Below are 55,154 nucleotides of genomic sequence, written 5' to 3' on the forward strand. Positions count from 1 at the left end.
CCCTCCGACTTCGACGCGCTCATGCCAGTGCTCGACGCGCTCAACGCCGCCCACGGCAAGATGTGCGGTGGCAGCTCCAAGCTCGTCCTGGCCTCACGGGGCGAGGGTGCCGCGGCCTAGGGCGGAGGCGCTTCTCGCCTTGGAAACATGGTCAGTCACGTTGCCTAGCCTTTTCCGCGAGCTTGCCATCCATACCGCGCACACGCCGCAACCGTATACTTCTTCCCGTTGCGTCTCGAACGCACCACGGCATGCGCGGCGGCGCAGGCCGGACAACGACATCCTGAAAGGACACCCATGAGTGAGACCAAGGATCCCAAAGACACAACCGTCCTCGTTACCGGCGGCGCCGGGTTCATCGGCAGCCACACGGTAGTCGAGCTACTCCAAAACGACTACCAGGTCGTCATCGTAGACGACCTGTCCAACGCGAGCGAGAAGGTCCTCGACCGCATCGACACCATCGTCGGCGAGGAGCATGCGAGGAACCTCTCGTTCTACCGCGCTGACGTGAACGACCGCGCTGCCATGGAGTGCGTGTTCGACGACAACCAGATAGACCGCGTCATCCACTTTGCCGGCTTCAAGGCCGTCGGCGAGTCCGTCACCAAGCCCATCGAGTACTACAGCAACAACCTGGGCAACACCCTCGTCTTGCTGGACGTCATGCGCGAGCACGGCTGCAAGTCGATCATCTTCAGCAGCTCCGCGACCGTCTACGGCGACCCCGACAGCCTGCCCCTGACCGAGGAGTCCCCCAAGAAGCCGGCCACCAACCCCTATGGCTGGACCAAGTGGATGATCGAGCAGATCCTGAGCGACCTGGTCGTCGCCGACCCCGAGTGGAACGTCGTCCTCCTTCGCTACTTCAACCCCATCGGAGCTCACCCCTCGGGACTCATGGGCGAGGACCCCAAGGGCATCCCCAACAACCTGCTCCCCTACGTCGCGCAGGTGGCCGTGGGCAAGCGCGAGTGCGTCCACGTCTTCGGCGACGACTACGACACCCCCGACGGAACGGGCGTGCGCGACTACATCCACGTGATGGACCTCGCCTCCGGCCACGTCGCCGCACTGAGCTGGATGAACGGCCGCGAGGGAGTCGAGATCTTCAACCTGGGAACCGGCAAGGGCACCAGCGTCCTCGAGATCGTCAAGGCCTTCAGCAAGGCCTGCGGCAAGGAGCTTCCCTACCAGATCGACCCGCGCCGCGCCGGCGACGTGACTGCGAACTACGCGGACTGCAGCAAGGCCAAACGCGAGATGGGCTGGGAGGCACAGTACGGCATCGACGAGATGTGCCGCGACTCCTGGAACTGGCAGCTCAAGAACCCCAACGGCTACGAGGAGTAAGAGCCCGTGCCCAACAACGAAGCCCAGAGCAGCGAGGCTCCCCTGGGCGTCCATGCAGCCGAGAAGCACATGGGCGCCCAGGGCTTCGTCGCCTACCTCGCCGAGAGGCACCAGGCAATAGAGGACGCGCTCAGGCGAACGCAGCCAAACGCCGGCAAGGCGGGCGAGCCCGGTGACGGGATCCGCCTCGACCTGAGCCGCTACCTCTACGACCCCCTCTCGCGCTTCACCTCCTCCGGAGGCAAGCGCACGCGCCCGGCACTGTGCATGCTGGGCGCCGAGGCCGTCGGGGCCGACCCCGCGCGCGCCCTCTCGTTCGCCTGCGCCGTCGAGAACTTCCAGAGCGCCGCGCTGATTCACGACGACATCGCGGACAAGGGCGAGCTGCGTCGCGGCGAGCCCTGCGTCCACGTGACCGAGGGCGTGGGCGTCGCCATCAACATTGGCGACCTCGCGCTCGTGAACGCCTCGCGCGTCGTTCTGGACGATGCGACCCTGGGTGCCGAGACCAAGCTCCGCCTGCTGCGCGAGCTCACTGCCCTTGAGGAGCGGACAATCGAGGGCCAGGCGCTCGACCTGGGCTGGGTCCGCGACGGTCGCTGGAACATCACGCCCGACGACTACCTGTACATGGCGGCGCACAAGACGGCCTACTACTCGGCCGCCGTGCCGCTGGCCGCAGGCGCCATCTGTGGCGGGGCGAGCGAGCGCCAGGTGGGGGCGCTGCGCGAGTTCGGCATGAGCTGCGGCCTGGCCTTCCAGCTTCAGGACGACCTCCTCAACCTCGTGGGCGACGCCGCCGCGCAAGGCAAGGACTTCCGCAGCGACATTACCGAGGGCAAGCGCACGCTCGCGGCCGTCTGGGCCCTCGCGCAGCTCGACGAAGACGAGCGAGCCGAGCTGCAGGCACTTCTTGACAGCGGAACGACCGATGAGGGCGACCTGGCCCGCACGGTCGAGCTCATGAGGCAATCGGGGGCAATCGAGCACGTGAGGGACGAGGCACGCCGACTCGTCGACGATGCCAAGGGCCGTCTTGCTTCTGCGGACTTTTTTCCCAAGTCATATGCAACGCTCATTTCTATGGCAGACTTTTTTGTCGAGCGCCTGGGCTAGGCGCCTAACGACAACGGATATCGGAGATTGACATGGATCCCATTCGCGAAGGCGCCAGCGGCGCCGCAGTTGAGGACATTCAGGAGCGCCTGGCGTCCCTCGGCTATGACATCGACGCAAGCGAGCGCGAGAGCAAGGCCTTCGGCCCCTCCACCGCTTCCGCCGTCGCGAAGTTCAGACTCGACCACGGAATGCAGTTGGGCGCCGAGATCGACGCCGCGACGTGGTCCGAGCTGGTCGACGCCTGCTACGAGCTGGGCGATAGGACCCTTTACCTGCGTCTTCCCAACCTTCACGGCAACGACGTGCGCGAGCTGCAGCAGAGGCTCAACATCCTTGGCTTCTCGTGCGGTGACGCAGACGGCTGCTTTGGCGTGCACACCGAGGCCGCGGTGAAGCAGTTCCAGGAGAGCCAGGGCATGCTTGCCGACGGCATGGCCTTCCCCGACACCTTCGACGCGATCGATCGCCTGCACCACGTGTGGGCGGGCAAGCCCGCCGCAGGTCCGCATCCCATGGGCGGCATGGGCTTCGCACGAGCGGCCAGCGTCCTGGACAACGTCCAGATCTCCATTGCTGCGGAGGACCCAATCTCGCGCAACGTCGCCGGCCGTATCTGGAACCTTGCCTCGGCCACCAGCGACAAGAGCGGACTTGACCTAATCGACAACGTCGATTCCCCGCGCGAGGGCGACACCGCCGTCATCCTGCTCTCGACGCAGCCCCTGCCCGACGGCAGCAAGCTCGCCAACCTCACCGCCGACGACGTTGACACCCTTCCGGCGCGCCTGCGCACCACCTGCGAGAGCCGCCGCGCTGCCGGCAGCAGGGTCCCCGTCATCCGCGTGGAGCTTCCCCACGGCCTGGGGTACGACGGCACCTTCACCATGGGCGACGCCCAGACCTTCGCGGTCATGCTGCTTGACGCCATATGCTCGGCTTTCGATTTCTGATAAACTGAGTGAGCGGTGGCTAGGCCGAGCCGCGCAAGGCGTGGCCAGGCCCCCAACGCTGCGAAGCATTGGGGTATCGTCCAGTGGTTAGGACACGGGTTTTTGGTGCCTGTAACCTAGGTTCGAATCCTAGTACCCCAGCCAACGCACCCTCGCCGGCGCCCATGGGGCGCCGGCTTTTTTCTTATCGAGAGCCCCTCCAAGACGTCGGCAGGACGCCAAGCGGCTGTGTGTAAATCGTCTGCATGCCGTCTGAAATGCGGTTCCGCCGATTCAGGCGATTATCATTAAAGAGCTGTGAACGCCACTTGATTGTTTGGGTGGCGCACGCCAAAACCGCTTACGCACACTGGAGGCCTCTACATGCCTGTAACCGCGATCGTCCTCGCAGCTGGCGAGGGAACGCGCATGAAGTCGCGCCACCCCAAGGTAATGCACCGCATGCTGGGAAAGCCCCTTGCCTGGTGGGCAGTCAACTCGGCGCGCAAGGCCGGAATCGAGCGAATCGTCCTCGTAGTCGGCAACGGCTCCGACGAAGTCCGCTCGTACTTCTCTGCTGACAAGGACGTCGAGTTCGTCGAGCAGACCGAGCGTCTGGGCACCGGCCACGCGGTACGCGTGGTGCGCGACGCCCTGGGCGGGTTCGGCGGCCCCGTCGTCGTCCTTTCCGGCGACTCCCCGCTCGTCCGCCCCGAGACCATCGAGGCGCTCGTCGCCAAGAGCACGAGCGAGCACAACGCCTGCACCGTCCTAACCATGACCCCGCCCGATGTGACCGGCTACGGCCGCGTCCAGACCGACGAGTCGGACGCAGTCCAAGGCATCATCGAGCACAAGGACTGCACGCCCGAGCAGCGCGAGAAGCTCCTCGAGTGCAATTCGGGCGTCTACTGCTTCTGCGGCCGTCGCCTGAGCCAGAACATCGACAAGGTCGGCAACGACAACGTCCAGGGCGAGTACTACCTGACCGACATGGTCGGCATCTACGTGGGCATGGGCGAGCCCGTTGCATGCGTCCACTGCGACGACTACTCCGAGCTTCTGGGCGTCAACAGCCGCATCCAGCTTGCACAGGCCACCAAGATCATGCAGCGCCGCATCAACGAGGGCCTCATGGCCCGGGGCGTCACCATGCTCGACCCGGATCAGGTCTGGGTCGGGCCCGAAGCCACGATCGGGCAGGACTGCGTGCTTCTCCCCCAGACCTTTGTCTGGGGCAAGACCTCCGTGGGCTGCGACTGCACCATCGGCCCGAACAGCCGCCTCGAGAACGCCACGGTCGGCAACGGCTGCACCGTGGACGAGACCATCATCGTGGACTCCTCCATCGACGACGACGTCAACTGCGGCCCCCGCGCCTACCTGCGCGGCGGCACCCACTTCTGCAAGGGCGCCAAGGCCGGCACGCACGTCGAGCTCAAGAACTCCACCGTGGGCGAGGGCTCCAAGGTCCCGCACCTCTCCTACATTGGCGACACCACCATGGGTGCCGGCGTCAACATTGGCGGCGGCTCAATCACCTGCAACTACGACGGTGTCCACAAGAACAAGACCTTCATCGGCGACGGCGCCTTCATTGGCTCCGACACCATGATGGTCGCCCCCGTCAGCATTGGGGCAGACGCCATCACCGGCGCCAGCTCCTGCATCACCAAGGATGTCCCCGCCGGCGCGCTCGCCATCGAGCGCTCTGACGAGAAGATCATTGCCGGATACGCCGCAAAGCGCCGTGAGCGTCTCGAGAAAGGGAACAAGTAGAGATGTACGAGAACCTGAGCCAGCCTCTCAACGTCGAGAAGAACATTCGACTCTACACGGGAACGGGCAACCCCCAGCTCGCACAGAGGATCGCGAACGTCCTGCACCTCGAGCTCTCCGGCCTCAAGCTCGAGAAGTTCGCCAACGGTGAGACCTACGCCCGCTTTGAGGAGACCGTCCGTGGCAGCGAGGTCTTCTTCGTCCAGTCCATCGCCGGCCAGAACGTCAACGACCTGCTCATGGAGACCCTGATCGTCGCCGATGCCGCCACGCGCGCGTCCGCCGCGAGCTTTACGGTGGTCATCCCCCACTACGGCTATGCCCGCCAGGACCGCAAGGCCGCCTCGCGCGAGCCGATTACCGCCCGCCTCGTCGCAAACCTGATCGAGGCCGCCGGCGTCGACCGCGTCATCGCGCTTGACCTGCACTCCAACCAGATCCAGGGCTTCTTCGACATCCCCGTCACGCACCTGACCGCCCTCTACCAGTTCGGCGACTACTTCAAGACCAAGAACCTCGACATGAATAACACCGTCGTCGTCTCGCCTGACATGGGCCGCGCGAAGGTCGCCAAGAAGCTCTCCGACTACCTGGGCTGCGAGGTCGCGATCGCCCACAAGAGCCGCCCGAAGCACAACGCCGCCGAGGTCATGGGCATTATCGGCAACATCAAGGGCAAGACCTGCATCGTCAACGACGACATGATCGACACCGCGGGCACCCTGGTGGGCTCCATCACCAAGCTGAAGGAGATGGGCGCAGGCGACATCTACATCAGCGCCACGCACGGCATCTTCTCGGGCCCCGCTATCGAGCGCCTCGAGAACGCCCCCATCGAGGAGTGCGTCGTCACCGACGCTATCCCCTGCGCCGTCGCCAACACCGTCGGCTCCAAGATCAAGAGCATCTCCATCGCCCAGGAGCTGGCCGACGCCATCTACGCGGTCTACGCCGACAAGCCGGTCTCCGGCGTCTCAGGCGGAAACTCCGAGATGTAATAGGCGGCCTCCAGCTCGCCTAGCAGCACGACACGCAAGGGCCGTCCCACTTGGGGCGGCCCTTTTTGCGCGGCGCCCCAAGTGGGACGGCCCTTGCGACCCACGGGGGCGCCAGCAGCGTCGCAGGTACAATATAAGATGAAGCCAGAAGAGAATCGCTGGACACGCACCAAAGGACACGTCATGGCCAAGCAGGCACAACCCAAAGAGATAAAGCTGATCTGCGGCCTGGGCAACCCAGGACCCGAATACGCGCGCACCCGACACAGCGCGGGCTTCGCAACCGTCGACGCGCTCGCGGAACGCTCGCACGTCTCGTACTGGAAGAGCCAGGCGGGCTGCGAGATGGCCGACGCCAAGCTGCGCGCGGGCGGCGAGCTTCATGAGGTCATCCTCGCCAAGCCGCAGAGCTACATGAACACCAGCGGCGGCCCCCTCTCCAAGCTCATGCGCGAGCTGCGCATATCGCCCCAGGAGATTCTGGTGGTGCACGACGAGGTGGACCTGCCCGTAGGGACCATCCGCGTCAAGTGGGGCGGTGGGCTCAACGCCCACAACGGGCTGCGCTCGATCGCAGACAAGCTCGGCACGCGCGACTTCGCGCGCCTGCGCTTCGGCATCGGCAGGCCGCCCGGAAAGATGAGCGTCGCCGACTACGCGCTGCGCCAGCTCAAGGGCAGCTTTTTAGACGAGTTCGAGGTCACCGCCCAGGACGCGGCCTCAGCCTGCGAGAAGTGCCTCGAGCGTGGGGTGCTCTGGTGCCAGGACAGCATCCGCTAGCGGGCGGGCAGGGTTTCTCGACGGCTTCTTCGGGCTCCTCGGCACCCGCACCCTCGGCGAGCCCCAAGCTCTGCCGAGCAATAGCGTCCAACAGCCAATACGTCACGCATTTTCGTGACTGGTTAGCTATCATGTCGAGTTGCGAGCGCACGGGGGGCGCTCGCCGTAACGGTATTCGCGGCGGTGCGCCGCTGCGCAAGTGGCAGTGTTTTGTGAGAGGAGTTCGTTGATGTACAAGATCCTCGAAAAGACGCAGTTCTCGGAGAAGGTCTTCAAGTTCCGCATCGAGGCACCAGAGATGGCCAAGCACGCCCACGCTGGCCAGTTCCTGATGGTGCGCCCGAACGAGAGCGGCGAGCGCGTTCCGTTCACGTTTGCGGACTGGAATGCCGAAGAGGGCTGGGTCGAGTTCATCTTCATGGTCGTCGGAAAGACCACGACCATGCTGTCCTCGTACGAGGCCGGAGATTCCCTGCTCGACGTCACGGGCCCCCTTGGCCAGCCCACCGAGATGGGTGACGGCAGGTGGTGCGTCATCGGCGGCGGCGTCGGCCTCGCCATCGCATTCCCGGTCGCTCGTCAGCTGGCGGCGACCGGCCACGAGGTGCACGCCATCATGGGTGCCCGCACCAAGGACCTCCTGCTGCTCGAGGACCAGTTCAGGGCCATCCTACCCGAGGACCACGTCCACATCACCACGGACGACGGCTCCTACGGCGAGAAGGGCGTCGTCACTGCCCCCCTCGAGCGTCTGCTGGATGCCAAGGCCGTCGACCAGGTCTTCTGCGTCGGCCCCGTCCCGATGATGAAGTTCTCCACGCTCACCGCCCAGAAGTTCGGCACCCCCATCACCGCGTCGCTCAACCCCATCATGGTCGACGGCACGGGCATGTGCGGCTGCTGCCGCGTCGAGATCGACGGCCAGACCAAGTTCGCTTGCGTCGACGGCCCCGACTTCGACGCAACGAAGGTCGACTGGGATGACCTTCGCGCACGTCAGGCTGCATACCGTACCGAGGAGGGCCAGTCCCTCAAGGCCTATGAGGAGGCGAACTGCGCATGCCACAGGTAAATGGTCGCTGGGTTGCCGACATGAAGGCACCCCGCACTGCAGACAACGAGGAGCCCGCAGAGGAGCGTGCCCGCGACTTCCGTCCGGTCGACCGCGGTTTCACCGAGGAGATGGCAGTCGCCGAGGCCGAGCGCTGCATGAGGTGCAAGAACCCCAAGTGCGTCCAGGGCTGCCCCGTCAACATCAACATCCCCGCCTTCATCGAGAAGATCGCCGAGAGGGACTTCGGCGCCGGCCTGGACATCATCCGCGAGTCCTCGATGCTGCCCGCCATCTGCGGCCGCGTCTGCCCGCAGGAGAACCAGTGCGAGGGTAAGTGCATTCGCGGCATCAAGTCCGAGCCCGTCGCAATCGGCCAGCTCGAGCGCTTCCTGGGCGACCAGCCCGAGCTCGCGAGCAAACCCGAGATGAAGCCCTCCAATGGCATGAAGGTCGCCGTGATCGGCTCCGGCCCCTCCGGCATCACCTGCGCCGGTGAGCTGGCGCGCAACGGCTTCGAGGTCACCGTCTTCGAGGCGTTCTTCACGGGCGGTGGCGTTCTGGTCTACGGTATTCCCGAGTTCCGTCTGCCCAAGGCCGTTGTCAAGCGCGAGATCGACGGCCTGAAGGACATGGGCGTCAAGTTTGAATTCAACTCCGTTATGGGCAACCTCGCTGATGCCGAGGAGCTTCTGGGCGAGAAGGGCTTCGACGCGATCTACGTCGCAACCGGCGCCGGCCTCCCCAAGTTCCTGAACATCCCGGGCGAGAACCTCCCCAACGTCTTCTTCGCCAACGAGTACCTCACGCGCGTGAACCTGATGAAGGCGAACAAGTTCCCCGAGTTCGACACCCCCACCAAGCATGGCAAGCAGGTCATCGTCTTCGGCGGCGGCAATGTCGCAATGGACGCCGTCCGCACCGCAAAGCGCCTGGGCGCCGAGCGCGCGATCATCGCCTACCGCCGCACCGAGGACGAGATGCCTGCCCGTAAGGCCGAGCTCCACCACGCCAAGGCCGAGGGCGTCGAGGTCATGCCGCTTGTCTCCCCCCTCGAGTTCCTCAAGGGCGAGGACGGCAACGTCTGCGGCGTGCGCGTGCAGAAGATGGAGCTGGGCGAGCCCGACGAGTCCGGGCGCCGTCGCCCCGTCCCCATCGAGGGGGCCGTCGAGGAGATTCCCTGCGACGTCGCGATCTCCGCAATCGGCACCAACGCCAACCCCTTCGCCAAGAAGATTGGCGGCATGGAGCTCAACAAGTGGGGCTACATCATCGCCGACGAGGAGACGGGCCGCACCTCCAACCCCAAGATCTGGGCAGGCGGCGACATCGTCACCGGCGCCGCAACGGTCATCCTGGCCATGGGCGCGGGCAAGAAGGCTGCCGCCGACATGACCAAGGTGCTGACGGACCAGGAGTAGCCAAGCGACGTCCCCCAAGCGGAAGGCGCGCGAAAGCGATTCAGACGGAGGCCGACCCCGAAGGGTCGGCCTCCGTTCTCAAACGAACGTTATGCCATGTGCATTTGGCCGTGCGACGCACAAGCGGCGCTTCGCACGGCCCCAGGCCCCGCCCATGCACTACCATTGACGAGGCAAGCCACACCCAAAGAAGGGGGACCTTTGATGCAGGACTACAAGCGCGAGTTCATTCAGTTCATGGTCGACAGCCACGTGCTCAAGTTTGGCGACTTCACGCTCAAGAGCGGTCGCAAGTCCCCGTTCTTCATGAACGCAGGCGCCTACGTGACCGGCGAGCAGCTCCTGATGCTGGGCCGCTACTACGCACAGGCAATCCACGACAACTTCGGCGACGACTTCGACATCGTATTCGGCCCGGCATACAAGGGCATCCCCCTGTCCGTCGTGACCGCCGTCGCCTATCACGAGCTCTATGGCAAGGAGATTCGCTATTGCTCCGACCGCAAGGAGGCCAAGGACCATGGCGCCGACAAGGGCCAGCTGCTGGGCGCCGAGCTGAAGGACGGCGATCGCGTCGTCATCGTCGAGGACGTCACCACCTCGGGCAAGTCGATCGACGAGACGTACCCCAAGCTGAAGGCCGCAGCCGACGTCGACGTCAAGGGCCTCATCGTTTCGCTCAACCGCATGGAGGTCGGCAAGGGCGGCAAGGTGTGCGCGCAGCAGGAGATCCAAGAGAAGTACGGCTTCCCCGTCACCAGCATCGTCAGCATGGCCGAAGTCGTCGAGGAGCTCGAGGGCTCGGTCATCACGCCAGAGCTCAAGGCCGCCATCGACGCCTACTACGAAAAGTACGGTGCGAAGGAGTAGACCTCGGGCCAAAGCCCCCATACGGCCGCGAGGGAGGTCGCAGGGACAAATATGAGACTGGTGGAGAAGCACGTACTTCTCCACCAGTCTTCCTTTCTCTTGCGGAGGCGCACGAGGCGCTGTGACACCAGCTCCCCACCCCTAGCGGTTGGCCTTGAGCGTCGCGAAGAGCTTTGTGTTGTGGCGCTTCACGAACGAGATGAACTTGCCCTCGCGATACGCAAGCGCAGCGTTCCTCTGCCTGATCGGCGCGAGCATCATCTGCATCATGCGGGAGTGCGGACGCGCCACGGCGACGGCAACCTGAGCTCGGTCAGTCGAGATCATGCGCTCGATCTCGGCCATCTTCTGGTGGACGCTCAGCGTGCACTTGGGGTTGCAGACGTTTTCGATGCAGCCCACGAGTCGCTCCGCATAGCGGCGCTGGACCATCTCCATGCTGGCAGCGTCACCGTCGAGTCCCCAGTGGTGGTAGAGGTCGAGCATCCAGCCATGCTCCTCCTCGCGCTTGTCGTACATGTCCGGCCTCCAGCGCGCGGTCTCGGACTCGCTGCGCTGACGGATGAAGTGGTAGTACGGGTGCGAGATGACGCCTACCTTCTGGACGTCGCGAATGTAGTCGAGCACGTAGGGAAAGTCGTCCCAGAACGTGGGACGGAACCTCAGCCCAAGCTCCTCGATGCGCGAGCGCAGGAACAGCTTGTTCCAGGGTGGATACAGCTGGTTCACGTCGAACAGTCGCCATGCGGCGGCGCGGAAGTCTGTCTGGGTTGCGAAGACCGCATCGGGGCAGTTCTTCACCTCGGTGGTGTGCTGGTCGGCGGCGCCGTAGTAGGTGTCGATGTAGAAGCCGGCAATGACCAGCTCGAGGTCATGCGCGTCGCCGAACTTGACCATGTCGGCGAGCATCTGGGGCTCCGCCCAGTCGTCGGCGTCGAAGAACATCACGTACTTGCCGCGGGCACGGTCAAGCGCATTGTTGCGTGCTGCCGGTGCGCCGCCGTTCTCCTGGTGGATGACCGTGACGCGGATGTCCCTGTCGGCGATGGAGTCCAGAATCTGGCCGGTGCGGTCACTCGAGCCGTCATCGACGGCCAGAAGCTCCCAATCCTCAAAGGTCTGGTGCTGCAGGCTCTCGACCGCCCTTCGCACGTACCTGTCGACGTTATACGCCGGCATGATGATCGATATCTTGGGCAACCTTGGGGTCATGCTGCGATATCTCCAGACCACGGGGTTCGAACTACACGGGCGAGGCCAAACGGGACTCGCCGCACAGGGTGATTATCGCCTAGCGCGCAAGCTGCCATGTGAACGTGGCGTGATTATCAAAGGATTTCAGCAGATTCACAGACCGAGGAACCCGTGAACGTCACTGCGCGGCGACCAGGATTCCCAGCTGGACGCCAAGCTGCACGGGGTCGAGAACCGATCGCGTCCCGCCCGCACCGTTGTCCTCCGACGTGACGGCGGCGTCGAAGTGCTGGAAGTTCGCGACACCGATGGACTGGACGAGCTCGGCGAGGCTCATCATGTCGCTAACGCTCATGTCGGTGTTGATGGACGAGAAGATGTCGGACGCGGACCCCAGGATGGCCGAGACGCCATGCCCCTTGAGCGCAGCAACCTTGTCCCAGACGTCCTCCGTCGCGACGACCACGTGGGTCATCCTCAGGTTTGACGCACCGGCGATGGGGACGATGCAGGCGGAGGGCCCCTGCTCCTGGTAGAGCTCGGCCAGGGTCGTCTCGGTCTCGCCGTTCGCGACCTTGGTGTCCAGGGGAATCGACGCGATTGCGGCCGTACGGGCCGTCGCGTCGAGCGTGAGGATCTCGGCACGCTTCAGCTGGGGCTTCTCGGCGCTCACGTCGTCAACGGTGAGCACGAGGACGTTAGTGAACGAGTGCGACGAGAAGGAATAGCCATCTGGGCTGGTGGCGCCCTCCTGGGACTTGACCGCACTGCCGAGGGCCTCGTCCGAGATGCGGGTCGGCTGGTTCGCCTTGCCCCAGAGGCTAGACACCACAAGGGCGAGCGCGACGAAAATCACCACGAGGACGGCAACCGCCACCGGGTTGAACTTAGGATCGTAGTGCCAAACGTCCGTGCGCTCGAACTTCTCGCGCTCCTTGAAAAGCATGGTGCCTCCCTGCAGCCAATCGTTTCTGTACCGATGATACCCAATGAGAGGGGACGCCGCCCCCGGAATGCCCCGGAGGCGGCGTCCCGCCATGCTTTTGGCAGCCAGGCTACGCCTTGCTGGCGTCGCTGACCGAGTCCTGCAAGAACTCGTAGGCCTCGGCATCGGTGTAGCCCTCGTGGACTATCTTACCGACTGCCTGCGCCATCTGGACGGGATACGGGCTCTGGAAGATGTTGCGCCCCATGTCAACGCCGCGAGCACCCTTGCGAATGACGTCGAAGGCAAGGTGAAGCGCGTCCTTCTCGGGAAGCTTCTTGCCACCGGCGACGACGATGGGCACGGGACAGGCGGCAACGACCTCCTCGAAGTCCTCGCAGTCGTAGGTCTTCACCATCTGGCAGCCCATCTCGGCTATGATGCGCGTCGCAAGCTTGAAGAAGCGGCCCGTGCGCTCCATGTCCTTCCCCACCGCGCAGACGCCGAGGGTCGGAATGCTGTAGCGGAAGCCCGCGTTGATGGTGCGGCTGAGGTTGTCGATGCTCGAGAGCTGCCCGTCGCCTCCGATGAAGGTCTGGACGGCCATGCAGTCGGCGTTCAGGCGGATCGCGTCCTCGATGTCGACGGCAACGACCTCGTGGGAGAGATCCTCCTGCAGCATCGAGGAGCCCGAGGTGGTGCGCAGGGCGACGGACTTCACAATCTCGGGCGGCACGCAGTCGCGCAGGGCGCCGCGCGTCCCCATGAAGACGTCGATGTAGGGCGCGAGCCTGGGGAGCAGCAGGTCAAGGCGCTCGAGACCGGCCGTGGACCCCATGAAGTAGCCATGGTCGAAGGCGAACATGACCGTGTTGCCGCTCTTGGGACTGAAGATGTTAGACAGGTGCTTCTTCATGCCCCAATCGAGGCTGTTCGCGCCCTTGACGTAGAAGCCCCTGTCGTTGGCGAACGGGATGTCAACGTGGTAGTCCTTTGCCACCTTGACCCCATCGAGATCTGCCATGGTGCGTTCCTTTCTGCGTTTCCCGCAAGAGGAGGGCCGGCGGGCGAGCCCGTCGACCCTCCGCGTTACAGATCCGAGAAGTAATTAGAAGTCGTAGTCGCCGACGTTCTTGGAGGTAAAGACGAGGCGCTCGGGGAGCAGGATTACGCCGTTGTTCTCGTCTGCAGTCTTGGCGCCCTCAGAGATCGAGTCATTGGCCAGAACCTCGCACTCGCCGATGTCGGGAATGTCGATCTTGTCACCGACCTTGACCTTGTTGCCCGCCGCAAGGAACGCCGAGACGTAGCACCCCATGGCACCCTGCAGGCCGCAGTCCCAAAGGCCCCAGTTGTAGATCGTGCCGTGGTCGCAGAAGTCCTTGATGGACATGGGCGACGCGAAGCCGGTAATCGTGATCTTCTGGGCATCGTAGCCCTTGTTCTCGGCGGCCTGGCACTGGCCAGGCAGGGCCGTGGAGTCGTTGCAGATGATCAGGTCGATGTCCGAGTAGGCGTCCAGGATGGACTCGCCGATGGAGATGGCCTTCTCGGCGTCCTGCTCGGAGTAGTAGTTGTCCTCGTGGACGTTGGTCCAGTTGGGATACTTCTCCTTAATGACCTTCTCTGCCGCGACGTGCCAGGAGTTCTGGTCGGTAACGGTCGCCTGCGAGTAGTGCCAGACGTACTTGATGGGGTCCTTCTCGGGATCCTTGCCGCGCTGCTTGAGACCGTCGACGGACATGTCAATGAGCATCTGGCCCAGGATCTCGGGCGTGCCCTGGGAGACCATGAGCGCGCGATCTTCCGGGTTGGCGTCGGAGTCCCAGGCGCAGACGGTCACGCCCGCGTCAGCTGCGGCCTTCAGCGCGTCGGAGACGCCTGCCGCGTCGACCGTCGAGATGCACAGCGCGTCCACGCCCGCAGCGACGACGTTGTTGATGACGGAGACCTGCGCGGAGACGGACGCCGTCGCGTCTCCCTGGTAGTCAACGGTGAAGCCCCAGTCCTTGGCGTGCTTCTGGGCACCGTTGTTGGCGGACTCGAAGAAGGCGTTTCCGGTCACCTTCGGGATGAAGGCAACGGTCTTACCCTTGATGTCGCCGCCCTCGGACGCGCCGGAGCCAGAGGAGCCACCGTCTGCGGGGGCCTGGCCGCCGCAGCCCATGAGCCCAAGACCCAGGAGCGCAACCGTGGAACCACTTGCCTTGACAAAGCTACGACGTGAAAGCTGACTCATAAAACTACCTCCAAATGCTGTAACCCCGCCCTATACCTTCGCTACTTCCTTCTTGCCGAGCAGCGACTTCAGCCAGGGAAGGACCCCCATGCTTCCGGCTGCCGAACGGCCAAGAATGATCACCATCAGCAGGACGCCGATGGGGATATCCAGATACTGCGTACCGACCTTGAAGCAGAGCGGCATGCCAAAGCGCACGAGGCCGATCGCGAACGATGCGAGCGCCACGCCGATGACGGAGCCCTTCCCGCCGGTGACCAGCGTGCCGCCCAGAACGACTGCAGTAATGATGTCCATGGTGAGGTCGGCGCCGAGGTCGGACTTCGCGGTGCCGAGATACGAGGTGAGAAGGACGCCAGCGATTGCCGCGAAGAGTGCGCTGAGCATGTAGGTGCTCATGACCGTGCGGCGCGTATTGATGCCGGAGTACTCCGCGGCGCGTGGGTTGGTGCCCGAGAGGATGACCCTGCGGCCATACTTGGTCTTGTTGAGCAGGACGAACGAGAGCGCCAGAAGGAGCAGGAAGACGAGCATCTGGAGCGGCACCATCCCGAAGAGCTTGTAGGTGCCCAGGAACTTGAAGTCGCTCGGGAAGCCGCTGATTCCCTGGTAGCTCTCCGTACTCGAGAAGGTCGAGATGATCAGCGCGAGGCCGGAATACAGGAAGCTGCCGCCGAGCGTGACGACCATCGCCTGGACCCCGCAGTACGCAATCAGGAACCCCGAGAACGCCCCGCACAGGACGCAGACCACGATGGCCAAGGCCACCGCCCCCCAGATGGAGAGACCCCAGTCCTGCCACGCGACGCCGACGATGATCGAGGTTAGGCCCACCAGGGAGGCGACCTGGATGTCGATTCCGCCGGTGATCATGACGAACGTGACGGCCGTGGAGATGATGAAGACGGGCAGCGAGTCGTTCAGGCTCGTAAAGAGGAGCGTGGGCCTCAGGAACTTGGGGTTCGCCGCGCCGAACACGATGAACTCGGCGATGATGAGCCCGATAAGCAGGAGATTCCAGCTGCCCTGCCCCGCGCACAGGCGGGACCAGACCCCTCTTGCGCCGCCAGAGACCTTAGCCATGGCTACTCGCCTCCCTTCAGGCCCTCGTCGTCTGATCCGACGCGCGCCGCCAGACGAGCATGACGGTTCTTCCGGGCGCTGCGCACCTGAATGAGCGCATCCACGACGACGATGACGATCAGGATGATTCCCGTAATCGCGTTGTCGTAGTTCGACGAGAAGCCCATGAATACCAGCAGGTAACTGATGGATGCCATGATGACCGCTCCCACGGCCGATCCGATGACCGAACCCACGCCACCAGCCAGGCTGATGCCGCCGAGCACGCAGGCGGCAACCGCCTTCATCTCGTAGCCACTGCCGGAGGTCGAGGTCACGAATCCGATGCGGCTGCAGAAGATGATGCCCGCGATTGCCGAGAGCACTCCGCAGATCACGTAGGCCAAAAGCATCGTGCGCGTCGAGTTGATTCCGACCAGGTTCGCACCGTCCCTGTTGTCACCGACCGCCTTGAAGTTGTGGCCTCCTTTGGTCTTTTTCAGCAGGAGGTGGATCGCAATGGTCACGAGGACGACGCCGCAGTAGTAGACCGTGAGGTCGCCCACGGCGGTGACGGCCGAGAAGTCCTTGAAGGCCTTGGGGAGGTTCTCGACCCACGCGCCACCGGCTATGAGGTACATGAGGCCGCGCAGCACGCCGTTGGTCCCCAAGGTGAAGATGAGGGAGGGTGCCTTCATGACAGCGACGCCCCAGCCGTTGATAAAACCTATGAGCGCGCCAATCGCGATGCCTACCAGGACGGCGACGGCGACGCCCTGCCCATCGCGAAGCATCATGCCGACGACCGTCGCGACCAGGCCGAGGTTGGAACCAACCGAAACGTCAATCTCGCCGATGAAGAGCGTGAACGCCATGCCGACGGCGACGAGCGTGTAGACGACGGCTGTGTTGAAGCACGCGGAGACATTGGACCCGTTTAGAAACGCAGGGTTGATGGCCCCTACGACAAGGAACAGCGCGATCAGAAACAGGATCGAGCTTATCTCCCTCGCCTTGAGCGCCTTCTTGATGACTTCCATAACCGTGCCTCCACCTACTTCCACAGACTGGGGTGCCTCTCGTCTAAATGGCTTTTGCCGACTCGCGGTCAAGAGCGCCGAACGAAGCGGCCATGAGGTTGTCCTGGGTTATCTCGTCCTTCGAGAACTCGCAGTTGATGCGCCCGCGATACATGGTCACCGCACGGTCGGCAAGCTCGACGATCTCTTCCATGTCAGACGAGATGAGGAGGATGGAGACGCCGGTCTTGCGCAACTCCTGGAGGACGGCGTACACGTCGCCTCGCGCAGCCGCGTCGATTCCGCGCGTGGGCTCGTCAAGGATGACGAGCTTGGGGCCAGTGGCGAACGCGCGCCCGATGACAATCTTCTGCTGGTTGCCACCAGAGAGGCTTCCGACCTCCTGCGCGAGCCCCGTGACCTTCGTGCGGAAGTCGTCGACATAGGACTGGGCGACGGCGTCCTCCTTGCCCTTGCTCAGCAGGAACGAACCTATGCGCCCACCGCCAAGAAGTGCGGAGGTCGTGTTCTCGGCAACGTCCCTCAGGCCAAAGATTCCGTAGTTGAAGCGGTCCTCCGACACATAGTTAAGGCCCGACGCGATGACCTGCTTGGTCGACTTGCCCGTGATGTCCCTCCCGTTGAGGAACACCTTTCCGCCCAGGACCTTGTCGCGCCCGAAGATGGTGGTCGCCATCTCCGTGCGCCCCGCGCCCACAACGCCGGCAAGGCCGAGCATCTCGCCTGGATAGACCTTGAGGTTCACGTGCTTGAAGCCGAAGCCCGAGAAGTCCCTCAGATCAAGGACCGGCTCGGCGTCGTAGTCGATTACGTTGGGACATGCGCCGCTCTTGCGGCGGATCTTCGCCGCATTGGGAGGCAGAAGCCCTTTCACCAGGTCGTCCTTGGTGAAGTCGCGCACATCGCCGGCCGTCGCGATGATGCCGTCGCGCATGATGCAGACGCGGGTGGCAATCTCGAAGACCTCGCTGAGGCGATGCGTGATGTAGATGATGCCGATGCCCTTCTCCCTCAGGCCTGTGACGACCGAGAAGAGCGCCTTCACCTCGTCGAAGGCAAGGGCAGAGGTGGGCTCGTCCAGAATAAGGACCTTGGACTTACGCATGATGCCTCGCAGGATCTCGACCATCTCCTGCTCGGCGATGGAGAGCGTCGAGGCCTTGCGCGTGAGTTCGAGGTGCCAACCGACCTCGTCCATCGCCTCGGCGAGCTCGCGGTCGAGCTCGGCCTGCGGACGGTCGAAGCCGATGGTGATGTTCTCGGCCACGGTCATGTTGGGAAATAGCAGCGGCTCCTGGGGAACCATGTAGACGCTGCGCGACAGCGCCTCTTTAGTGCTGTTGTGCTCGACCTTGACGTTTTCGACGAAGATCTCTCCGGCGTCATGTCCGTAGATGCCCATGACGATCTTCATGAGCGTCGACTTGCCCGCCCCGTTGCCACCAATGAGGGCTAGCACCTCGCCGGGCTCCAGGTCGATGCTCACGCCCTTGAGGACCGCATTGCTGCCAAAGGACTTGTAGATGTCGCGGACCGACAGGAGCGTGCTTTCTGGAGTGTATGGCTCTGGAGTCCTAAGCATCCCGTCACATCTCCCTTGCGTACATATCGCGTTACGCCTGGACATATGTTTTCCGTTGCTATTGTTTACGACAAAGGTAGCCACTTGTTTCATTTGTCGGACATACGGTAGTGATTTGCGGGTGCGCGGCAAGCGGGTATTTTGCGGCGGCAAACGGTGCCAGAAGAGCCGCCCAAAGTGGCCCCTTTTCTCATAATCACGTTATTTACCTCGTACTTTATTGCAACATCTTGTAGTAAGAAGAACATTGCGACACCTACCGCCAAAGCCTCCCATCCGCTGGCCGAGACTTGAGGTGCGTTCAAAGTAACTAGCGCAAAAGTTCGGTTGACGCACATTCGTCTAATGTCGTAGTACTGCATTGGCTATACTTTTCAGAGACACGTTCGTCTGACGAGTGAACATTAGCCATGATTGGAGACCCCATGGTCGACTTCGAGTACCAACAGATGGTGCGCGCTGCCTGGAACTATTACCTCCAGGAGCACACCCAGCAAGAAGTTGCCAACTACCTCGGCGTATCGAGGGCGAAGGTGATTCGCCTGCTCAACGATGCGCGCGAGCAGGGCGTCATCCAGTTTGTCTTCCGTCCCGAGGACGACAAGCGCATGTCGGTCGAGCAGGACCTCATCAGCCGCTACGGCCTCAAGGACGCCTACGTTGTCCCGAGGGAGGACTCGGATTCCATCAAGGAGAGCGTCGCCCGTGCGGCCGCCCAGTACATCTCGCAGCACCTTGGCGACGGCGGCTTCCTCAACGTCGGCTACGGCGACACCATGGGAGCCATCCTCAAGCACCTCGCCAACGGCGGCAAGCGCGACCTCAACGTGATCAGCCTCACCGGCGGGGTCAACTACTACCTTCCCATGGTCGGCGCAAGCGCCTTCAACCTGAGGCTGTTCCTCATCCCCGCCCCCCTGGTCGTGTCGAGCGTAGAGGTGCGAGACGCCCTCATGCAGGAGCCCGGCGTTCAGGAGGTGCTGCGCATGAGCTCCCACTCGAACATGAGCGTCGTCGGCATCGGCGCCATGACGTCCGACGCCACGGTCATGCGCAACGGGATCATCTCTCAGAGCGAGTTCACGATGCTCAGCATGCAGAATGCGGTCGGCGACGTTCTTGACCACTTCGTCGACGCCGACTGCAACCTCATAGCGACCGACATCGAGGACCGTCTGGTGGGCACGAGCCTCGAGGACCTCAAGCAGATGGACAACGTCGTCGGAGTTGCCGGCGGACCCGACAAGGCCGACGCGATACGCGCGGTCCTCAAGGGCGGCTGCCTCGACATCCTGATTACCGACGAAGGCACGGCACGGGCAATTCTCGCCTGACGGCCCCGGAGGGGCCAGGAATGGGGGATGGTTATGAGCAAGTACCTGATGGCCATCGACGCAGGCACGGGCAGCGTACGTGCGGTCCTCTTCGATACTGACGGCAACCAGATAGGTGTCGCGCAGACCGAGTGGACGCATCGGGAAGACCCCCGCTGGCCCGGGTCCATGGACTTCGACTGGAAGCACAACTGGGACCTCGCGAGCGGCTGCGTGAGAGAGGTTCTCGCCAAGACCGGCGTGGACGCCCGTGACGTGCGCGCCGTCTCGACCACCTGCATGCGAGAGGGAATCCTGCTGTACGACGTCCAAGGCGAGGTCATTTGGGCCTGCGCGAACGTCGACGCGCGCTCCAACGACGAGGTAGCCGAGCTCATCCAAATGAACCCCGAGCTCGAGCGCGAGATCTACCTCGAGAGCGGACAGACCTACGCCCTAGGGGCGCTTCCCAGGCTCCTGTGGGTCAAGAACAAGATGCCCGAGATATACGAGAAGTGCGCGCGCGTCGGAATGTTCAACGACTGGCTCATCTATAAGCTCACTGGGGTCCTGGCAGTCGAGCCGTCGAACGGGTCAACGACCGGCATCATGAACCTCTCTAATCGCGATTGGGATCCGAGCATCGCCGAGCGCTGCGGAATTAAGAGCGACATCTTCCCCGAGGTCCGAGAGTGTGGCGAACAAATCGGCGTCGTCAACGCACGGGGCGCCGAGCAGACCGGCCTCGCCGAGGGGACGCCCGTCATCGTCGGTGGCGGGGACTGCCAGCTCGGCATGATAGGCATCGGCGCCTGCGAGCCGGGTCAGGCCGGCGTCTTCGGCGGCAGCTTCTGGCAGTATGAATTCAACACCGACAACGGCAGCACCGACCCCAAGTGCCGCGTCCGCGTAAACTGCCATGCCGTGCCCGGCGTTTGGCAGTACGAGGCGCTCGCATTCAAGCCTGGCCTCGTGATGCGCTGGTTCCGCGACGGCTTCTGCCAGGCCGAGAAGGAGATCGCCCGACAAGAGGGCCGCGACGTGTACGACGTCATGAACGAGCGGGCACGCGAGATTCCCGCTGGCTCCCATGGAATGCTCTGCTGCTTCTCGGACGTCATGAACTTCATCCACTGGACACACGCGGCACCGACCTTCACCAACTTCGAGCTCGACCCGGAGCGCTTCAACAAGTACACCTTTTTCCGCGCGATCCTCGAGAACACGGCAATGCTTGTCCTAGGCCACATCGACCTTGTGCGCGAGGCGACGGGCAACGAGCCGCAAGAGCTCGTCTTTGCAGGAGGCGCCTCGAAGAGCCCGCTCTGGGCCCAGATTCTTGCCGACGTCACGGGAAAACCAGTCAAGGTCCCTGTCGTAAAGGAAGCCACCGCTCTGGGCGCCGCCATCCTGGCCGGCGTTGGCATCGGCGTCTACGCAAGCGTCGCAGACGGGGCGGCGAAGGTGGTCAAGTGGGACAAGACCTTCGTGCCCAATGCGGACAACCACGAGACCTACCGCCTGCTGTACCAGCAGTGGCGCACGGTATACCAGGCACAGCTCTCCCTTGCCGAGGGCAAGGCGACCAAAGCCATGTGGAGCGCCCCTGGAATATAGGTCGAAAAGAAGACGCGCGAGAAACGATTCCGCATCCAGCCGGTGGCCACCAAGAAAAGAGGCTCCATGTTCGTCGTAAACGAGAATGACTTCGAGTATCGCTACAAGACCTATGGTCCCAAGTACCTGATGAAAGGGCCGCGTATGAACTACGCGCTCGTCGCCTTCCAGCCCGGCGACGACTTCCAGGCCCACTATCACAACGTGATGGAAGAGAACTTCTTCATCCTAGAAGGAAAGATAGACATTGTGGTAGACGGCGTGGTTAACACCCTTACGACCGGCGACTTCATCCACATCGAGCCAGGCGAGGAGCACTACGTCAACAACGCCTACGACCAGCCAGTCAAGATGGTCTCGACCCTTGCACCCTATCAGGAGGTCGACAAGGTCAACGTCGACAATCCCGAGTACTAGCGCGAGCCATACAAGCCCGGCGCTCCGCCCAAGGCCTCTGCCCCCCCGGGCCTCCCTTCCACGACGCGCGGCGTCCCAGACACCGCGCGTCGCCCTTTTTTGGGGACACTGCGGGACCAGACCAAGGAGGCCGGGGGGCAGCTAGACCCAAGGGACCAAGGCACCCTCGTCATACTCCACACTCTGGAACGTAAGCCCCTTCGCAGGCGCAGTGGGGCCCGCCGCCCTACGGTCCCGGGCGAGAAGCGCGGACGCGACCCACTCGGAATCTCGATGTCCCCTGCCGACCTCGACCAGGGTTCCCGTGATCGAGCGAACCATGTTGTGCAGGAAAGCATTGCCCACGACGTCAATCGCCACGATCTTCTCGCCCCCCTCGATATCATCCGTCACTCGCACCGCTTCGAGGAATCGAGAGGTCGAGCGACCGTCCGACTCGATGAGCTCCGCCGAAGACGCCTTGCAGAAGCTCTTGAAGTCGTGCTCCCCCACAAGATGCGACGCGGCCTCGTCCATCGCCGCGACATCTAGCGAACCGACGCCCCTGAGCCACCAGGCATGGTCCCACGCCAGCACCGGACGCGCGGGCCCACAGCAGATGCGATAGCGATAGCTGCGTCGACGGGCGTCAAAGCGGGCCGAAAAGCCCGCGCGAGCGCGAAAGAGCCCCAAGACCGAGATGTCATCGGGCGTGAGAGCCACAAGCGAGGCATGAAGCCTTCTGCCGACGCGCTCAAGCTCCTCAGACGTCACGGGCACGCTCACGTACTGCGCAAGCGCATGTACGCCCGAGTCGGTCCTTCCGGCGCACTCCATGTCCACGGGGCGCCTGAGGGCGGTCTCAAGCGCCTGACGGAGCTCGCCCTGGACGGTCCTCTGGCCCGGTTGCTCGGCGTAGCCCGAGAACTCCGCTCCGCGATAGCCAATTCGTGCGACGAGGGTTCCAGCCACGTCCTCCCGCGGCAGGCAACCGCACTCGAGCTCCGACATCGAGTCTCTCCTAACCTGATCGGGGCGCGACGCATGCTCGGAATGGAATCAGCCCGCCGCAGCACCTCTTGCTTCCATCATCAATCATATGACACAAGCAAGCCCTCCCGACTTCGGCAACCCCTTGGAACCACAACTAAAAAAGGAGGCCCCAAAGGGACCTCCTCAAACGTTCTTGTGTGAACAAAGCCTACTCGGCGCTCTCCTCAGCCTCGGCAGGTGCGGCCTCGACCTTCTCGACCTTCTTGACGGAGGTCTTGGCGGCCTTGGCGACCGGCTCGGTCACGATCTCGATGATGACAACCTCTGCGTTGTCACCCTTGCGGGGACCAAGCTTCATGATGCGGGTATAACCACCGTTGCGGTCAGCCCACATGCCCTGAGCGGCCTTTTCAAAGACCTCGCGGACGAGCTCCTTGTCGCCAACCTTGGCGATGGCGAGGCGGCGAGAGTGAAGGTCACCCTTCTTGGCCCAGGTGATGATTCTATCAACGTCGCCACGAATGGCCTTGGCACGAACGTCAAGGGTCTTGATGCGATCGTTGGCAAGAAGAGAAGCGACGAGGCTCTTCTTCATGGCCTTGGTATGGCTGGCATCAGTGCCGAGCTTCATACCCTTCTTCTTGTTGTGTCTCATGGTCTAGCTACTCCTCAGTAAAACGTGCGACTTGTCCTAGGCCTTGAGGCCAAGACCCATGGTCTCGAGCTTGTCCTTGACTTCCTCGATGGACTTGACGCCAAAGTTGCGGATGTTGAGCAGGTCGTTCTCAGAGAACTCAACCAGCTGACGAACGGAGTGGATTCCAGCGCGCTTGAGGCAGTTGTAGGAGCGGACGGAGAGGTCCAGATCCTCAATCTGCTTGTCAAGCTCGGTGTTGTCCTCCTCGACGCCAGTGGCAAAGATGGAGACGTCCTCATCGGGCTCCTCCTCATCAGCCAGGCTCATGAAGGCGTTCATGTGCTGGTTGATGATATTGGCCGCATCGACGACCGCGTCACGCGGGGCGATGGAGCCGTTCGTCTCGACCTCAAGGACGAGGCGGTCATAGTTGGTGTGCTGGCCAACACGGCAAGGCTCGACGGTCTTTGCGCAGCGGCGCACGGGCGAGAAGAGCGAGTCGACGTGGATGACGCCAATGGGGTCACCGTCGCGCTCGTTGTCGTCGCCAGAGACGTAGCCACGACCGGTACCGATGGTCATCTGCATGGTGAGGTGCGCACCCTCGGCCAGCGTGCAAATCACGTGGTCGGGATTCACGAGCTCAAACTCAGCGGGGACACGGAAGTCGCCGCCAGTGACCGTGCAGGGGCCGTCGATGGACAGCGTTGCCGTTGCCTCGTCGCCAGTGCCCATGGAGCTGAACACGAGCCCCTTGACGTTCAGGACGATATCGGTAACGTCCTCGCGGACGCCCTCAACCGTCGTGAACTCGTGCTGGACGCCGTCGATCTGGATGGACTCGACAGCAGCTCCCTCAAGAGAGGAAAGCAGAACGCGGCGAAGAGAGTTGCCGAGGGTGTCGCCATAGCCACGCTCGAGCGGCTCCGCGATGACGCGGGCGAGGTTGTCGGAAATCTCTTCCACCGACACCTGCGGTCGGATGAATTCGGACATGAATACCTCCTACCGTTCCAGGCTTACTTGGAGTAGAGCTCGACGATGAGCTGTGCGTCAATCTCAAGATCGATCTGATCGCGAGCGGGAGTCTGGAGGACGGAGCCCTGCAGCTTCTCGATGTCAACCTCGAGCCAAGCGGGAACCGCCATGTGCTCAGAGGAGATCAGAGCCTCCTTGATGGGGAGAAGGTCCTTCGCCTTGTTGGCGACGGCGACGACGTCGCCAGTCTTCACCTGATAGGAGGGAATGTCGACGCGCTTGCCGTTCACGGTAATGTGGCCGTGGCGGACGGTCTGACGGGCCTCCTTGCGAGTGCGGGCGAAGCCGAGGCGGAAGACGACGTTGTCAAGACGGGTCTCGAGGAGAGCCATCAGGTTGTCACCAGTGACACCCTCGATCTTCTTAGCCCTGTCATAGTAGCTGCGGAACTGCTTCTCGAGAACGCCGTAAATAAACTTGGCCTTCTGCTTCTCACGCAGCTGCATGCCGTACTCGCTCTCCTGGCGACGACGACGCTTGGGCTGACGGTTAGACTTCTTGTTGAGGCCCATGACGATCGGATCGATGTCAAGCTGGCGGCACCTCTTAAGGACAGGGGTCCTATCAATTGCCATTATGCTGTCCTTCCCTACTAGTTACGACGACGCTTCTTGGGGCGGCAGCCGTTGTGTGCGATGGGGGTCTTGTCCTGAATGCCAGAGACCTCGAGGCCAGCGGCCTGGAGGGAGCGGACTGCGGTCTCGCGACCGGAACCCGGGCCCTTGACGTACACGACGACCTTGTGCAGACCGTGCTCCATTGCTGCCTTGGCGCAAGCCTCGGCTGCGACCTGAGCCGCAAACGGAGTGGACTTACGAGAGCCCTTGAAGCCGGCGGTACCACCAGACTGCCAGGCGATGACGTTGCCCTGGGGGTCGGTGATGGAGATGATCGTGTTGTTGAACGTGCTCTTGATGTGAGCCTGGCCCACAGCAATGTTCTTGCGCTCAGCGCGACGGACGTGCGTGGTGCGCTGGTTCTTCTTCTGTGCCATTGTTTACTCCCTAACCGCGCTTCTTTGCACCGATCTGACGCTTCTTGCCCTTGCGGGTGCGAGCGTTGGTGTGGGTGCGCTGGCCGTGGACAGGAAGACCCTTGCGGTGACGGAGACCGCGGTAGCAGCCAATCTCCATCAGGCGAGAGATGTTGGTGCGAACCTCGCGGCGGAGGTCACCCTCGGTGGTGAAATTCGCGTCGATGTAATCGCGAATCTTGGTCACCTCGTCCTCGGTGAGATCCTTGACGCGGGTATCGGGGTTAACGCCGGCCTCCGCGCAGATCTTGGTCGCGCTGGTCTGACCGATGCCGTAAAGATACGTAAGACCGACCTCGACGCGCTTGTCACGCGGCAGGTCGACACCATTAATACGTGCCAACTTCGAACTCCTCTCTTAGCCCTGACGCTGCTTGTGGCGAGGGTTCTCGCAAATCACGTAAACCTTGCCATGGCGACGAATGACCTTGCACTTGTCGCACATCTTCTTGACCGAAGGACGTACCTTCATGCTCAATTCCTTCCGGTAGTGCGGATACGAACTGGTGGTGCTTCTGGCGCCCAGGTGGAGCTGAAACGCCTCTATCTACTCGCCCAGCCGCAGGCGTGAATATCCAAAGGCTGGATGCGTCCGAGGACGCGAGCTGTATTGCCCGGTTACTTATAGCGATAGGTGATGCGCCCGCGAGTCAGGTCATACGGGGAAATCTCGACGACAACCTTATCGCCCGGAAGGATGCGAATGTAGTTCATTCGAATCTTGCCGGAAATGGTGCAAAGGATGACCTTGCCGTTTTCAAGCTCGACGTTGAACATCGCGTTGGGAAGGGGCTCCAGTACAGTGCCCTCCAGCTCGATTCCTGCTTGTTTGCTCACCCTACCTACTTTCTCCCTGCTAATCACAGCGACTGAATATCATACATAAGTATGAAAGGCACGTCCATACTGGCACGCACCGTCCACATCAACTGCGCAAACAGAGCCCGATTATGCTCAGAGCAAAGCCAAATAATCGCAGCGAGTTAGCCCGCGTCCTTCTCCCCGCCCTGCATCGAACACCACGGGCCGTGATCGTCCTGCGTGAGAACGACCGGACCGTCTTCAGTGATGCCGATCGTGTTCTCATAGTGAGCGGCGGGAAGCCCATCTTTGGTAACGACGGTCCAGCCGTTGTCGAGTACTCGATTGCGATACGACCCGAGCGTGATCATAGGCTCGATGGCAATGACCATGCCGACCTGCAGACGGACGCCGCGTCCCCTCTTCCCGTAATTAGGAACATTGGGGTCCTCGTGCATGCTGTGACCAACTCCGTGGCCAACATACTCACGCACGACGCCGTAGCCGTTGCCCTCTGCGAGACTCTGGATCGCGTAGCCGACATCACCCAGCGTGTTGCCCGGAACGGCCTGCTCGATGCCGGCCTTCAGGCAATCTCGCGTACATTCGCACAGACCCCGAACCTCATCGGACACGTTGCCAACGTAGAATGTCCAGGCATTGTCTCCCGCCCAGCCGGCTTTGTTGGCACCCACATCGATTGATAGGATGTCTCCGTCCTTGAGGATGGCCCCCATAGAGGGGATGCCGTGAACGATCTGTTCGTTGACCGAGGCACAGAGGCTTCCCGGAAAGCCACCATAGCCCTTGAAGCCCGGCTTGGCATCATGAAGCCTAATGAACCTCTCTACGGCCGCATCAATCTCTGCGGTAGAGACTCCCGGCCTGGCCATCGACCCAGCAAGGCGGAGAGCACGCTTGGACAGGTCGCCCGCAGTCAGGCGATAGTCCTCCATCTCCGCCAGGGACTTAATGAAAATCATAGTCCGAGGAGGGTCTTGACATCGGCGTAGACCTCGTCGACGGGACGGTCGCCGTCGACGGTCTTCAGGATGCCGTGACCGCCGTAGTACTCGACCAGGGGCTCAGTCTGGTTCTTATACGTGTCGAGGCGACGTGCGATGGTCTCAGGCTTGTCATCGTCGCGCTGATACACCTCGCCGCCGCAGCGGGGGCAGGTGTCAACGCCGGCGGGAGCGGTGTAGCCGCAGTCCTTGCAAGTGCGGCGCGAGGAAAGGCGGCTGATGATGACCTCAGAGGCGACGTCGACGAGAAGAGCGGCGTCCAGGTTCACCCCCATGGCCTCGAGCTCGCCGTCAAGAGCGACGGCCTGGTCGGTGTTGCGGGGGAACCCATCAAGGATGAAGCCCTTCTTGGCATCGTCCTCCTCGAGACGCTCCTTGACGAGGTCGATGACGAGCTGGTCGGGAACGAGCTGGCCTGCGTCCATGTAGCCCTTGGCTTCCTTGCCAAGCTTGCTCTGGGCCTTAACGGCAGCGCGAAGAAGGTCGCCCGTGGAGATGTGGGCAACGCCGTAGTCCGCGACGAGCTTCTGAGCCTGTGTGCCCTTACCTGCGCCAGGAGCACCAAGGAGAACGATGTTCATGCGGTAGACCGCCTTTCGAAAACGACATGCGAACAGTAATTGGGCGCAAACGCCCATCATCCACCAGTCTAGCCACGTGCAGGGCTTTCGTGAATGTGCTAATTAAAAATCCCACGCGCAGAAAAAGAAGAGCCAGGTCTCCAAAGGAAGACCTGGCTCTTTTTGAAATACGCACCGCGTTTGAGCTTACTTAAAGAAGCCCTCGTAGTTGTGCATCTTCAGCTGGGACTCCAGCTGAGCGATGGTATCCATCGCAACGCCAACCAGAATCAGCACCGAAGTTCCGCCAAACGACTGCATCAGCGTGTTGCCGGTGATGCTGAAAAGAATAGACGGCACGACGGCAAGAACCGCCATGAAGAGCGCGCCCGGAAGCGTAATGTGATCGAGAACGCTCTTGATGTAGCCTGCCGTAGCGCCACCAGGTCGAACGCCCGGAATAAAACCGCCGGCCTTGCGAAGCTGATCGGCCGTCTCCTCGGGATTGAACACCATGGAAGTGTAGAAATATGCGAAGAAGACGATGAGCAGAACAGAGAGGGCCCAGTTAATCCAACCAGAGGCGAGTGCATTCGCGAACGCCTGGATCCAACCGACGCTCGGGAAGAACACAGCCAGCTGAGCAGGAAGGTACAGCAGCGCGGAGGCGAAGATTATGGGTACGACGCCTGCGGTGTTGACCTTGATCGGCAGATACGTGGACTGGCCACCCATGATCCTGCGACCAACGACCCTCTTGGCATACTGCACCGGGATGCGGCGCTGGCCACGCTCGATGTAAATAATCACCGGAATGATGGCGATGACGACGAGCAGGGTAATGATCGTAATGATCATGCCCATGGAGTCGCTATTAATCGAAGAGATTAGGGCAGTAGGCAGACCGGCGATGATGTTCGCAAAGATGATGAGAGACATGCCGTTGCCGATGCCGCGCTGCGTGATAACCTCACCCAGCCACATAATGATGATAGCACCCGTCAGAAGGACGCCCACGATGACGAAGTCCTCGATGACCTCAGGGAAGCCCATCTGGGAGAAATCAATGCCGTAGCTCTTAAAGAGGAAGAGGTAGCCAATCGCGTTGATGAGCGCAAGGACAATCGTCAGATAACGAGTGTACTGCGTAATCTTGCGCTGGCCGGACTCGCCCTCCTTGGCAAGCTCGCCCAGAGAGGGAATCACTGCCTGGAACATCTGCAGAATAATCTGCGCGGTGATGTAGGGCATGATTCCCAGACTGAACACGGAGACGCGAGAAAGTGCGCCGCCGGAGAACAGATTCAGAACCGCAATGGCTCCGCTGCCAGCGGACGCGGCAGAGAACGCGTCGAGCATGCCCTTGAAGGGCACGCCCGGCGCGGGAAGATAGGCGCCAAAGCGATAGAGGAGCAGGATTCCGACCGTAACCAGAATCTTGTTCCTAAGCTCAGGAACTCGGAATGCGTTTGCAATTCCCTTTAGCACGCCTGCTCGACCTTTCCTCCGGCCGCCTCGATCTTGGCCTTAGCAGAGGCGGAGACCTTATCAACCTTCACCGTAAGCTTCTTGGTGAGCTCGCCGTCGCCCAGGACCTTAACAGGGATGTAGTCGTGCTTGATAACACCCTTGGCCATCAGGGACTCAGCATCGACGGTGTCGCCGTCGGCGAAAAGGCCCTCGAGGCGAGCGACGTTCACAGGAGCGTACTCGACACGGTTGTGATTGGTGAAGCCGGGGAGCTTAGGAAGACGCATGGCGAGCGGCTGCTGGCCACCCTCGAATCCTGCGCCCTTGCCACCGCCGGAGCGGGAAAGCTGGCCCTTGGTGCCGCGGCCGGCAGTGGTGCCGTGACCAGAAGAGTTACCGCGGCCGATGCGCTTGCGGTTCTTCTTGGCGCCCTCCGCGGGACGAAGATCATTGAGCTGCATTGGATAACTCCTAGTTCTCTTCAACCTCAACAAGGTGCTTGACCTTGAAGATCATTCCACGAACGCTCGGGTTGTCGGGCAGCACGGAGACGTCGCCGATCTTGCGGAGACCCATTGCACGACAAGTGCGAGTCTGGTCCTCCTTGACGGACGCAACGGCGCTGCGGACGAGCTTAACGGTGAGCTTCTTCTCTGCCATCGTTATGCCTCCTTACCGTTGAACATCTCGCTGACGGTGATGCCGCGACGTGCTGCGGCCTCCTCGGGGCTGTTGAGCTCCTTGAGAGCCTCGGCGGCAGCCTTGATCGCGTTAAGAGCGTTGTTGGTGCCGAGAGACTTGGAGATGACGTTGCGGATACCCGCGAGCTCGAAGAGAGGACGGACGGGGCCGCCGGCGATAACACCGGTACCCTCGACAGCCGGCCTCATGATGATGTGGCCCGCACCGTAGTGGCCCTCGACGGGGTGAGGAATGGAACCGCCCTCGGTGACAGGCACCTTGAACATGTTCTTCTTAGCATCCTCGACGCCCTTCTGGATGGCCTGGGGGACCTCAGCGGACTTGCCCATGCCAAGGCCGACGTTGCCCTTGCCGTCGCCGACGACGACGAGAGCGACGAGCGACATGCGGCTGCCGCCCTTGACGGTCTTAGAGACACGGTGGATGTAGACTACGCGCTCCTGAAGATCGGAGTCATTCTGGCGCTTACGATCACGTGGCATTCAAATTCCTCCTAGAACTTCAGGCCCGCAGCGCGAGCGGCGTCGGCCAGGGCCTTTACGCGGCCGTGATAGATGTGGCCACCGCGGTCAAAGGTAACCTCGGTGACGCCCTTCTCGAGAGCACGCTCTGCAACGAGCTTGCCGACGAACTCCGCGGCCTCCTTGTTGGAGCCGATCTTGTTCTCAGCCTTGAACTCAGCACTGAGCGTAGAAGCGGAGCAAAGGGTCCTGCCTGCGACATCGTCGATGACGGAGGCATAGATGTTGGCGTTGGTACGACGAACGCTCAGACGAGGGCGCTCGGCGGTGCCGGAAACCTTGGCGCGAATGCGGCGCTGGCGGCGCTTGAGGCCGGCGCGCTTTGCCTGGTTCTTGTTCATTCCTTCTCCTTAACCACGCCATCACCTGACGGGGTGATGGTCTTTCCTTATCGTCAGCGAGACTACTTAGCAGCCTTGCCGAGCTTCCTACGAATGTGCTCGCCCTCGTAGTGAATGCCCTTGCCCTTGTACGGCTCGGGAGCACGCTTGGAACGGATCTCGGCGGCAACCTGGCCGACCTGCTCCTTGGAGATGCCCTTCACGGTGATGTGGGTGTTGTCGGGGACGTCGAAAGAGATGCCCTCGGGAGCAACGTAGACAACGGGGTGAGAGTAGCCAAGGGAGAGGTCGAGATCCTTGCCCTTGAGAGCGACACGGTAGCCGACGCCCGTAAGCTCGAGCTTCTTCTCGTAGCCCTCGGAGACGCCAACAACCATGTTGTTGATGAGGGTGCGGGTGAGGCCCTGCTGAGCGTTGGACTCAGTGGTGTCGTCGTTGCGGGTGACGAGAATCTCCTCGCCCTCCTGTGCGATGGTCAGAAGGTCGGAGAAGGTGCGAGTGAGCTCGCCCTTGCCGCCCTTGACCGTAACGGTGGTGCCCTCGATGGTCACAGTAACTCCAGCCGGAACCGTGACAGGCTTCTTACCAATACGAGACATTGTCTCCTCCTATCGTGATTCTGACGAGTTACCAGACGAAGCAGATGACCTCGCCGCCGATGCCGAGCTTGCGAGCATCGCGGTCGCACATCATGCCCTTGGAAGTGGAGATAACGGCCGTGCCGAGACCACCCATGACGCGGGGCAGCTCGTCCTTGGTCGCGTAGATGCGGAGGCCAAGCTTGGAGATGCGACGGATGCCGCGGATGACCTTCGCGTTACGGGCGCCATACTTGAGCGTGATGTGGAGGGTCTTCTGAGGCTTGGTGTCCTCGACCTCGTAGCTCTCGATGTAGCCCTCTTCGCAGATGACGCGCGCGATCTCGACGAGCACCTTGCTGGAGGGCATGGAGACCTCCTGCTTGCCCGCGCTGTTAGCGTTGCGGATGCGCGTGAGCATGTCTGCGATGGGATCAGTAACCTTCATTGATTCCTTCTCCTTTGTTAGTGATGAAACTGCGCATGCGGTTCACTCGAGCCCATGGCCCCAGCGCCTGCACGCGAGAGCTCCTTCTTACCAGCTTGCCTTGCGGACGCCAGGGAGCTCGCCCTTGCTAGCCAGCTCGCGGAAGCAGACACGGCAGAGACCAAACTTGCGGTAAACGGAGTGGGGACGCCCACAGCGCTGGCAACGGTTCTGCTTGCGCGTCGAGAACTTCGGCTCGCGGTTCGCCTTGACGATCATCGATGTCTTAGCCACAAATCCTCCTTCAGGAAGAGGCCCCAGACTCCCTGGGGCGACTTACAAACTATTGACTAGGCCTTCTTGAACGGGAAGTTGAAGGCAGCGATGAGTGCCTTGCCCTCCTCGTCAGTCTGGGCGGTGGTCACGATGGTGATGTCCATACCACGAGTGCGGTCAATGGAGTCGAAGTCGATCTCGGGGAAGATCAGCTGCTCGGTGACGCCCATGGAGAAGTTGCCGTGGCCGTCAAAGCTGTTGGCCTTGATGCCTCGGAAGTCGCGGATGCGCGGGATGGCGATGGCGATCAGGCGATCCAGGAACTCGTACATGCGGTCGCCGCGGAGGGTAACCTTGGCGCCGATAGCCTGGCCCTGACGCAGGTGGAAGGTTGCGATCGACTTGCGAGCGTGCGTGACCATCGGCTGCTGGCCGGTGATGGCGCGAAGGTCGCGGACGGCGCCCTCGATGGCCTTGGAGTCGGTAGCGGCCTCGCCGACGCCCATGTTAACGACGATCTTCTCGATCTTCGGGATCATGTTGACGTTCTTGTAGTTGAACTGCTTCTGCAGCTCGCCGCGAATCTCGGAGCGGTACTTCTCCTTGAGGCGCGGGGTGATGCTCTCTGCCATTTGACACTCCTTACTATGGGGTTTTAAGTGCGGGGTCGGTCCTCGCACCTCCTGGATGGCTCCAGGAGCCGGTTGCGCCAGATGAGTTCGAGACATAGCTCTCCCTATCTAGAGACGCAAGTTGCAATAATACGCCCTTAGGAGCCGAAAGGGGCCGATAGCTGGAATATCCACAATTCTCCGCAGCTTGTTCACGTACGCGAGAAGGGCTTGGCGTCCGAGTCGTCAAGCCCTTCTCCCCTGTTTCTACACATATACCCAAATGCGGTGTTAGTCGCCCTGATGCTCCTTGTCCGCCGTATCGTCGTGGTTGGTCGCGCCGTGGCCGGACTTCTTATGGCGGGCCACAAGGCCAAGGCCGATCGCCACAAGCCCGAGCGCGAGCGCCGGGGCGATTGGCGCAACGAGGTCGCCGGTCTGGGCCAGACGCTCGAAGAGTGACGCCTGCTTGGGTGTCTGCCCCTCCCCCTCGCGCGCGACGGCCTCGTCCTCGCCGCGCTTGGTGACGGTCACGGTGCGCTCGTCCGGCAGCGCGTCGTCATAGAGGGCAAAGCTGAACTTGTCGGTCAGAACGCAGTTCTGGGAGCCGTCCGCCTTCTCGGCGCCGGCCAAAATGACCACCGTGGTCTCGAAGTTGGAGTCCGAGAGCAGATAGAAGCTGACGGGGTCCGCCTTCTGGTAGCCGTCCGGGGCGGCAAGCTCCACGAGGACGTAGCGTGTGGCATCGGCCGCATTGGCCGACGCGTTGAGGCGCGCGTTCTTGGCGATATGGTGCACCTCGCTTGCCGTCCACCAGCTGTCGACGGGGTCCGAGAGGTCGCCTGCGTCGTAGTCCTCCTGGGTGAAGATGGCCATGTGGGCGCCCACGACGTACTCCCCGCCGTCGGAGCCGACCTTGGCGACGTTGAGCTTGGTGGTCTCGTCGCTCACGCCGGCGCCGTCGTGCTTGTACTCGAGCGTCACGTCGGCAGCGACCGCCGGCGCCGCAAGCGCGCACGAGAGCGCCGCGCAAATCGTCACCACGAGCAGAAGAGGCGCGGCGCAGCGGGCCGCCCCATTGTCGATGCGATTCATTATTTCAGTCCCTTGACGAGTTGAGAGAACGTCGGATCGTCCTCGTAGACGAGGTGGTACGTGCCACCCTCGGCGCTCACCGTGAAGTACGCGGAGCGATACGGGTCGACCAGGTGGCCGGCAGGGGCGGTCTCCTCCTTGAAGTAGTAGGCGACACCCTCGGTGAGGGGCACGTCGAAGGTCATGTAGCCGTCGTCGCCCGAAACCTGGTTGCCCATGTAGACATCGTTGCCGTTGGCGTCTATCATCCACAACCCGTAGCGGGCGTCGGCAAGCGGCTCGTACGGCGCGTCCTTCGAACGCTTCTGGACGCGGACCGCAAGCGTCTTGACGGAGTTCACGAATGTCGGGTCGTCGGTCGGGGCCCCGTCCTTAGCGTAGCTTCCGCGCGCGACCAGCCTGCCGCCCTTGCCCTCGGTCACCGACACGTGATAGACGATGGTCGAGCCATCGTAGTTGATGGTCTGGTCGGAGCCGTCAGCCTGCTCGACGATGCGGAATTCATACTCGCCGGGCTGTGTGAACGTAAGTCCGCCGATCAGCTGCCCGGAACCGTCCTGCTGGCTGGACGCATCGAACCTAACGGCGCCCGTCGCGCCGTTGGTCGCCGTGGCCAACAGATTGCCCTGGGCGTCCAGAAGGGCGAAGCGGAACTGCCCCGCGCTCATCGTGGCACCCTTGAGCTCCTTCCTCACTTCGGGGACGACGCTCACCTTGCGGACCCTCTGGGCCTTGCCCGCAAGCGAGACGCCCCTGAAGGAAAGCCTCACGTTGGCGTTGTTGTAAAAGGCAATTGCGCGGTCGCTCGAAAGGCTCGCATCCACCCCCATAAGCTGCTGGCAGACCGAGGTGGTCTGGTCAGGGGCGACGTGGACCCTGATCAGATACTCGCTGAGGTCGTTGGCGTCAGGCTGGTCCTGCAGCTCGCGCAGGACATAGTAATAGTCGCCCGGCTTGCGGTAGCCGATCTGGGGAAGGTCGACCCCGGCGACGCCGTTCGCGAACTTCTGGTTGTGAACGGTCACGCTGAACTGCTGGCCGTCATCGACCACGTCCTGCCCCCCGGCATACGCAACGCCTGCCCCGGAGCGCGAATTGCCCTGGGCATCGGCCGCCTTGAGCTCATACGAGAAGGACGCGGCGCCATCGGGCCCGAAGTAGTGCTTCTCCGCACGGATGGACGCGGTCGCGTCGAAGCGCGTGTTGACGAAGGTCGCTGGATCGCCGCTCGCCGCATCGCCGTCGTAGCTGACGGCGGTCTGCAGGGTTCCGCTGCCGTCGTCGGTGACGTGAACCGTCACCTTGGCCTCGTGAGCATCATAGGTGACGCCGTCAAGCGTCCGGGTCCCGTCGCCGTTGTCGGTGGCCCCGGAGGGAATGTCCTCGCGCACGGAGTATGCGAAGTCCTTCTCGTAAACGCGCTTGCCGCCCTCAACCATCTGCGAGGAGTCAAAGGCGAGCGGCTGGAACCTCACCGTGCCGTCGGATCCGTTGGTCGCCTGCCCCACAACGTTGCCGTCGGCGTCGGAGAGCGTGAAGCTGAACTGGCCCTCCGCAAGGGGAAGTGCCTGCCCCGCGGCGGATCTGAAGGCCTTGCGGACCTCGACCGCAGCCGAACCCTGGGCCTCGTAGCTGTTGGTAAAGGCAATGCCGCCGTTGTCGTAGGAGGCGGTCGCCTCCAGCTGGCCCCGGCCGTTGTCGGCAACATTGATCGTGACGGGCTGCGCGCTGTCGTCGTAGGTGACTCCCCCGCGCGCGGCATCGTCCTGGGGCGCAAGCTCCCTCACCACGTAGTGGTAGCTGCCCGCCTTAGTAAACTGGTTTGCAGGAGTGCTAAGCGAGAACGTGCCGTCCGCACGGTTGGTGGCGGTGACCAGCGGCTCGGTCGCGTCGGAGCTCTCGTACAAGCCGAAGGCGAACTCCCCGGCCTTGAGGTCGCGGCCCTTGAGGACCTTCGTGCCCTCTACGGTCACGCCCGTGGGATCGGTTTGGTACGTGTTGACGAAGTCAAGCGCGCGTGCGCTATCTGAGGCCGTCACGCCAAGGGTGCCGTCGCCGTTGTCGGCGACATTTGCCGTCACCGTATAGGTTGCGGAAGAGTACGTGACACCGTCCCCCGTCTGCCCGGCGCCATCCTCGCTCACGGTGTAGCTGTGGCTTCCGACGTCCTTGCAGGTGTACTCGATGGGAGCGAAGATGATTTTCCCGCTCGCATCGTTAGTGCCCGTCGCCACAACGTCCTGCCCCTCGCGAACGGTGAAGTGATAGGCACCCGCCTCGAGCGTCTTGCCAGTGAGGGTCTTGGTCCCCTCGAGCGTCAGGGAGCCCTTCGCCTCGTAGCTGTTGCGGAAGACGGGGACCTCCGCCCGACCGTCGTCATAGCTCACGCTCGCGACGAGGCTGTCGCCCTCCTTGCGGACGTCGACCACGGCCTTGTGCGCCGACGTGTCATAGACGACGCCGTCCTTGGTCGCGTGCTGGGCATCCACGCCCTGGGGCAGCTGCTCCGCAATCTGATATTCGTAGCGGCCAGGCGCGTCAAACTCGATTTCGCCGAAGGAAGGCGCCTTGTTGTCGCTCGTCGCGGTGATGGCGTCGGAATCGGGCATAGGGGCGCCCTGGGTCAGCGGGCTCAGCCTGAAGCCGAATGCAGTGCCCTTCTCCCACTTGTTGTAGTCCTTGGACACGCCGAGCGTTGCCGTGGCGCGCGCCATGGTGGTCTTCGCGTTGTTGAAGCAAGGCTTACCCTCTACGGGCTGCGTGCATGCCTCGTCGTAGTAGTACTCGGGGTCGGACGCAACATACTGGTACGCCGTCGTACCATTCTGGGTGGAGACCACGCGGGCGACCCTCACCTTGGCGTAGTAGACGGTCGCGTCCGACTTGTAGGAGTTGCCGTCTGCGTCGGTCGCGCCCTGCGACTCCCTGATGCGGTACAGGTAGTCCTGTCCGTCGGTCGAGGAACTGTAGTTGTCTTGGTTGTACTCGATCGCGTCGAACGTGACGTCCTTGCCGTCGTTCTGCTTGGTCTGGATCGTCTTCCACCGGTCGCCATCCTTGTAGTCGAGGTCGAAGGAGAAGCCCGAGGCCGTCGAGTCGCTGCCGTCTACCAGCTTGTTCGCACCGAGCGTTGCCGACGACCCCTCGTGAAGGACCTTCTCCTTGTCGTAGACGTTATGCCACTCGCCGCTGCCGATGACGACCTTGTCGGCCACGAGCCAGCCGCTCGACGTCCCGTCAACCTTAACGCAGGCCTTGGGCGCAAGTACGACGCCAGTGATGGAGCCGCAGATGTCGAGGTCCGTGGCGTTCATGAAGTTCCAGACGATGCTGGTGGGCACTCCGGCCTTCGCTGCCTGGTCACCCAGGAAGCTGTCGGCGCCCTGGCCATTGACGTCGTACTTCTGGATTCTGGACACGTTGCCCGTGACGTTGAACACGATGGCCTGGTTGTCGTCCTTGTAAATCTGCAGCCTGGACGCCTCCGAGAGCGCCTTGCCGTAGAGGTCGTCGTCAAGCGTCACATAGTAGGCGCCCGCACCGCGACCCCTCGTGTCAAGCTCGTACTTCTGGCTGTTCTTGTTGTAGGACAGTGCGGCGTTGGCCTGATGAGCGCCGAGTGTGGCCGACTGGGAGCGACCCTGGTCCAGAAGGGCATTTACCTCGGCCTCGAGTTGCTCCGCGGACTCGCTGTCGTCAATCTTGAGGTAGCTTGCCCCGACGCTCGCGACCTTGCCCTTGTCCTCGGGGTTGGTCTTGACGTACGCGCCGTCGCCCTTGATCTTGAACTCGGTGTCGACGTGAGCCAAGATGAACGTCTGCTCGACGGGATTGGTTTTGTCGTTTCCCGTTTGCGTGCTACACCTGCCCGTGATGGCCGCGACGTTGGTCTCCGCGTCCCCTCCCATGAGGGTGAAGTCTCGCGCGATGACGCCGTAGTACACGCCTCCCTTCAGGATGGAGTTGTACGTGTCGCTTCCGGGAGCCGAGAAGCCCTTGGCCTCGATCTTGTACTCCTGCCCCGCCTTCGCGTCTCCCTGGGGCAGCGTCAGGACGTACCTGTTGCTCAGCACGTCTCCCGTAGAGTACCTGGCCTCGTTTTGGTCGTACTTGTGCTCCGCCCTCAGGTCGCTTCCCGTGAAGAGCGTGACCTTGTACGAGACGTTCGGGTCAATCGAGCCGCCTCCGCCGCCGATCTTGTTGCCGTTCTGGTCGCGCAGCTCGTCAACGTTTGCACCATACAGGCCGTTTCCGCGATACTCGAGCGGCGCCGTCACGCGGGCGTTGTTCGGACCCTCGATGTAGACGGCAAGCCTCTCGCCAATCTGGTCGTTAGCGGGCTTGCCGTCGGAGTCGGTCAGCTGAAGCGAGAAGTCCAGCTGCCTGCCGTTCGCCGCAGAAAGGTTGTTCGCGCTTGTGGCGAGCGACGTCGCCTCGACGCCGTCCTGCACCCGCTCGGCCTCGTGCGTGCTCACGCCGATGCCCATACCGCCCTGAATCTGGCTGGCGCGAACGGTATACACGCCGTCCGCGTCAGGGGCGAGCACCTGCTTGCCGCCATTGACCGAGACCGAGACCTCGTCAAGCTCGCGCCCCTCGTCGGGCGAGACTCTGAACCTGAAGTCTGCGCCAGCGGGAAGCGTCACCTTAGTCGCAGGCGCGCTGATGGTCTGTCCGTTGTAGCTGATGTACGCTCCCTCGAGGCCCAGGGCCACGTCCACGGGTTGGGCTGGCGCCGCAACCGCAACGGGCGCCTCCTCCCTCCCCTCCTCGACAGCGCCAGCCGTCACCGGCATCTGGGTCACCACCATGGCGAATGCAAGAAATGCGGAAAGGGCCCTGCGCCCCATGCTCATGCTGTCCTTCACGTTCGTTCTCTCGATTCGAGCTCTCATACCTAGCGGACCTCGCGTCCGTCTGCGCCATCGTCCTCCGCGCGCCTCCTGCGTCTGCGGAGCACGGCCACAATCACCAGCGCAAGCGCGGCCGCGCCCGCGATGGCGGCCAGGCACTTCTCCCAAAGGGGCGTCTCTGCTGCCCACGTGCCCGCACCACCCGAGGCGAGCGGCGTCTCGTTGTCGTCAATGCGCACGGTGTTAAGGTCGTCGCCCTCGCCGTTCACGATTGTCGCGTCACCAAACCCGTTGTCCACCGTCGACAGCTGCTGCCCCGCCGGAGCGCCCGTCGTGACCGCATCACGCGGCGACGCGGAACGCTGGTCAGACGTGTCCTCGCGTGTTCCGTCGCGTTCGGTTCCCAGGTCGACGTAGGTCGTCCTCCCCGGAACGAAGTCGAATAGCACATTGGTGATGACGGTGCGCTGGCTTGCACTGTCGTTCACGTCGCGGTAGTAGACGGTGTACGTGGAGCCGGGCGTGTAGTAGCCGGTCCTGACGCCACCCTCCTGCCCGTCGAGTCGGACGTAGCTCTTCGGCCCGACGGTCAGGCTTGCTGGCGTATCGATGACGACGTCCTCGCGCATGTCGGCGCTCAGCGTGCGGTTGTCCTCGCCAATCTGCTCCCCCGTCGCAACGTCGACGTACCTGACCGTAACGGCGCGGTCCGAACGGTCGACCTTGGTCCCCCTTGGGGCGTAGTAGACATATGTGACGGGGCCGCTCTGGCCCCACACGTAGCTGAAGTCGCTACCGTTGACGGGAGACCAAGTCTTGCCGTCAACGTCCATGTTGCCAGCGTAGTAGCTCGCCGGACAAGAAGCCCCGTTGGACGGGCCAACCTCGACGCGCTCCATGCCGAGCACCCTGCCCGACCCCTCCTGGGTGGCATCGATCTTGACGATCTGCCAGTAGGTCTTGCCCTGCACGCGGCGATAGCGCACGTCAAAGGTGCGCTGCCCGTCTTGCACGCCCTCGTCACCGGGGGCAAGCGAAAGCGTCGCGTCGCCGTCAAGCTCGTACGCCTCGATCACGCCGTCGCGGTCGGCATCCTTGTAGAGCGCGGGCGGATTGGCGTAGATGACGTCGCCAGCAACCGAGACGCTGTCGCAGGCAAGCACGTTGCCCCGTTCGTCGACCATGCGAATCTTCGCAGTATAGAACCCCTGCTTCCCGGCAAGGCCGTCACTCACCTTCTTGCAGCGCACCGTAAAGTCGCGCTGCCCAGGGTTCGCGGCGTCGAGCGTCTTGTTAAAGAAGACCGTGCGGTAATAGCCGCCATTGTCGGCCTTGATGATCTGAGGCACCTCGACCGAGCGATGCTCGCCCCAGGCGACGTCACCTATGCCCTGGACAAGAAGCCTTTCTCCGCTGTCATCCACATACGTAATCGAGCCAGACTCCACCTCGTGACCATCGTTTTGCGCCTTGTATCGATACGCAGAAGAGGCCGTGCAGCCTCCGTCGAGTTCGTAGGTGTCGCTGCCATACGAGATCGTCTTGGGCGCCGCAAACGCGCGCTGCTCGGATCCGATGGTCCTCCAGGCAATGAGACGCTTCCCAGCAACGCCATCCAGCTCCGCATAGACCGGCTCCACCCTTCCGCGGTAGAGAAGGGCGTGCTCGTCAAAGTCGGAATAGGCGCTTATCTCGTAGCTTGCCGAGGGGTCGATTGCGCCGAAGTCCGCAGACACGATTCCGGTGACCCCTCCGTCGGAAGACGCAAGCCCGTCGTTCGAGAGAGTGTACGCAAGATGGTCGGCGAAGAGCTTGCCGTCTTTGGTAACCGAGCAGTACACCGTATCGCCGACGCTTCCGTCCACCGAGAGGACATCGATCGAGGTGCCGCTCTGTACAAGCGCATAGCAGTCGTTGCCCGTGACGCTCAGCGCCAGGGCGCTCGTCGGGACGCACAGGAGCCCCAGTCCCAGGGAAGCCGCACATGCACCTGTCAGCGCAACGCCCCTAAACCGCATTCCGCGTAGTTGCATTCGATTAATTTCTGCATTGCGCACGTTCACTGCGCCGCCTCGCTTACCGAATATATATTGACAGTTTTGACCATAAATGACCTTTGTCAGTCTATCCCAGTCAACGCCTGGACCGTAACGTCTACCGGAGTCAAAACGTTTTTTCGCGCAAGCATCAAATTGACAGCCTCGCGACATGAAAAAAGAGGCCCATCCCCTTACGGGAACGAGCCTCTGAAAGTCGTCTAAGCAAAACTTAGAACTTGGCGCCGCACTTCTTGCAGACGCGGACCTTCTTGCCGTCCTCGACGTCGTGGCCGACACGAGTGGCCTTGCCGCAGCTGGGGCAGACGAGAGCAACGTTGGAGACGTCGATTGCAGCCTCCTTCTCGACAATGCCGCCCTGCTGGCTGGCCTGGGTCGGGCGCTGGGCCTTCTTCACGACTGCAACGCCGCGAACGATGACCTTACCCTCAGCGGGAAGGGCAGCAATGACCTCGGACTGAGTGCCCTTGTCCTTGCCGGACAGGACCTCGACCTGGTCTCCCTTCTTAACATTCATCTTTGCCATGAGTGTCTCTCTCCCTACAGCGTCTCGGGTGCGAGCGAGACGATCTTCATGTACTTGTGGTCGCGCAGCTCGCGAGCGACGGGCCCGAAAATACGGGTGCCCTTGGGCTCGCCTTCCTTGTCGACCAGAACGCAGGCGTTCTGGTCGAACTTGATGTAGCTGCCGTCCTTACGACGGGACTCCTTGACCGTGCGAACGACAACGCAGCGAACGACGTCGCCCTTCTTCACGGAGCCGCCCGGCGTAGCCTCCTGCACGGCGCACATGATGACGTCGCCGAGGCCCGCGTAACGGCGCTTGGAGCCACCCATGACCTTGATGCACTTCACGCGCTTCGCGCCGCTGTTGTCAGCGACGTTGAGCATGGTCTCCATCTGAATCATTACAGTTCCTCCGAACGGGTTCCCCTAAGAGGTGCGGTCACACGAGCGCCGCACGTTAGGGAATGGGGTGAATACGATCGTTACTTGGCCTTCTCCACGATCTCCACGACGCGCCAACGCTTGGTCTTGGACATCGGACGGGTCTCCATGACGCGAACGGTGTCACCAAGACCGCACTCGTTCTTCTCGTCGTGGCAGTGGAGCTTCTTGTGGATGGTCATCATCTTGCCGTACTTGGGGTGGTGCTTACGGTAAGTGATCTGAACGGTGATGGTCTTGTCGCCGGAGAGGGAGATGACCTCACCGGTGCGGACCTTACGCGCGTTCCTGCTTTCGGTATCTGCCATTTCTTATCTCCTGCGAACTAGTTCTGCGCAGCGGCGTTGTCCGCTGCATTCTTACGAGCGCGCATCTCGGTCTGGATGCGAGCGATGTCGCGCTTGACGAGGGTCACGCGGGCCGTGTTGTCGAGCTGGCTGGTAGCCATCTGGAAGCGGAGGTTGAAGAGCTCCGCGCGGCCGTCCTCGAGCTTCTGGGCAAGCTCCTCGTCGGAAAGCTCACGAATGTCCTGGTACTTCATAGTTGGTTACTCCTCCACGTCCGACTTGGCGCGGGTCACGATCTTGGTCTTGATCGGGAGCTTGTGCTGAGCAAGGCGCAAGGCCTCCTTGGCAACGGACTCCTCGACACCACCAAGCTCGAACATGATGCGGCCGGGCTTGACGACAGCCACCCACTCCTCGGGATTACCCTTACCGGAACCCATGCGGGTCTCAGCGGGCTTCTTGGTGATGGGCTTGTCCGGGAAGATGGTGATCCAGACCTTGCCGCCACGCTTCATCTCACGAGTCATGGCGATACGAGCGGCCTCGATCTGACGGTTGGTGATCCAGTGAGCCTCAAGGGCGACGAGACCGTACTCACCGAAGTGGAGCTCGGTGTTGCCCTTTGCGTGGCCCTTCATGGAGCCACGCTGGACCTTGCGGTGAAGAACGCGCTTAGGTGCGAGCATTAACGGCCCCTCCTCTCATTGCGACCACGACGGGGACGGCTCGTGCCCTCAAGCGCCGGGTTGGGCGCAGGCTGGCCGGGCATCTTCTCGCCGAGGTAAATCCAAACCTTGATGCCGCAGGCGCCCATGGTGGTGCGAGCGGTGGCCTCGCCGAAACCGATCTTGGCACGGAGGGTGTGCAGGGGCACGCGGCCCTCGCGGTACCACTCACGACGGCCCATCTCGGCGCCGTTCAGACGGCCGGAGCACTGGATACGAATGCCCTTGGCGCCAGCCTTGCGAGCGGACTGGACGGCCTTGCGCATGGCGCGACGGAAGGCGATGCGGCCCTCGAGCTGCTCGGCGATGGACTGAGCGACGAGCTGCGCGTCGAGCTCAGGACGCTTGACCTCGATGACGTCGACGGAGATGTTGCCCTTGGTGACGCCGGAGATCTTCTCGAGCTCGCCACGAAGGTTGTCGATCTCGGCGCCCTTCTTGCCGATGACGATGCCGGGGCGGCCGGTGTAGATGACGACCTTCACCTTGTCGCCGGTGCGCTCGATGTCAACGCGAGACAGTGCGGCGGAAGCAAGCTTCTTCTCGAGGAACTTGCGAATCTCGAGATCGTTGCCAAGGCTCTTGGCGTAGTCCTTCTTATCGGCGTACCAACGGGAACGCCACTCCTCGGTGATGCCGAGACGGAAGCCGGTAGGCTGTACTTTCTGACCCATTCTTCCCCTACGCCTCCTTTCCAGGTGCAACGACGACAGTGATGTGGCTCGTGCGCTTGTTGATGCGCGAAGCGGAGCCCTTGGCGCGAGGACGGATGCGCTTGAGCGTGGGACCCTCGTCGACGTAGGCGTACTTCACCACAAGGTTGTCAGCGCGGAGGTTGTTGTTGTTCTCGGCGTTGGCAACGGCAGAGCGCAGGACCTTGGCGACCGGCTCAGCGGCAGCGCGGGTGGAGAACTGAAGAACCTCGAGCGCCTTATCAACGGACTTGTTACGAATCTGGTCGACGACCATGCGGACCTTACGCGGCGCCATGCGCACGTACTTCGCGGTGGCCTTGACCTCAGTGTTGTTAGCCATTTACTCCATACCCCCTGTTATGCCTGCTTGTGGCCGCGGAAGGTGCGCGTGGGAGAGAACTCGCCAAGCTTGTGACCAACCATGGACTCAGTGACGTATACGGGGACGTGCTTGCGGCCGTCGTGGACAGCGATCGTGTGACCGACCATCTCGGGGAAGATGGTGGAAGAACGCGACCAAGTCTTGATGACGTCCTTGGTACCAGCCTCGTTCTGAGCGGCGACACGCGCAAGGAGGCGAGTCTCCACAAACGGGCCCTTCTTGAGACTTCTGCTCATTCTTGGAATCTCCTATTCGTGTTCCGACTACTTCTTGTTGCGACGACGAATGATGAGGCGGTTCGAAGCCTTCTTCGGGTCGCGGGTCTTCTTGCCCTTCGTCGGGATACCCCAAGGAGTAACGGAAGGACGACCAGAGGTGTGGTTCTTGCCCTCGCCGCCGCCGTGCGGGTGGTCGACAGGGTTCATGACGGTACCACGAACGGTCGGACGAACGTTCATGTGGCGCTTGCGGCCAGCCTTGCCGATGACGATGTTGCCGTGCTCGGCGTTGCCAACGACACCGATGGTGGCGCGGCACGTGAGAAGGACGCGGCGAAGCTCGCCGGAGGGCATGCGAAGAGCCGCATAGCCGTTGTCCTTGCCCATCAGCTGGACGGAGGTGCCGGCGGAGCGAGCCATTGCGGCGCCCTTGCCAGGCTGGAACTCGACGTTGTGGACAAGCGTGCCGACGGGAATCTCAGAGAGCGTCGTGCAGTTGCCCGGCTTGATGTCGACGTCCTTGGTGCCAGAGACGACCATGTCGCCAACGTGCAGTCCCTCGGGAGCGAGGATGTAGGCCTTGGCGCCGTTCAGGTAGTGGAGAAGGGCGATGCGAGCAGAGCGGTTGGGGTCATACTCAATCGTGGCGACCTTAGCCGGCACGTCGTCCATCTGGCGCTTGAAGTCGATCCTGCGGTACTGGCGCTTGTTGCCGCCACCCTGGTGACGGGTGGTGATACGGCCGTTGTTGTTACGGCCAGCCTTCTTGGGCAGGGGCTCGAGGAGAGACTTCTCGGGCTTGTCGGTGGTGATCTCAGCGAAGTCGGAGATCGTCTGCCAACGACGGCCTGCGCTCGTAGGCTTGAGGTGTCTAACTGCCATTACTTCATTCCCTTTCTGTTCCGTTGGCCATCTCGCTCAGGGAGTGGCGAGACGACACCGGATTACCACGGTACCGCGCGTATCCATCACGTGCGGCATAACAGCCCGGCCTCCCAAAGGAGGCTCGGGCGGCTTAACTACTCCTCAGCAGCTGCCTGCTGGTTGGAGAAGACCTCGATCTGCTCACCCTCAGCGAGAGTGACGACGGCCTTCTTCCAGGTGCGAGTCTTGCCGGTGACATAGCGCACGCGCTTGTTCTTGGGCTTGACCCACATGGTGTTGACCTTCTTGACGTGCACGTTGAAGAGCTTCTCAACGGCGGAGGCAATCTCCTCCTTGGGGGCCTTAGCGGAAACCTCGAAGGTGTACTTGCCCTCAGCCATAAGGTCGAAGGAACGCTCGGAGACGACCGGGCGGATGATGACTTCGTAGGCGGAGTTCATTATGCGAGCACCTCCTCGAGCTGCTTGGCAACCGCAGCGGACATGACGAGAGCGCTGTTGTCGATGAGGTTGCGGGTGTTGGCCTCGGAAACGCCAATGACGTTGACCTTCGGGAGGTTCCTGAAGGCAAGGTAGGTCTGGACGTCGTCGTCGGCAACGACAACGGTGACACGCTTGTCAGCGACGCCCAGGGCAACGAGGACAGCCTTGGCCTGCTTGGTCTTGCCCTCCTCGAGCTTCAGCTCATCCAGGAGGAAGAGCTGGGAGTCAGCGAGCTTGCCGGAGAGGACGGAGCGCATAGCGAGCTTCTTCTCCTTGTTGTTGCTGCGCTTGGCGTGGCTGTGGGGGTTGGGGCCAAAGACAACGCCGCCGCCAGCCCACTGAGGCGCACGGATGGTGCCCTGACGAGCACGGCCGGTACCCTTCTGGCGGAATGGCTTGACGCCGCCGCCGGAGACCGCAGAGCGGTTCTTGGTGGAGTGCGTGCCCTGGCGCATGCATGCCTCATAGGCAACAACGACCTGGTGCACGACCGGGATGTTCGGCTCGATGCCGAAGACGTCAGAGGAGAGCTCGACCGTACCGGCCGCCTTTCCCTCAACGTTCTTAAGATCGATCTTGGACATTAGTCCTCCTTATAGACCTAAAGGATTGTTTTCCAACGGGCCCTTAGGCCATGCGGATGGAGACGAGGGCGTTCTTGCCGCCGGGGATTGCACCCTTGATGAGCATGAGGTTCTGCTCAGCATCGACGCGAACGAGCTTGAGGTTCTTGACGGTGACGCGCTCATCGCCCATGTGGCCTGCCATGTGGAGGCCCTTGCGGACGCGAGCGGGGTACGCGCACTGGCCGATGGAGCCCGGGCGACGCTGGTTGCGAGAGCCGTGGGTCATGGGGCCACGCGAGAAGTTCCAGCGCTTGATGGTGCCCTGGAAGCCCTTGCCCTTGGAGGTGCCGGTGACGTCGACGGTCGTGACGTCGGCGAAGTCGGCAACAGTGACGACGTCGCCAGTGTTGTGCTCCTCGCCCTCAGCAACGCGGACCTCGCGAAGGTAGCGCATGGGCTCGACGCCAGCCTTGGCAAAGTGACCCGCCATGGGCTTGTTGACGTGCTTGGACGTGATGTCTCCGAAGCCAAGCTGAACGGCGTCGTAGCCGTCGGTTGCCTTCGTCTTGACCTGCGAGACGGTGCAGGGGCCGGCCTGGACGACGGTGACGGGGACGACGTTGTCGTTCTCATCCCACACCTGCGTCATCCCGATCTTACGGCCGAGAATCATGCTGACCATTCCTGGTCCTTTCCTTAGGTGGTCATGGGACCAAAGGAGCGCGTCCTGCGCTCTCCCCCAGCGGACCACATCTGACGTGTGCCTCACCCTCATGCTTCTTGCCGGCATCCACGGGCAGGTACCGACTCACAGGTGTCGGCAAGTGGATAGACGCAGCAATCCCCATAAAAGTGCAGCCTGAATAGTGTACACGCACGGCACCGTGGCTTGGCTCACTAGTTTTCATCTCACAATCCCTGCAAATTCGGCAAACGTAAAAAGGACCCCTCCGAGCGGAGGGGTCCAAATATACGCTGCTGAGAAGAGCTTAGAGCTTGATCTCGATGTCAACGCCCGCGGGAAGGTCGAGACGCATGAGCGAGTCGACGGTCGAGGAGCTGGGGTCGAGGATGTCGATCAGACGCTTGTGGGTGCGCATCTCGAACTCCTCACGGCTGTCCTTGTCCTTGTGCGGCGAGCGAATGACCGTGTAGAGGTTGCGCTCGGTAGGCAGAGGAATAGGGCCGGAGACGCGGGCACCGGTCTTCTGAGCGGTGTCGACGATGAGCTTCGCGGACTGGTCGATGACCTCGTGATCGTAGCCCTTGAGGCGGATCCTGATCTTCTGGCTTGACACTTGAAATACCTCCATTGAATGGCAGTTGGCTGCCGATGACCACTTTACTTACGAGGCGCTGCCGCCGTTCTTGCTGACAATCTCGTCCTTGATGTTCTTGGGGACGGCCTCATAGGAGTCGAACTGCATCGTGTAGGATGCGCGACCCTGAGTCTGGGAGCGAAGATCGGTTGCGTAACCGAACATCTCGCCCAGGGGGACCTTGGCACGGATGACCTTGGTGTTGGCACGATCCTCCATGCCCTCGATCTTGCCACGGCGACCAGAGAGGTTGCCCATGACGTCGCCCATGTACTGCTCGGGCGTCTCGACCTCGACGAGCTCGATCGGCTCGAGAAGGACGGGATCAGACTGCTTCAGGGCCTCCTTGATGGCCATGGAACCTGCGACCTTAAATGCGGCCTCAGAGGAGTCGACCTCGTGGTAGGAGCCGTCGACCAGGGTGACCTTGATGTCCTGGACGGGGTAGCCGGCGATGACGCCGCACTCGAGCGCCTCCTTGATACCCTTGTCTACAGAGGGGATGTACTCCTTGGGGACGGAGCCACCGACGGTGGCGTCAACGAACTCGTAGCCAAAGCCGGGCTCCATGGGCTCGAGGTCAATGATGGCGTCGCCGTACTGACCACGACCGCCGGACTGGCGGACAAACTTGCCCTGGCAGTGCTTGACCTCGTGACCAGCGGTCTCGCGGTACGCGACCTGGGGCTTGCCGACGTTGCAGTCGACGTGGAACTCACGACGCAGGCGGTCGACGATGATCTCGAGGTGAAGCTCGCCCATGCCGGCGATGATGGTCTGGCCGGTCTCGTGATCGGTGTGGACCTGGAAGGTCGGGTCCTCCTCGGCGAGCTTGGCGAGGCCAACGGACATCTTGTCCTGCTCGGCCTTGGTCTTGGGCTCGACGGCGACGTCGATGACGGGGTCAGCGAAGTCGATGGACTCAAGGATGATCGGGTTCTTCTCGTCGCAGAGGGTGTCACCGGTCTGGGTGTTCTTGAGGCCGACGCAAGCGACGATGTCACCGGCGGCGCAGTTGTCACGGTCGACACGGTCGTTGGCGTTCATCTCGAGGATGCGGCCGAGGCGCTCACGCGAGTCCTTGACGGAGTTGTAAACGTAGGAACCGGAGTCGGCCATGCCGGAGTAGACGCGGATGTAGGTCAGCTTGCCGACGAAGGGATCGGTCATGATCTTGAAGGCCAGAGCAGAGAAGGGCTCCTTGGGATCCGCGTGACGGATCTCCTCCTCACCCTTGTCGTTCTTGCCGTCGATCTCGGCGACGTCGAGGGGGCTCGGGAGGTAGTCGATGACTGCGTCGAGGAGCTCCTGGATGCCCTTGTTCTTGTAGGCGGAACCAACGAAGACGGGATTGAGCTCACCGGCGAGGACGCCCTTTCGAATGGCGGCCTTGAACATGTCGACGGGAATCTCCTCCTCCATGAGGACGGCCTCCATGAGCTCGTCGGAGAAGTTGGCAGCCGCTTCAAGCAGCTCCTCGCGCTTCTCGGCAGCAAGCTCGGCGAACTCCTCGGGGATGGCATCCATCTTCTCGGGGAAGATCATGCCCTTAGCATCCTCCTTGAAGTCCCAGGCCTCGTTGGTGACGAGGTCGACGAGGCCCCAGAAGTTGGCCTCGGCACCCATCGGGATCTGAGCCGCGACTGCGTTGGCGCCCAGGCGGTCCTTCATGGTCTCGATGGCGTGGAAGAAGTCAGAGCCGACACGGTCGAACTTGTTGATGAAGGCGATGCGAGGAACGCCGTAGTTCGCAGCCTGACGCCAGACGGTCTCGGACTGGGGCTGAACGCCTGCAACAGCGTCGAAGACGGCAACGGCGCCGTCGAGGACGCGAAGGCAGCGCTCGACCTCAGCGGTGAAGTCGACGTGGCCCGGGGTGTCGATGATCTGGATGACGTGATCCTTCCAGAAGCAGGTGGTAGCTGCGGAGGTAATGGTTACGCCGCGCTCCTGCTCCTGAACCATCCAGTCCATCGTGGCTGCGCCGTCGTGGACCTCACCGATCTTGTGGGTCTTGCCGGTGTAGTAAAGAATACGCTCGGTCGTGGTCGTCTTACCGGCGTCGATGTGGGCCATGATGCCGATGTTACGAAGGTCTTCGAGCTTGTACTTAACTTTTGCCATAAGTCTCTACTCCTCGGATTCCCTAACTTAGAAACGGTAGTGAGAGAACGCGCGGTTGGCCTCTGCCATCTTGAAGAGGTCCTCACGCTTCTTGACAGAAGCGCCGACGCCGTTGGCGGCATCGAGAATCTCGTTGGCAAGGCGCTCGGCCATGGTCTTCTCCTTGCGAGCACGGCTGAAGTTAACAATCCAACGGATGGCGAGGGTGGTAGCGCGGCGGGAGTTGACCTCCATAGGAACCTGGTAGGTAGCGCCACCGACACGCTTGGGCTTGACCTCGAGGGTCGGGCGGACGTTGTCCATGGCCTTCTTGAAGGTGGCCAGGGCGTCGCCGTCGGTCTTCTCCTTGACGATGTCAAAGGCACCGTAGACGATGCGCTCGGCGGTGGCCTTCTTGCCATCGAGGAGGACCTTGTTGATGAGCTGGGTCACGAGACGGTTGTTGTAAACGGCGTCCGGCATAACCTCACGACGGACTGCTGCTGCACGACGCGGCATGATATATCTCCTAATAACTCGTAGCTAATTCAGACTAAGGTGCGGAGTCCTACTCCTTGGGGCGCTTAGCGCCGTAGCGGGAGCGACCCTGCTTACGGTCCTGAACTGCTGCGCAGTCATAGGCACCGCGGACGATCTTGTAACGGACACCAGGGAGGTCGCGAACACGGCCGCCACGGATCAGGACGATGGAGTGCTCCTGAAGGTTGTGGCCCTCGCCGGGAATGTAAGCGGTGACCTCGATGCCGTTGACGAGACGGACACGGGCGACCTTACGAAGAGCCGAATTCGGCTTCTTGGGGGTCGTGGTGAAGACGCGCGTGCAGACGCCACGCTTCTGGGGGTTGTGCTGGAGTGCTGCGTTCTTCGACTTGGCCTTGTGAGAGACGCGGCCCTGGCGAACAAGCTGGTTGATGGTAGGCAAAGCTCTTCTCCTTATTCGTTCAAACAGAGTGTGTGGTGCGCGAGCACCTATGTATCAGAAGCACCTCAGCACCGATGCCTCGGATTGTCGGACAGATATGATGCGCACAAATGCGCAAGCGTGTACTTTACGCGCTTGCATGCAGGGTTGTCAAAACACCACGGACCCGGGCGTATCCCTTTTCCACGTTCTGCCCACAAGCGGGGTAAGAAGCGCGTGTCTACTCGCTCGTCTCCACGTCTTCCGACGCGTGCTGGAGACCGACGCGCATGAGCTCGGCCACGTGGGCGTCGGCAAGGCTGTAGATCATGCGCTGGCCGTCGCGTCTGGCGTTCACCAGGCCACGATCGCGCAGGAGCCTGAGCTGATGGGAGATGGCAGACTGCGAGACGTGACAGACTTCCTGAAGGTCGGACACGCTCCTCTCACCCTCGACGAGGACTCCCAGAATCTGGAAGCGCGTGAAGTCGGACAGGGCGTCGAATATCTGCGTAGCGCTATACACAACGTCGTCGTTTGCCAGGAGCTCGCGCAGCTGGTGGCCGTCAACCTCCTTCGCGTCAACGCCCCCAAAGTCCAAACTCGCCTCGTGCTCGCGCTGATCCGACATGCCCGCCCCCTCTATTTCTGCGTTACGTTTCCAGTGTACCCCGCGCCCGGCCAACGTGACGATTGGGGCACGGCTTTTGGGACGCGCCCACATCGCAGGTAGACTGGAGCGGACAAGACACGAGGCCAAACCACCGACGAAGATGCAGGTGAGCAGCATGAGCACAACGGACAGCACCCGTCAGATCGACCCTCTGGACCTTCCCGCCATCACGGTCCTGGTGGGACACGCCGGCGTCGGCAAGACGAACACCGCCCTCGGCCTGGCGCTCGCCCATGCTGCGCGAGGCCTTCGCGTGGCCCTCTGTGACCTGGACGTCGTCAACCCCTACTTCCGCTCGAGCGACTACGCGCGAGAGCTTGAGGAGAAGGGCATCGAGCTCATCGCCCCGGTGTTTGCCGGAACAACGCTCGACACGCCCAGCCTGAGCGGCCGCCTGGACGCGGTGGTCGAGCGCGTCACGCAGGCCCAGGCGCAGGCGGGCCGCGCCCCCTCCCCCGAGAGGCTGATCATAGACGTGGGCGGAGACGACGACGGAGCCACCACGCTGGGACGCTATGCAACGCAACTCAGGCAGGCGGGCGTGCGTGTCCTGTACGTCGCAAGCGCATACCGCAGCCTGACGCAGACGCCAGAGGAGGCCGCGGCGATGCTTCCCGACATCGAGTGGCACGCCCGCCTGAAGGCCGACGCGCTCTTGAACACCAGCAACCTCTCCGACCAAACCACGCCCGAAGACGTTCGCCGCGGGCGCGCCTTCGCCTCCAGGCTCTCGAGCCTGACGGGCCTGCCTTTTGCCGGGAGCGTGGTGCCGCGCGCGACGATAGCGGCCCTTGCCTCGGAAGGTCCGTGCCAAGGGGAGGCGCGGGCACTTCTCGCCAGCGGCGGAGCGTGCGAAATCTGCGGCTCGTCGGCACCTGAAATTGCCGCGTTGTTAACAGACGCCGATTCGCCGTCAGAAAAACTCATCATGGTGCCTAGATTTGTCTCTATGCCCTGGGAGATGTAGAGGGGTCCCCGGGGCAGCATAGCGGCCAGAACGACCGCATGACCAACGCTTATGCCCCCAGAGAGGGAGGGATCGCATGGCTCGCATCATTGTTGACGATGTGCACTGTAAGGGCTGTGGCCTGTGCGTCGCGGCCTGTCCCAAGGGCGTGCTCGCGCTAGACAGCGAGCGCATCACGCCAAAGGGCTACCACCCCGCCAAGCTCGTTGACCCCGATGGATGCATTGGATGCTCTTCGTGCTACATGACCTGCCCCGACGTTGCTATTACGGTGGTGAGATAAATGGCAGATCAGCAGATTTCAGCCGCCTCGGAGGACCGCGTCCTCATGAAGGGCAACGAGGTCCTGGCAGAGGCCGCCATGCGCGCCGGCTGCCGGTTCTTCTTTGGCTACCCCATCACGCCGCAGACCGAGCTCGCCGCCTACATGGCCAAGAAGCTCCCCAAGATCGGCGGCACGTTCCTGCAGGCCGAGTCCGAGATCGCCGCGATCAACATGGTCTACGGCGCGGGTGCCGCTGGCGCGCGCGCAATGACCTCGAGCTCGAGTCCCGGCGTCTCGCTCAAGGGCGAGGGGATCTCGTACATGGCGGGCGCCGACGTCCCCGGCGTCATCATCAACGTCGAGCGTGGAGGTCCCGGCCTGGGTGGCATTCAGCCCTCGCAGTCCGACTACTTCCAGGCGACGCGCGCCATGGGCCACGGCGACTTCTTCATGCCGGTCCTCGCGCCCAGCACCGTGCAGGAGATGGCTGACCTCATCTACCTGGCCTTCGACCTGGCGGACGAGTACCGCACCCCCGCCATGATCCTGGCGGACGGCATGATCGGCCAGATGATGGAGCCCGTCACGCTGCCTCCCGCACGCGACCCCAAGGACCTCCCCAAGAAGCCCTGGGCAACCACCGGCACACACATGGAGCGAGAGCACAACGTGATCAACTCGCTCTTCCTGACGCCGCAGAAGCTTGAGGACACCAACCGCGAGCGCTTCGAGCGCTACAAGAAGATCGAGGCGACCCAGCAGCGCCAGGAGCTCTTCATGTGCGACGACGCCGACATCGTCCTGGTTGCATTCGGAGCCGCGTCGCGCATTGCCCGCACGGCCGTTCGCGCCGCACGCAACAAGGGCATCAAGGCAGGCCTCCTGAGACCCATCACCCTGTGGCCCTTCCCGACCAAGGCAATCGACGGCATCGTCGAGGGCGGCGCGAAGGCATTCATGTCCGTCGAGCTCAACATGGGCCAGATGGTCCAGGACGTCGAGCTGGCCACACGCGGCCGCGTGCCCGTGTCTTTCTACGGCCGCACCGGTGGCGTTCTTCCCACGCCCGAGGAGATCCTCGAGCAGATCGAGCTCCGCGCAAGCGAGCTCGGCATCAATCCCGCAAAGGCAGGTGAGTAACCATGGCAACCGCCCCCAAGACCCTTCCCGACTACCAGGAGGAGCGCATCGGCTCGCAGATTGCGGCAGACGAGAAGATCGTCTCTGCCCGACCCCACGCGCTCGCGGACAAGGTGTTCAACTTCTGCCCGGGCTGCACGCACGGCATCGTCCACCGCCTCGTAGCCGAGGCCATCGACGAGCTCGGCATCGAGGGCAAGACTGTGGGCATCTCGCCCGTCGGCTGCTCCGTCATGAACTACGACTTCTTCAACTGTGACATGATCGAGGCGTCGCACGGTCGCGCTCCCGCGGTCGCCACCGCGGTCAAGCGCGTCCACCCCGAGAACGTCGTCTTCGCCTACCAAGGCGACGGCGACCTTGCCTCCATCGGCACCGCCGAGACCGTGCACGCGGCAACGCGCGGCGAGCACATCACGGTGATTTTCATCAACAACGCCATCTACGGCATGACCGGAGGCCAGATGGCCCCGACGTCGCTGCCCAACCAGGTCACTCAGACCAGCCCGTATGGTCGCGACGTCACCAAGGTCGGCTTCCCCATCCGCATGAGCGAGATGCTCGCCACCCTGGACGGCCCGGCTTACATCGAGCGCGTCGCCTGCGATTCGACGGCACACATCCGGCAGGCCAAGAAAGCCATCAAGAAGGCCTTCGAGAACCAGGTAAACGGTGTCGGCTACTCCTTCGTCGAGGTCGTCGCCACGTGCCCGACCAACTGGGGCATGACCCCGCAGGCCGCCTTCGACTGGCTTCGCGAGAACATGCTTCCCTACTATCCGCTCGGCGTCTACAAGGACGTTTCCGCAGAGGGCTACTCGAACGCATACGAGGCTGCCGCGGAGCGCGCCAAGGACTGCCCCATCGCCCAAAAGAAGGAGGGCTAGCATGGCAATGCCAACGGACACCTCCATGAAGACCAACGAGATGCTCTGCGTCCTCTCCGGCTTTGGCGGCCAGGGCGTTCTGTTTGCCGGCAAGGTCATGGCCAACGCAGGCCTACTGGACGGTCGCAACGTCTCGTGGATGCCATCCTACGGCCCCGAGATGCGTGGCGGCACCGCAAACTGCAACGTCTCGCTCTCCGACGAGGCGATCGGCTCCCCGTTTATCACGAAGCCGACCGCCCTCATCGCGCTGAACCAGCCTTCCGTCGAAAAGTTCGGCCCCACCCTGGTCGAGGGCGGCATCGCGATCATCGACACGACACTCGCGATGAACGCTGATGCCGTCGAGCTTCCCGCGGGGGTCAGGCGCTTCTCGTTCAAGGCGACGCAACTCGCCGAGGACAAGGGCCTCAAGGGTCTCGCCAACATCGTCTGCCTCGGCAAGCTGTGGGCCGAGACCCAGTTCGCCGACCTGGACGTGCTCGAGGCCGCCCTCAGGAAGTGCGTGCCCCCCAAGCACGCCAACCTGCTGGAACCCAACCTCAAGGCCCTTCACATGGGCATCGAGCTTTAGTCAACGGGAGGAGACACACATGGAGTTCAGCGGCGACGAGCTCGCCGAGCGTGAGCAGCGCCAGGAGATCGCGAACCGCATTCGCAGCCTGCGTGAGGACAACGAGCTCTCCATTCAGGAGATGGCCTGGGCGACCGGCCGCTCCCCCGAAGAGTATGAAGCTCGCGAGTCCGGCGAGGCCGACCTTACGTTCACCTTCCTCTTCAAGTGCGCGCGCAAGCTTGGCGTCGACATCACCGAGCTCATGACCGGAGAGAGCCCCCACATCAAGTGGTACTCGATCGTGCGTGCCCACGAGGGCATGCAGATCAAGCGTCACAGCCAGTTCGAGTACCTTCACAAGGCACCCTTCTTCAAGGGACGCATGTGCGAGCCCTTCCTCGTCGACGTGCCGTACGACGAGAAGCTCCAGCACGAGCCCATTCACTTG

General features: G+C 62.4%; 65 protein-coding genes and 1 tRNA gene (2 of these 66 only partly in view). 20 read left to right on the top strand and 46 right to left on the bottom strand.

All coding sequences use genetic code 11. From position 1 onward, the window contains the following. From BMY31_RS05085 to pyrE, 11 genes are all read left to right on the top strand, one after another. A protein-coding gene (locus BMY31_RS05085; RefSeq protein WP_143802940.1) for a serine hydrolase crosses the window boundary here: on the top strand, positions 1-120 show its end. It extends 1,008 nt beyond the left edge of the window; the window shows 120 of its 1,128 coding nt (coding positions 1,009-1,128); its start codon lies off the left edge, out of view; its stop codon occupies positions 118-120. Positions 121-297: 177 nt separating this feature from the next. Beyond that, positions 298-1,353: a UDP-glucose 4-epimerase GalE gene (galE, locus tag BMY31_RS05090; protein ID WP_078687499.1), complete on the top strand. Its 1,056-nt coding sequence runs from the start codon at positions 298-300 to the stop codon at positions 1,351-1,353. Between the two features lie 6 nt (positions 1,354-1,359). Next, a complete protein-coding gene (locus BMY31_RS05095) occupies positions 1,360-2,469 on the top strand; it encodes a polyprenyl synthetase family protein (RefSeq protein WP_257612377.1) in 1,110 nt (369 codons plus the stop codon). Positions 2,470-2,501: 32 nt separating this feature from the next. Further along, a complete protein-coding gene (locus BMY31_RS05100) occupies positions 2,502-3,422 on the top strand; it encodes a peptidoglycan-binding domain-containing protein (protein ID WP_091008938.1) in 921 nt (306 codons plus the stop codon). Between the two features lie 69 nt (positions 3,423-3,491). Next, positions 3,492-3,566, top strand: a tRNA-Gln gene (locus BMY31_RS05105). A gap of 219 nt (positions 3,567-3,785) precedes the next feature. Beyond that, entirely contained in the window at positions 3,786-5,180 is a 1,395-nt protein-coding gene (gene glmU, locus BMY31_RS05110) for a bifunctional UDP-N-acetylglucosamine diphosphorylase/glucosamine-1-phosphate N-acetyltransferase GlmU (RefSeq protein ID WP_078687497.1), read from the top strand. Positions 5,181-5,182: 2 nt separating this feature from the next. Beyond that, complete coding sequence (locus tag BMY31_RS05115; RefSeq protein WP_078687496.1) at positions 5,183-6,178, top strand: ribose-phosphate diphosphokinase; 996 nt, start codon at positions 5,183-5,185, stop codon at positions 6,176-6,178. 183 nt (positions 6,179-6,361) lie between these two features. Next, positions 6,362-6,958: an aminoacyl-tRNA hydrolase gene (pth, locus tag BMY31_RS05120; protein ID WP_180371364.1), complete on the top strand. Its 597-nt coding sequence runs from the start codon at positions 6,362-6,364 to the stop codon at positions 6,956-6,958. 229 nt (positions 6,959-7,187) lie between these two features. Then, positions 7,188-8,030 (top strand): sulfide/dihydroorotate dehydrogenase-like FAD/NAD-binding protein, encoded by an 843-nt coding sequence (locus tag BMY31_RS05125; protein ID WP_078687495.1) that lies wholly within the window; start codon positions 7,188-7,190, stop codon positions 8,028-8,030. Beyond that, complete coding sequence (gene gltA / locus BMY31_RS05130; RefSeq protein WP_091008941.1) at positions 8,018-9,430, top strand: NADPH-dependent glutamate synthase; 1,413 nt, start codon at positions 8,018-8,020, stop codon at positions 9,428-9,430. Before BMY31_RS05125 ends, gltA begins: the two co-directional genes overlap by 13 nt. Before the next feature lie 204 nt (positions 9,431-9,634). Next, complete coding sequence (gene pyrE, locus BMY31_RS05135) at positions 9,635-10,300, top strand: orotate phosphoribosyltransferase (RefSeq protein ID WP_078687493.1); 666 nt, start codon at positions 9,635-9,637, stop codon at positions 10,298-10,300. A gap of 141 nt (positions 10,301-10,441) precedes the next feature. Here pyrE and BMY31_RS05140 read toward each other — a convergent pair whose 3' ends face one another. The 7 genes from BMY31_RS05140 to BMY31_RS05170 form a co-directional block, all read right to left on the bottom strand. Then, positions 10,442-11,512, bottom strand: coding sequence for a glycosyltransferase family 2 protein (locus BMY31_RS05140; protein ID WP_078687492.1), 1,071 nt, complete (start codon positions 11,510-11,512; stop codon positions 10,442-10,444). 160 nt (positions 11,513-11,672) lie between these two features. Continuing rightward, entirely contained in the window at positions 11,673-12,440 is a 768-nt protein-coding gene (locus tag BMY31_RS05145; RefSeq protein WP_091008944.1) for a hypothetical protein, read from the bottom strand. A 109-nt stretch (positions 12,441-12,549) separates the two neighbouring features. Continuing rightward, positions 12,550-13,443 carry a 3-hydroxy-5-phosphonooxypentane-2,4-dione thiolase gene (gene lsrF / locus BMY31_RS05150; protein ID WP_078687490.1) on the bottom strand — a complete coding sequence of 298 codons (894 nt, stop codon included), beginning with the start codon at positions 13,441-13,443 and terminating at the stop codon, positions 12,550-12,552. An 84-nt stretch (positions 13,444-13,527) separates the two neighbouring features. Then, entirely contained in the window at positions 13,528-14,658 is a 1,131-nt protein-coding gene (locus BMY31_RS05155) for a substrate-binding domain-containing protein (protein ID WP_091008946.1), read from the bottom strand. A gap of 30 nt (positions 14,659-14,688) precedes the next feature. After that, positions 14,689-15,741: an ABC transporter permease gene (locus BMY31_RS05160; RefSeq protein WP_078687488.1), complete on the bottom strand. Its 1,053-nt coding sequence runs from the start codon at positions 15,739-15,741 to the stop codon at positions 14,689-14,691. 2 nt (positions 15,742-15,743) lie between these two features. Beyond that, entirely contained in the window at positions 15,744-16,760 is a 1,017-nt protein-coding gene (locus tag BMY31_RS05165; protein WP_091008949.1) for an ABC transporter permease, read from the bottom strand. Between the two features lie 43 nt (positions 16,761-16,803). Then, a complete protein-coding gene (locus BMY31_RS05170) occupies positions 16,804-18,342 on the bottom strand; it encodes a sugar ABC transporter ATP-binding protein (RefSeq protein ID WP_078687486.1) in 1,539 nt (512 codons plus the stop codon). A 425-nt stretch (positions 18,343-18,767) separates the two neighbouring features. Between BMY31_RS05170 and BMY31_RS05175 the strand changes: the two genes are divergently transcribed. The 3 genes from BMY31_RS05175 to BMY31_RS05185 all read left to right on the top strand — a co-directional run bounded on the left by BMY31_RS05175 (position 18,768) and on the right by BMY31_RS05185 (position 21,689). Then, positions 18,768-19,676: a sugar-binding transcriptional regulator gene (locus tag BMY31_RS05175; RefSeq protein ID WP_078687485.1), complete on the top strand. Its 909-nt coding sequence runs from the start codon at positions 18,768-18,770 to the stop codon at positions 19,674-19,676. Between the two features lie 33 nt (positions 19,677-19,709). Beyond that, complete coding sequence (lsrK, locus tag BMY31_RS05180) at positions 19,710-21,272, top strand: autoinducer-2 kinase (RefSeq protein WP_091009024.1); 1,563 nt, start codon at positions 19,710-19,712, stop codon at positions 21,270-21,272. 66 nt (positions 21,273-21,338) lie between these two features. After that, positions 21,339-21,689: a cupin domain-containing protein gene (locus BMY31_RS05185; RefSeq protein WP_078687484.1), complete on the top strand. Its 351-nt coding sequence runs from the start codon at positions 21,339-21,341 to the stop codon at positions 21,687-21,689. A 141-nt stretch (positions 21,690-21,830) separates the two neighbouring features. Here BMY31_RS05185 and truA read toward each other — a convergent pair whose 3' ends face one another. The 39 genes from truA to BMY31_RS05380 form a co-directional block, all read right to left on the bottom strand. After that, positions 21,831-22,679, bottom strand: a complete 849-nt coding sequence (gene truA / locus BMY31_RS05190; RefSeq protein WP_091008952.1) for a tRNA pseudouridine(38-40) synthase TruA — start codon at positions 22,677-22,679, stop codon at positions 21,831-21,833. Between the two features lie 190 nt (positions 22,680-22,869). Beyond that, complete coding sequence (gene rplQ, locus BMY31_RS05195) at positions 22,870-23,316, bottom strand: 50S ribosomal protein L17 (protein WP_078687482.1); 447 nt, start codon at positions 23,314-23,316, stop codon at positions 22,870-22,872. 36 nt (positions 23,317-23,352) lie between these two features. Beyond that, on the bottom strand, positions 23,353-24,294 hold the full coding sequence (locus BMY31_RS05200; protein ID WP_078687481.1) for a DNA-directed RNA polymerase subunit alpha: 942 nt from the start codon (positions 24,292-24,294) through the stop codon (positions 23,353-23,355). Positions 24,295-24,317: 23 nt separating this feature from the next. After that, positions 24,318-24,911, bottom strand: a complete 594-nt coding sequence (gene rpsD, locus BMY31_RS05205; protein ID WP_078687480.1) for a 30S ribosomal protein S4 — start codon at positions 24,909-24,911, stop codon at positions 24,318-24,320. A 17-nt stretch (positions 24,912-24,928) separates the two neighbouring features. Then, on the bottom strand, positions 24,929-25,330 hold the full coding sequence (gene rpsK, locus BMY31_RS05210; RefSeq protein ID WP_078687479.1) for a 30S ribosomal protein S11: 402 nt from the start codon (positions 25,328-25,330) through the stop codon (positions 24,929-24,931). A 10-nt stretch (positions 25,331-25,340) separates the two neighbouring features. After that, the gene (gene rpsM, locus BMY31_RS05215) at positions 25,341-25,712 is read right to left on the bottom strand and encodes a 30S ribosomal protein S13 (RefSeq protein ID WP_078687478.1); all 372 of its coding nucleotides are present in this window, start codon (positions 25,710-25,712) and stop codon (positions 25,341-25,343) included. Positions 25,713-25,727: 15 nt separating this feature from the next. Further along, positions 25,728-25,841, bottom strand: coding sequence for a 50S ribosomal protein L36 (gene rpmJ / locus BMY31_RS05220; protein WP_002563183.1), 114 nt, complete (start codon positions 25,839-25,841; stop codon positions 25,728-25,730). 146 nt (positions 25,842-25,987) lie between these two features. Further along, positions 25,988-26,206, bottom strand: a complete 219-nt coding sequence (gene infA / locus BMY31_RS05225; RefSeq protein ID WP_078687477.1) for a translation initiation factor IF-1 — start codon at positions 26,204-26,206, stop codon at positions 25,988-25,990. 146 nt (positions 26,207-26,352) lie between these two features. Beyond that, positions 26,353-27,153, bottom strand: a complete 801-nt coding sequence (map, locus tag BMY31_RS05230; RefSeq protein ID WP_078687476.1) for a type I methionyl aminopeptidase — start codon at positions 27,151-27,153, stop codon at positions 26,353-26,355. Next, positions 27,150-27,776, bottom strand: a complete 627-nt coding sequence (locus BMY31_RS05235; RefSeq protein ID WP_091008955.1) for an adenylate kinase — start codon at positions 27,774-27,776, stop codon at positions 27,150-27,152. The genes map and BMY31_RS05235 overlap by 4 nt, the downstream gene beginning before the upstream one ends. 186 nt (positions 27,777-27,962) lie before the next feature. Then, complete coding sequence (gene secY / locus BMY31_RS05240; protein ID WP_091008958.1) at positions 27,963-29,243, bottom strand: preprotein translocase subunit SecY; 1,281 nt, start codon at positions 29,241-29,243, stop codon at positions 27,963-27,965. Next, positions 29,237-29,686, bottom strand: a complete 450-nt coding sequence (rplO, locus tag BMY31_RS05245) for a 50S ribosomal protein L15 (protein WP_078687473.1) — start codon at positions 29,684-29,686, stop codon at positions 29,237-29,239. Before rplO ends, secY begins: the two co-directional genes overlap by 7 nt. 10 nt (positions 29,687-29,696) lie before the next feature. Then, positions 29,697-29,885, bottom strand: a complete 189-nt coding sequence (rpmD, locus tag BMY31_RS05250) for a 50S ribosomal protein L30 (RefSeq protein ID WP_078687472.1) — start codon at positions 29,883-29,885, stop codon at positions 29,697-29,699. Positions 29,886-29,887: 2 nt separating this feature from the next. After that, a complete protein-coding gene (gene rpsE / locus BMY31_RS05255; RefSeq protein WP_078687471.1) occupies positions 29,888-30,409 on the bottom strand; it encodes a 30S ribosomal protein S5 in 522 nt (173 codons plus the stop codon). 11 nt (positions 30,410-30,420) lie between these two features. After that, complete coding sequence (gene rplR, locus BMY31_RS05260; RefSeq protein ID WP_078687470.1) at positions 30,421-30,789, bottom strand: 50S ribosomal protein L18; 369 nt, start codon at positions 30,787-30,789, stop codon at positions 30,421-30,423. 62 nt (positions 30,790-30,851) lie between these two features. Next, positions 30,852-31,388: a 50S ribosomal protein L6 gene (rplF, locus tag BMY31_RS05265; RefSeq protein WP_078687469.1), complete on the bottom strand. Its 537-nt coding sequence runs from the start codon at positions 31,386-31,388 to the stop codon at positions 30,852-30,854. Between the two features lie 28 nt (positions 31,389-31,416). Then, positions 31,417-31,815, bottom strand: a complete 399-nt coding sequence (gene rpsH / locus BMY31_RS05270) for a 30S ribosomal protein S8 (protein WP_078687468.1) — start codon at positions 31,813-31,815, stop codon at positions 31,417-31,419. Positions 31,816-31,902: 87 nt separating this feature from the next. Then, positions 31,903-32,088 carry a type Z 30S ribosomal protein S14 gene (locus BMY31_RS05275; RefSeq protein WP_032110525.1) on the bottom strand — a complete coding sequence of 62 codons (186 nt, stop codon included), beginning with the start codon at positions 32,086-32,088 and terminating at the stop codon, positions 31,903-31,905. 56 nt (positions 32,089-32,144) lie between these two features. Further along, positions 32,145-32,702 (bottom strand): 50S ribosomal protein L5, encoded by a 558-nt coding sequence (gene rplE, locus BMY31_RS05280; protein ID WP_078687467.1) that lies wholly within the window; start codon positions 32,700-32,702, stop codon positions 32,145-32,147. Between the two features lie 270 nt (positions 32,703-32,972). Beyond that, positions 32,973-33,776 carry a hypothetical protein gene (locus BMY31_RS05285; RefSeq protein ID WP_091008962.1) on the bottom strand — a complete coding sequence of 268 codons (804 nt, stop codon included), beginning with the start codon at positions 33,774-33,776 and terminating at the stop codon, positions 32,973-32,975. After that, complete coding sequence (locus tag BMY31_RS05290) at positions 33,776-38,644, bottom strand: Spy0128 family protein (RefSeq protein WP_143802941.1); 4,869 nt, start codon at positions 38,642-38,644, stop codon at positions 33,776-33,778. The genes BMY31_RS05285 and BMY31_RS05290 overlap by 1 nt, the downstream gene beginning before the upstream one ends. Before the next feature lie 29 nt (positions 38,645-38,673). Beyond that, the gene (locus tag BMY31_RS05295) at positions 38,674-40,647 is read right to left on the bottom strand and encodes a hypothetical protein (protein ID WP_091008967.1); all 1,974 of its coding nucleotides are present in this window, start codon (positions 40,645-40,647) and stop codon (positions 38,674-38,676) included. A 250-nt stretch (positions 40,648-40,897) separates the two neighbouring features. Beyond that, positions 40,898-41,212, bottom strand: a complete 315-nt coding sequence (gene rplX, locus BMY31_RS05300) for a 50S ribosomal protein L24 (RefSeq protein WP_078687463.1) — start codon at positions 41,210-41,212, stop codon at positions 40,898-40,900. Positions 41,213-41,226: 14 nt separating this feature from the next. Further along, positions 41,227-41,595 carry a 50S ribosomal protein L14 gene (rplN, locus tag BMY31_RS05305; RefSeq protein ID WP_078687462.1) on the bottom strand — a complete coding sequence of 123 codons (369 nt, stop codon included), beginning with the start codon at positions 41,593-41,595 and terminating at the stop codon, positions 41,227-41,229. Positions 41,596-41,675: 80 nt separating this feature from the next. Further along, complete coding sequence (gene rpsQ, locus BMY31_RS05310) at positions 41,676-41,942, bottom strand: 30S ribosomal protein S17 (protein ID WP_078687461.1); 267 nt, start codon at positions 41,940-41,942, stop codon at positions 41,676-41,678. A gap of 17 nt (positions 41,943-41,959) precedes the next feature. Continuing rightward, positions 41,960-42,175 (bottom strand): 50S ribosomal protein L29, encoded by a 216-nt coding sequence (gene rpmC / locus BMY31_RS05315; protein WP_078687460.1) that lies wholly within the window; start codon positions 42,173-42,175, stop codon positions 41,960-41,962. 6 nt (positions 42,176-42,181) lie between these two features. Then, positions 42,182-42,607, bottom strand: a complete 426-nt coding sequence (gene rplP, locus BMY31_RS05320; protein WP_078687459.1) for a 50S ribosomal protein L16 — start codon at positions 42,605-42,607, stop codon at positions 42,182-42,184. Further along, the gene (gene rpsC, locus BMY31_RS05325) at positions 42,607-43,320 is read right to left on the bottom strand and encodes a 30S ribosomal protein S3 (protein ID WP_078687458.1); all 714 of its coding nucleotides are present in this window, start codon (positions 43,318-43,320) and stop codon (positions 42,607-42,609) included. Before rpsC ends, rplP begins: the two co-directional genes overlap by 1 nt. A 7-nt stretch (positions 43,321-43,327) precedes the next feature. Next, positions 43,328-43,681: a 50S ribosomal protein L22 gene (gene rplV, locus BMY31_RS05330; protein WP_078687457.1), complete on the bottom strand. Its 354-nt coding sequence runs from the start codon at positions 43,679-43,681 to the stop codon at positions 43,328-43,330. Positions 43,682-43,698: 17 nt separating this feature from the next. Continuing rightward, positions 43,699-43,959 (bottom strand): 30S ribosomal protein S19, encoded by a 261-nt coding sequence (rpsS, locus tag BMY31_RS05335; protein WP_078687456.1) that lies wholly within the window; start codon positions 43,957-43,959, stop codon positions 43,699-43,701. Between the two features lie 27 nt (positions 43,960-43,986). Next, positions 43,987-44,823, bottom strand: a complete 837-nt coding sequence (gene rplB / locus BMY31_RS05340) for a 50S ribosomal protein L2 (RefSeq protein ID WP_078687455.1) — start codon at positions 44,821-44,823, stop codon at positions 43,987-43,989. A gap of 137 nt (positions 44,824-44,960) precedes the next feature. After that, complete coding sequence (gene rplW / locus BMY31_RS05345; RefSeq protein WP_078687454.1) at positions 44,961-45,266, bottom strand: 50S ribosomal protein L23; 306 nt, start codon at positions 45,264-45,266, stop codon at positions 44,961-44,963. Continuing rightward, positions 45,266-45,892 carry a 50S ribosomal protein L4 gene (gene rplD, locus BMY31_RS05350; RefSeq protein WP_078687453.1) on the bottom strand — a complete coding sequence of 209 codons (627 nt, stop codon included), beginning with the start codon at positions 45,890-45,892 and terminating at the stop codon, positions 45,266-45,268. Before rplD ends, rplW begins: the two co-directional genes overlap by 1 nt. Positions 45,893-45,935: 43 nt before the next feature. Then, positions 45,936-46,556: a 50S ribosomal protein L3 gene (rplC, locus tag BMY31_RS05355; protein ID WP_078687452.1), complete on the bottom strand. Its 621-nt coding sequence runs from the start codon at positions 46,554-46,556 to the stop codon at positions 45,936-45,938. Between the two features lie 307 nt (positions 46,557-46,863). Further along, complete coding sequence (gene rpsJ, locus BMY31_RS05360) at positions 46,864-47,172, bottom strand: 30S ribosomal protein S10 (RefSeq protein WP_078687451.1); 309 nt, start codon at positions 47,170-47,172, stop codon at positions 46,864-46,866. Between the two features lie 48 nt (positions 47,173-47,220). After that, the gene (fusA, locus tag BMY31_RS05365; protein WP_078687450.1) at positions 47,221-49,317 is read right to left on the bottom strand and encodes an elongation factor G; all 2,097 of its coding nucleotides are present in this window, start codon (positions 49,315-49,317) and stop codon (positions 47,221-47,223) included. A gap of 27 nt (positions 49,318-49,344) precedes the next feature. Beyond that, the gene (gene rpsG / locus BMY31_RS05370) at positions 49,345-49,815 is read right to left on the bottom strand and encodes a 30S ribosomal protein S7 (RefSeq protein WP_078687449.1); all 471 of its coding nucleotides are present in this window, start codon (positions 49,813-49,815) and stop codon (positions 49,345-49,347) included. 49 nt (positions 49,816-49,864) lie between these two features. Continuing rightward, positions 49,865-50,239: a 30S ribosomal protein S12 gene (gene rpsL / locus BMY31_RS05375; RefSeq protein ID WP_013252466.1), complete on the bottom strand. Its 375-nt coding sequence runs from the start codon at positions 50,237-50,239 to the stop codon at positions 49,865-49,867. A 220-nt stretch (positions 50,240-50,459) separates the two neighbouring features. Further along, positions 50,460-50,849, bottom strand: coding sequence for an ArsR/SmtB family transcription factor (locus BMY31_RS05380; RefSeq protein ID WP_078687448.1), 390 nt, complete (start codon positions 50,847-50,849; stop codon positions 50,460-50,462). A 157-nt stretch (positions 50,850-51,006) separates the two neighbouring features. Here BMY31_RS05380 and BMY31_RS05385 point away from each other — a divergent pair, with 157 nt between their 5' ends. The 6 genes from BMY31_RS05385 to BMY31_RS05410 all read left to right on the top strand — a co-directional run. Continuing rightward, positions 51,007-51,858 (top strand): nucleotide-binding protein, encoded by an 852-nt coding sequence (locus BMY31_RS05385; RefSeq protein ID WP_180371366.1) that lies wholly within the window; start codon positions 51,007-51,009, stop codon positions 51,856-51,858. Positions 51,859-51,934: 76 nt separating this feature from the next. Beyond that, positions 51,935-52,141, top strand: coding sequence for a 4Fe-4S binding protein (locus BMY31_RS05390; protein ID WP_078687446.1), 207 nt, complete (start codon positions 51,935-51,937; stop codon positions 52,139-52,141). Continuing rightward, positions 52,142-53,263: a 3-methyl-2-oxobutanoate dehydrogenase subunit VorB gene (locus tag BMY31_RS05395; protein WP_219334858.1), complete on the top strand. Its 1,122-nt coding sequence runs from the start codon at positions 52,142-52,144 to the stop codon at positions 53,261-53,263. A gap of 2 nt (positions 53,264-53,265) precedes the next feature. Further along, positions 53,266-54,150, top strand: coding sequence for a thiamine pyrophosphate-dependent enzyme (locus BMY31_RS05400; RefSeq protein WP_078687445.1), 885 nt, complete (start codon positions 53,266-53,268; stop codon positions 54,148-54,150). A 1-nt stretch (position 54,151) separates the two neighbouring features. Next, positions 54,152-54,724: a 2-oxoacid:acceptor oxidoreductase family protein gene (locus BMY31_RS05405; protein WP_200802619.1), complete on the top strand. Its 573-nt coding sequence runs from the start codon at positions 54,152-54,154 to the stop codon at positions 54,722-54,724. 19 nt (positions 54,725-54,743) lie between these two features. Beyond that, positions 54,744-55,154: the 5' portion of a helix-turn-helix domain-containing protein gene (locus tag BMY31_RS05410; protein ID WP_091008972.1), read on the top strand. Its footprint extends 231 nt past the window's final position; only the first 411 of its 642 coding nucleotides appear in the window; the start codon lies at positions 54,744-54,746; its stop codon lies beyond the right edge, outside the window.

This window comes from Parafannyhessea umbonata (assembly GCF_900111255.1).
In the GTDB taxonomy this organism is placed as follows: domain Bacteria; phylum Actinomycetota; class Coriobacteriia; order Coriobacteriales; family Atopobiaceae; genus Olsenella_J; species Olsenella_J umbonata_A.

Bases quoted from the DNA above. Each gene is read 5' to 3' on its own strand.
- rplQ (WP_078687482.1), bottom strand. From the start codon at position 23,316: ATGAGACACAACAAGAAGAAGGGTATGAAGCTCGGCACTGATGCCAGC.
- BMY31_RS05235 (WP_091008955.1), bottom strand. From the start codon at position 27,776: ATGAACATCGTTCTCCTTGGTGCTCCTGGCGCAGGTAAGGGCACACAG.
- lsrF (WP_078687490.1), bottom strand. From the start codon at position 13,443: ATGGCAGATCTCGATGGGGTCAAGGTGGCAAAGGACTACCACGTTGAC.
- BMY31_RS05405 (WP_200802619.1), top strand. From the start codon at position 54,152: ATGGCAATGCCAACGGACACCTCCATGAAGACCAACGAGATGCTCTGC.
- rpsS (WP_078687456.1), bottom strand. From the start codon at position 43,959: ATGAGCAGAAGTCTCAAGAAGGGCCCGTTTGTGGAGACTCGCCTCCTT.
- rplD (WP_078687453.1), bottom strand. From the start codon at position 45,892: ATGTCCAAGATCGATCTTAAGAACGTTGAGGGAAAGGCGGCCGGTACG.
- BMY31_RS05115 (WP_078687496.1), top strand. From the start codon at position 5,183: ATGTACGAGAACCTGAGCCAGCCTCTCAACGTCGAGAAGAACATTCGA.
- rplP (WP_078687459.1), bottom strand. From the start codon at position 42,607: ATGCTCGCACCTAAGCGCGTTCTTCACCGCAAGGTCCAGCGTGGCTCC.
- rpsE (WP_078687471.1), bottom strand. From the start codon at position 30,409: ATGCCACGTGATCGTAAGCGCCAGAATGACTCCGATCTTCAGGAGCGC.
- rplX (WP_078687463.1), bottom strand. From the start codon at position 41,212: ATGGCAAAGATGAATGTTAAGAAGGGAGACCAGGTCGAGGTCCTGTCC.
- glmU (WP_078687497.1), top strand. From the start codon at position 3,786: ATGCCTGTAACCGCGATCGTCCTCGCAGCTGGCGAGGGAACGCGCATG.
- truA (WP_091008952.1), bottom strand. From the start codon at position 22,679: ATGTCGGAGCTCGAGTGCGGTTGCCTGCCGCGGGAGGACGTGGCTGGA.
- gltA (WP_091008941.1), top strand. From the start codon at position 8,018: ATGCCACAGGTAAATGGTCGCTGGGTTGCCGACATGAAGGCACCCCGC.
- BMY31_RS05160 (WP_078687488.1), bottom strand. From the start codon at position 15,741: ATGGCTAAGGTCTCTGGCGGCGCAAGAGGGGTCTGGTCCCGCCTGTGC.
- rplB (WP_078687455.1), bottom strand. From the start codon at position 44,823: ATGGCAGTTAGACACCTCAAGCCTACGAGCGCAGGCCGTCGTTGGCAG.
- rpmD (WP_078687472.1), bottom strand. From the start codon at position 29,885: ATGGCAGAGAAGAAGCTCACCGTTAAGCTCGTCCGCAGCGCCGTTGCG.
- rplW (WP_078687454.1), bottom strand. From the start codon at position 45,266: ATGAACTCCGCCTACGAAGTCATCATCCGCCCGGTCGTCTCCGAGCGT.
- rplO (WP_078687473.1), bottom strand. From the start codon at position 29,686: ATGCAGCTCAATGATCTTCGTCCCGCGGAGGGCGCCAAGAAGAACCGC.
- BMY31_RS05170 (WP_078687486.1), bottom strand. From the start codon at position 18,342: ATGCTTAGGACTCCAGAGCCATACACTCCAGAAAGCACGCTCCTGTCG.
- rplN (WP_078687462.1), bottom strand. From the start codon at position 41,595: ATGATTCAGATGGAGACCATGCTCAACGTCGCTGACAACAGCGGCGCG.
- BMY31_RS05385 (WP_180371366.1), top strand. From the start codon at position 51,007: ATGAGCACAACGGACAGCACCCGTCAGATCGACCCTCTGGACCTTCCC.
- pyrE (WP_078687493.1), top strand. From the start codon at position 9,635: ATGCAGGACTACAAGCGCGAGTTCATTCAGTTCATGGTCGACAGCCAC.
- BMY31_RS05140 (WP_078687492.1), bottom strand. From the start codon at position 11,512: ATGACCCCAAGGTTGCCCAAGATATCGATCATCATGCCGGCGTATAAC.
- BMY31_RS05400 (WP_078687445.1), top strand. From the start codon at position 53,266: ATGGCAACCGCCCCCAAGACCCTTCCCGACTACCAGGAGGAGCGCATC.
- BMY31_RS05155 (WP_091008946.1), bottom strand. From the start codon at position 14,658: ATGAGTCAGCTTTCACGTCGTAGCTTTGTCAAGGCAAGTGGTTCCACG.
- rplF (WP_078687469.1), bottom strand. From the start codon at position 31,388: ATGTCTCGTATTGGTAAGAAGCCTGTCACGGTTCCGGCTGGAGTTACT.
- rplC (WP_078687452.1), bottom strand. From the start codon at position 46,556: ATGGTCAGCATGATTCTCGGCCGTAAGATCGGGATGACGCAGGTGTGG.
- map (WP_078687476.1), bottom strand. From the start codon at position 27,153: ATGATTTTCATTAAGTCCCTGGCGGAGATGGAGGACTATCGCCTGACT.
- BMY31_RS05200 (WP_078687481.1), bottom strand. From the start codon at position 24,294: ATGTCCGAATTCATCCGACCGCAGGTGTCGGTGGAAGAGATTTCCGAC.
- BMY31_RS05165 (WP_091008949.1), bottom strand. From the start codon at position 16,760: ATGGAAGTCATCAAGAAGGCGCTCAAGGCGAGGGAGATAAGCTCGATC.
- rpsG (WP_078687449.1), bottom strand. From the start codon at position 49,815: ATGCCGCGTCGTGCAGCAGCAGTCCGTCGTGAGGTTATGCCGGACGCC.
- BMY31_RS05125 (WP_078687495.1), top strand. From the start codon at position 7,188: ATGTACAAGATCCTCGAAAAGACGCAGTTCTCGGAGAAGGTCTTCAAG.
- rpmJ (WP_002563183.1), bottom strand. From the start codon at position 25,841: ATGAAGGTACGTCCTTCGGTCAAGAAGATGTGCGACAAGTGCAAGGTC.
- pth (WP_180371364.1), top strand. From the start codon at position 6,362: ATGGCCAAGCAGGCACAACCCAAAGAGATAAAGCTGATCTGCGGCCTG.
- rplR (WP_078687470.1), bottom strand. From the start codon at position 30,789: ATGAACAAGAACCAGGCAAAGCGCGCCGGCCTCAAGCGCCGCCAGCGC.
- BMY31_RS05395 (WP_219334858.1), top strand. From the start codon at position 52,142: ATGGCAGATCAGCAGATTTCAGCCGCCTCGGAGGACCGCGTCCTCATG.
- rpsH (WP_078687468.1), bottom strand. From the start codon at position 31,815: ATGAAGGTTACTGATCCCATCGCAGACATGCTCACGCGCATCCGCAAC.
- fusA (WP_078687450.1), bottom strand. From the start codon at position 49,317: ATGGCAAAAGTTAAGTACAAGCTCGAAGACCTTCGTAACATCGGCATC.
- BMY31_RS05380 (WP_078687448.1), bottom strand. From the start codon at position 50,849: ATGTCGGATCAGCGCGAGCACGAGGCGAGTTTGGACTTTGGGGGCGTT.
- BMY31_RS05295 (WP_091008967.1), bottom strand. From the start codon at position 40,647: ATGCGGTTTAGGGGCGTTGCGCTGACAGGTGCATGTGCGGCTTCCCTG.
- rpsD (WP_078687480.1), bottom strand. From the start codon at position 24,911: ATGGCAATTGATAGGACCCCTGTCCTTAAGAGGTGCCGCCAGCTTGAC.
- BMY31_RS05185 (WP_078687484.1), top strand. From the start codon at position 21,339: ATGTTCGTCGTAAACGAGAATGACTTCGAGTATCGCTACAAGACCTAT.
- BMY31_RS05285 (WP_091008962.1), bottom strand. From the start codon at position 33,776: ATGAATCGCATCGACAATGGGGCGGCCCGCTGCGCCGCGCCTCTTCTG.
- rpsK (WP_078687479.1), bottom strand. From the start codon at position 25,330: ATGGCACAGAAGAAGAACCAGCGCACCACGCACGTCCGTCGCGCTGAG.
- rplE (WP_078687467.1), bottom strand. From the start codon at position 32,702: ATGGCAGAGAGCATCACCCCGCGCCTCAAGGAGAAGTACCGCTCCGAG.
- rplV (WP_078687457.1), bottom strand. From the start codon at position 43,681: ATGGCTAACAACACTGAGGTCAAGGCCACCGCGAAGTACGTGCGCATG.
- BMY31_RS05100 (WP_091008938.1), top strand. From the start codon at position 2,502: ATGGATCCCATTCGCGAAGGCGCCAGCGGCGCCGCAGTTGAGGACATT.
- rpmC (WP_078687460.1), bottom strand. From the start codon at position 42,175: ATGAAGTACCAGGACATTCGTGAGCTTTCCGACGAGGAGCTTGCCCAG.
- BMY31_RS05145 (WP_091008944.1), bottom strand. From the start codon at position 12,440: ATGCTTTTCAAGGAGCGCGAGAAGTTCGAGCGCACGGACGTTTGGCAC.
- BMY31_RS05175 (WP_078687485.1), top strand. From the start codon at position 18,768: ATGGTCGACTTCGAGTACCAACAGATGGTGCGCGCTGCCTGGAACTAT.
- rpsC (WP_078687458.1), bottom strand. From the start codon at position 43,320: ATGGGTCAGAAAGTACAGCCTACCGGCTTCCGTCTCGGCATCACCGAG.
- lsrK (WP_091009024.1), top strand. From the start codon at position 19,710: ATGAGCAAGTACCTGATGGCCATCGACGCAGGCACGGGCAGCGTACGT.
- BMY31_RS05390 (WP_078687446.1), top strand. From the start codon at position 51,935: ATGGCTCGCATCATTGTTGACGATGTGCACTGTAAGGGCTGTGGCCTG.
- galE (WP_078687499.1), top strand. From the start codon at position 298: ATGAGTGAGACCAAGGATCCCAAAGACACAACCGTCCTCGTTACCGGC.
- rpsQ (WP_078687461.1), bottom strand. From the start codon at position 41,942: ATGGCAGATACCGAAAGCAGGAACGCGCGTAAGGTCCGCACCGGTGAG.